57 protein-coding genes and 1 pseudogene (2 of these 58 only partly in view) are annotated in these 57,671 nt (G+C 35.9%); 28 read left to right on the top strand and 30 right to left on the bottom strand.

What is annotated here, in order from left to right; genetic code table 11:
* The 3 genes and pseudogenes from G3A47_RS23850 to G3A47_RS06135 all read left to right on the top strand — a co-directional run.
* Window position 1, top strand: a pseudogene (locus G3A47_RS23850) (IS1 family transposase); its annotated part reaches 194 nt to the left of the window's first position; the annotation flags it as partial.
* A gap of 102 nt (window positions 2-103) precedes the next feature.
* Window positions 104-1,186: a DNA polymerase IV gene (dinB, locus tag G3A47_RS06140; protein ID WP_166921306.1), complete on the top strand. Its 1,083-nt coding sequence runs from the start codon at window positions 104-106 to the stop codon at window positions 1,184-1,186.
* Between the two features lie 95 nt (window positions 1,187-1,281).
* On the top strand, window positions 1,282-1,782 hold the full coding sequence (locus tag G3A47_RS06135; RefSeq protein WP_166921305.1) for a PAS domain-containing protein: 501 nt from the start codon (window positions 1,282-1,284) through the stop codon (window positions 1,780-1,782).
* Window positions 1,783-1,879: 97 nt separating this feature from the next.
* On the opposite strand, the gene G3A47_RS06130 is transcribed toward G3A47_RS06135, so the two are convergent.
* The 9 genes from G3A47_RS06130 to G3A47_RS06090 form a co-directional block, all read right to left on the bottom strand.
* Entirely contained in the window at window positions 1,880-3,484 is a 1,605-nt protein-coding gene (locus G3A47_RS06130; protein WP_166921304.1) for a fumarate hydratase, read from the bottom strand.
* 70 nt (window positions 3,485-3,554) lie between these two features.
* Complete coding sequence (locus G3A47_RS06125) at window positions 3,555-4,289, bottom strand: hypothetical protein (protein ID WP_166921303.1); 735 nt, start codon at window positions 4,287-4,289, stop codon at window positions 3,555-3,557.
* Window positions 4,290-4,495: 206 nt separating this feature from the next.
* Complete coding sequence (locus G3A47_RS06120) at window positions 4,496-5,944, bottom strand: nucleoside recognition domain-containing protein (RefSeq protein WP_166921302.1); 1,449 nt, start codon at window positions 5,942-5,944, stop codon at window positions 4,496-4,498.
* 200 nt (window positions 5,945-6,144) lie between these two features.
* Complete coding sequence (locus G3A47_RS06115) at window positions 6,145-7,218, bottom strand: winged helix DNA-binding domain-containing protein (protein WP_166921301.1); 1,074 nt, start codon at window positions 7,216-7,218, stop codon at window positions 6,145-6,147.
* Window positions 7,219-7,539: 321 nt separating this feature from the next.
* Window positions 7,540-8,253, bottom strand: a complete 714-nt coding sequence (locus G3A47_RS06110; protein ID WP_166921300.1) for a 3'-5' exonuclease — start codon at window positions 8,251-8,253, stop codon at window positions 7,540-7,542.
* A 95-nt stretch (window positions 8,254-8,348) separates the two neighbouring features.
* A complete protein-coding gene (locus G3A47_RS06105) occupies window positions 8,349-8,822 on the bottom strand; it encodes a methylated-DNA--[protein]-cysteine S-methyltransferase (RefSeq protein ID WP_166921299.1) in 474 nt (157 codons plus the stop codon).
* Between the two features lie 375 nt (window positions 8,823-9,197).
* Window positions 9,198-10,013, bottom strand: a complete 816-nt coding sequence (locus G3A47_RS06100) for an NAD(P)H-binding protein (RefSeq protein ID WP_166921298.1) — start codon at window positions 10,011-10,013, stop codon at window positions 9,198-9,200.
* Window positions 10,014-10,030: 17 nt separating this feature from the next.
* Window positions 10,031-10,480 carry a GNAT family N-acetyltransferase gene (locus G3A47_RS06095; RefSeq protein ID WP_166921297.1) on the bottom strand — a complete coding sequence of 150 codons (450 nt, stop codon included), beginning with the start codon at window positions 10,478-10,480 and terminating at the stop codon, window positions 10,031-10,033.
* Window positions 10,465-11,367 (bottom strand): LysR family transcriptional regulator, encoded by a 903-nt coding sequence (locus G3A47_RS06090; RefSeq protein ID WP_166921296.1) that lies wholly within the window; start codon window positions 11,365-11,367, stop codon window positions 10,465-10,467. Before G3A47_RS06090 ends, G3A47_RS06095 begins: the two co-directional genes overlap by 16 nt.
* A 147-nt stretch (window positions 11,368-11,514) precedes the next feature.
* Between G3A47_RS06090 and G3A47_RS06085 the strand changes: the two genes are divergently transcribed.
* The gene (locus G3A47_RS06085; RefSeq protein WP_166921295.1) at window positions 11,515-11,910 is read left to right on the top strand and encodes a rhodanese-like domain-containing protein; all 396 of its coding nucleotides are present in this window, start codon (window positions 11,515-11,517) and stop codon (window positions 11,908-11,910) included.
* A 58-nt stretch (window positions 11,911-11,968) separates the two neighbouring features.
* On the opposite strand, the gene G3A47_RS06080 is transcribed toward G3A47_RS06085, so the two are convergent.
* Genes G3A47_RS06080 through G3A47_RS06065 form a run of 4 tightly spaced genes read right to left on the bottom strand, consistent with a single transcriptional unit; the run spans window position 11,969 to window position 16,681 of the window.
* Window positions 11,969-12,388: an SRPBCC family protein gene (locus G3A47_RS06080; protein ID WP_166921294.1), complete on the bottom strand. Its 420-nt coding sequence runs from the start codon at window positions 12,386-12,388 to the stop codon at window positions 11,969-11,971.
* A gap of 12 nt (window positions 12,389-12,400) precedes the next feature.
* Window positions 12,401-14,797, bottom strand: coding sequence for a M28 family peptidase (locus tag G3A47_RS06075; protein ID WP_166921293.1), 2,397 nt, complete (start codon window positions 14,795-14,797; stop codon window positions 12,401-12,403).
* Between the two features lie 10 nt (window positions 14,798-14,807).
* A complete protein-coding gene (locus G3A47_RS06070; RefSeq protein ID WP_166921292.1) occupies window positions 14,808-15,155 on the bottom strand; it encodes a hypothetical protein in 348 nt (115 codons plus the stop codon).
* Window positions 15,152-16,681 (bottom strand): bifunctional GNAT family N-acetyltransferase/carbon-nitrogen hydrolase family protein, encoded by a 1,530-nt coding sequence (locus tag G3A47_RS06065; RefSeq protein WP_166921291.1) that lies wholly within the window; start codon window positions 16,679-16,681, stop codon window positions 15,152-15,154. The genes G3A47_RS06070 and G3A47_RS06065 overlap by 4 nt, the downstream gene beginning before the upstream one ends.
* Window positions 16,682-16,855: 174 nt before the next feature.
* On the opposite strand from G3A47_RS06065, the gene G3A47_RS06060 reads away from it, so the two are divergent.
* Entirely contained in the window at window positions 16,856-17,179 is a 324-nt protein-coding gene (locus G3A47_RS06060; RefSeq protein WP_166921290.1) for a single-stranded DNA-binding protein, read from the top strand.
* 67 nt (window positions 17,180-17,246) lie between these two features.
* Here the strand turns inward: G3A47_RS06060 and G3A47_RS06055 are convergent, their stop codons facing one another.
* From G3A47_RS06055 to metG, 9 genes are all read right to left on the bottom strand, one after another.
* On the bottom strand, window positions 17,247-17,939 hold the full coding sequence (locus G3A47_RS06055; RefSeq protein ID WP_166921289.1) for a DUF2461 domain-containing protein: 693 nt from the start codon (window positions 17,937-17,939) through the stop codon (window positions 17,247-17,249).
* A 738-nt stretch (window positions 17,940-18,677) separates the two neighbouring features.
* Window positions 18,678-19,196 (bottom strand): ferritin, encoded by a 519-nt coding sequence (locus G3A47_RS06050; protein ID WP_166921288.1) that lies wholly within the window; start codon window positions 19,194-19,196, stop codon window positions 18,678-18,680.
* A 423-nt stretch (window positions 19,197-19,619) separates the two neighbouring features.
* Window positions 19,620-20,972, bottom strand: coding sequence for a hypothetical protein (locus G3A47_RS06045; RefSeq protein WP_166921287.1), 1,353 nt, complete (start codon window positions 20,970-20,972; stop codon window positions 19,620-19,622).
* A gap of 45 nt (window positions 20,973-21,017) precedes the next feature.
* On the bottom strand, window positions 21,018-21,644 hold the full coding sequence (locus G3A47_RS06040; protein ID WP_166921286.1) for a chloramphenicol acetyltransferase: 627 nt from the start codon (window positions 21,642-21,644) through the stop codon (window positions 21,018-21,020).
* Window positions 21,644-22,351: an HAD family hydrolase gene (locus tag G3A47_RS06035; RefSeq protein ID WP_166921285.1), complete on the bottom strand. Its 708-nt coding sequence runs from the start codon at window positions 22,349-22,351 to the stop codon at window positions 21,644-21,646. The genes G3A47_RS06040 and G3A47_RS06035 overlap by 1 nt, the downstream gene beginning before the upstream one ends.
* Before the next feature lie 207 nt (window positions 22,352-22,558).
* Window positions 22,559-23,443 carry a DMT family transporter gene (locus G3A47_RS06030; protein WP_166921284.1) on the bottom strand — a complete coding sequence of 295 codons (885 nt, stop codon included), beginning with the start codon at window positions 23,441-23,443 and terminating at the stop codon, window positions 22,559-22,561.
* Between the two features lie 205 nt (window positions 23,444-23,648).
* The gene (locus tag G3A47_RS06025) at window positions 23,649-23,888 is read right to left on the bottom strand and encodes a hypothetical protein (protein WP_243860389.1); all 240 of its coding nucleotides are present in this window, start codon (window positions 23,886-23,888) and stop codon (window positions 23,649-23,651) included.
* Window positions 23,889-24,270: 382 nt separating this feature from the next.
* Window positions 24,271-24,546, bottom strand: coding sequence for a hypothetical protein (locus tag G3A47_RS06020; RefSeq protein ID WP_166921282.1), 276 nt, complete (start codon window positions 24,544-24,546; stop codon window positions 24,271-24,273).
* Between the two features lie 235 nt (window positions 24,547-24,781).
* On the bottom strand, window positions 24,782-26,836 hold the full coding sequence (gene metG, locus G3A47_RS06015; protein WP_166921281.1) for a methionine--tRNA ligase: 2,055 nt from the start codon (window positions 26,834-26,836) through the stop codon (window positions 24,782-24,784).
* A 395-nt stretch (window positions 26,837-27,231) separates the two neighbouring features.
* Here metG and G3A47_RS06010 point away from each other — a divergent pair, with 395 nt between their 5' ends.
* From G3A47_RS06010 to G3A47_RS05995, 4 genes are all read left to right on the top strand, one after another.
* Complete coding sequence (locus G3A47_RS06010) at window positions 27,232-27,402, top strand: hypothetical protein (RefSeq protein WP_166921280.1); 171 nt, start codon at window positions 27,232-27,234, stop codon at window positions 27,400-27,402.
* Window positions 27,403-27,544: 142 nt separating this feature from the next.
* Entirely contained in the window at window positions 27,545-27,772 is a 228-nt protein-coding gene (locus G3A47_RS06005; protein ID WP_166921279.1) for a CDGSH iron-sulfur domain-containing protein, read from the top strand.
* A gap of 206 nt (window positions 27,773-27,978) precedes the next feature.
* Window positions 27,979-29,226 (top strand): penicillin binding protein PBP4B, encoded by a 1,248-nt coding sequence (gene pbp4b, locus G3A47_RS06000; RefSeq protein WP_166921278.1) that lies wholly within the window; start codon window positions 27,979-27,981, stop codon window positions 29,224-29,226.
* Between the two features lie 667 nt (window positions 29,227-29,893).
* Window positions 29,894-31,420 (top strand): patatin-like phospholipase family protein, encoded by a 1,527-nt coding sequence (locus G3A47_RS05995; RefSeq protein WP_166921277.1) that lies wholly within the window; start codon window positions 29,894-29,896, stop codon window positions 31,418-31,420.
* A 242-nt stretch (window positions 31,421-31,662) separates the two neighbouring features.
* Here the strand turns inward: G3A47_RS05995 and G3A47_RS05990 are convergent, their stop codons facing one another.
* The gene (locus G3A47_RS05990; protein WP_166921276.1) at window positions 31,663-32,565 is read right to left on the bottom strand and encodes a PhzF family phenazine biosynthesis protein; all 903 of its coding nucleotides are present in this window, start codon (window positions 32,563-32,565) and stop codon (window positions 31,663-31,665) included.
* 306 nt (window positions 32,566-32,871) lie between these two features.
* On the opposite strand from G3A47_RS05990, the gene G3A47_RS05985 reads away from it, so the two are divergent.
* The 10 genes from G3A47_RS05985 (at window position 32,872) to proC (ending at window position 41,640) form a co-directional block, all read left to right on the top strand.
* A complete protein-coding gene (locus G3A47_RS05985; RefSeq protein WP_166921275.1) occupies window positions 32,872-33,345 on the top strand; it encodes a DUF6252 family protein in 474 nt (157 codons plus the stop codon).
* 132 nt (window positions 33,346-33,477) lie between these two features.
* Complete coding sequence (locus tag G3A47_RS05980) at window positions 33,478-34,017, top strand: DMP19 family protein (protein WP_166921274.1); 540 nt, start codon at window positions 33,478-33,480, stop codon at window positions 34,015-34,017.
* A gap of 349 nt (window positions 34,018-34,366) precedes the next feature.
* The gene (serS, locus tag G3A47_RS05975) at window positions 34,367-35,638 is read left to right on the top strand and encodes a serine--tRNA ligase (RefSeq protein WP_166921273.1); all 1,272 of its coding nucleotides are present in this window, start codon (window positions 34,367-34,369) and stop codon (window positions 35,636-35,638) included.
* A gap of 72 nt (window positions 35,639-35,710) precedes the next feature.
* Window positions 35,711-37,492, top strand: a complete 1,782-nt coding sequence (locus G3A47_RS05970) for a tetratricopeptide repeat protein (RefSeq protein ID WP_166921272.1) — start codon at window positions 35,711-35,713, stop codon at window positions 37,490-37,492.
* Between the two features lie 81 nt (window positions 37,493-37,573).
* Window positions 37,574-37,885, top strand: a complete 312-nt coding sequence (locus G3A47_RS05965) for a DUF4286 family protein (protein WP_166921271.1) — start codon at window positions 37,574-37,576, stop codon at window positions 37,883-37,885.
* Window positions 37,886-37,925: 40 nt separating this feature from the next.
* Window positions 37,926-38,111: a hypothetical protein gene (locus G3A47_RS05960; protein ID WP_166921270.1), complete on the top strand. Its 186-nt coding sequence runs from the start codon at window positions 37,926-37,928 to the stop codon at window positions 38,109-38,111.
* A gap of 1 nt (window position 38,112) precedes the next feature.
* A complete protein-coding gene (locus G3A47_RS05955) occupies window positions 38,113-38,589 on the top strand; it encodes a nucleotidyl transferase AbiEii/AbiGii toxin family protein (protein WP_166921269.1) in 477 nt (158 codons plus the stop codon).
* 42 nt (window positions 38,590-38,631) lie between these two features.
* Window positions 38,632-39,417 carry a 16S rRNA (adenine(1518)-N(6)/adenine(1519)-N(6))-dimethyltransferase RsmA gene (gene rsmA / locus G3A47_RS05950; RefSeq protein ID WP_166921268.1) on the top strand — a complete coding sequence of 262 codons (786 nt, stop codon included), beginning with the start codon at window positions 38,632-38,634 and terminating at the stop codon, window positions 39,415-39,417.
* A complete protein-coding gene (gene mgtE, locus G3A47_RS05945) occupies window positions 39,401-40,750 on the top strand; it encodes a magnesium transporter (RefSeq protein ID WP_166921267.1) in 1,350 nt (449 codons plus the stop codon). The genes rsmA and mgtE overlap by 17 nt, the downstream gene beginning before the upstream one ends.
* A gap of 113 nt (window positions 40,751-40,863) precedes the next feature.
* Complete coding sequence (gene proC / locus G3A47_RS05940) at window positions 40,864-41,640, top strand: pyrroline-5-carboxylate reductase (RefSeq protein ID WP_166921266.1); 777 nt, start codon at window positions 40,864-40,866, stop codon at window positions 41,638-41,640.
* A 46-nt stretch (window positions 41,641-41,686) separates the two neighbouring features.
* Here the strand turns inward: proC and nhaA are convergent, their stop codons facing one another.
* Window positions 41,687-42,853 carry a Na+/H+ antiporter NhaA gene (gene nhaA, locus G3A47_RS05935; RefSeq protein WP_166921265.1) on the bottom strand — a complete coding sequence of 389 codons (1,167 nt, stop codon included), beginning with the start codon at window positions 42,851-42,853 and terminating at the stop codon, window positions 41,687-41,689.
* Between the two features lie 199 nt (window positions 42,854-43,052).
* Between nhaA and G3A47_RS05930 the strand changes: the two genes are divergently transcribed.
* From G3A47_RS05930 to G3A47_RS05905, 6 genes are all read left to right on the top strand, one after another.
* A complete protein-coding gene (locus G3A47_RS05930) occupies window positions 43,053-44,003 on the top strand; it encodes a 2-hydroxyacid dehydrogenase (protein ID WP_166921264.1) in 951 nt (316 codons plus the stop codon).
* A 191-nt stretch (window positions 44,004-44,194) separates the two neighbouring features.
* Window positions 44,195-44,578 (top strand): DUF805 domain-containing protein, encoded by a 384-nt coding sequence (locus tag G3A47_RS05925; RefSeq protein ID WP_166921263.1) that lies wholly within the window; start codon window positions 44,195-44,197, stop codon window positions 44,576-44,578.
* Window positions 44,579-44,605: 27 nt separating this feature from the next.
* On the top strand, window positions 44,606-44,884 hold the full coding sequence (locus tag G3A47_RS05920) for a TM2 domain-containing protein (protein WP_166921262.1): 279 nt from the start codon (window positions 44,606-44,608) through the stop codon (window positions 44,882-44,884).
* A 48-nt stretch (window positions 44,885-44,932) separates the two neighbouring features.
* On the top strand, window positions 44,933-45,358 hold the full coding sequence (locus tag G3A47_RS05915) for a DUF805 domain-containing protein (protein ID WP_166921261.1): 426 nt from the start codon (window positions 44,933-44,935) through the stop codon (window positions 45,356-45,358).
* Between the two features lie 18 nt (window positions 45,359-45,376).
* Entirely contained in the window at window positions 45,377-45,652 is a 276-nt protein-coding gene (locus G3A47_RS05910) for a TM2 domain-containing protein (protein WP_166921260.1), read from the top strand.
* Between the two features lie 225 nt (window positions 45,653-45,877).
* Complete coding sequence (locus G3A47_RS05905) at window positions 45,878-46,285, top strand: DUF805 domain-containing protein (RefSeq protein ID WP_166921259.1); 408 nt, start codon at window positions 45,878-45,880, stop codon at window positions 46,283-46,285.
* Between the two features lie 70 nt (window positions 46,286-46,355).
* Here G3A47_RS05905 and G3A47_RS05900 read toward each other — a convergent pair whose 3' ends face one another.
* Entirely contained in the window at window positions 46,356-48,158 is a 1,803-nt protein-coding gene (locus tag G3A47_RS05900; RefSeq protein ID WP_166921258.1) for a GNAT family N-acyltransferase, read from the bottom strand.
* Window positions 48,159-48,277: 119 nt separating this feature from the next.
* On the opposite strand from G3A47_RS05900, the gene G3A47_RS05895 reads away from it, so the two are divergent.
* The 3 genes from G3A47_RS05895 (at window position 48,278) to G3A47_RS05885 (ending at window position 51,374) form a co-directional block, all read left to right on the top strand.
* Window positions 48,278-49,039: an exodeoxyribonuclease III gene (locus tag G3A47_RS05895; RefSeq protein WP_166921257.1), complete on the top strand. Its 762-nt coding sequence runs from the start codon at window positions 48,278-48,280 to the stop codon at window positions 49,037-49,039.
* 167 nt (window positions 49,040-49,206) lie between these two features.
* The gene (locus tag G3A47_RS05890; RefSeq protein WP_166921256.1) at window positions 49,207-50,151 is read left to right on the top strand and encodes an OmpA/MotB family protein; all 945 of its coding nucleotides are present in this window, start codon (window positions 49,207-49,209) and stop codon (window positions 50,149-50,151) included.
* Window positions 50,152-50,336: 185 nt separating this feature from the next.
* Window positions 50,337-51,374, top strand: coding sequence for an NADP(H)-dependent aldo-keto reductase (locus tag G3A47_RS05885; protein ID WP_166921255.1), 1,038 nt, complete (start codon window positions 50,337-50,339; stop codon window positions 51,372-51,374).
* 233 nt (window positions 51,375-51,607) lie between these two features.
* Here G3A47_RS05885 and G3A47_RS05880 read toward each other — a convergent pair whose 3' ends face one another.
* The 5 genes from G3A47_RS05880 to panC all read right to left on the bottom strand — a co-directional run.
* Window positions 51,608-53,572, bottom strand: coding sequence for a transglycosylase domain-containing protein (locus G3A47_RS05880; RefSeq protein WP_166921254.1), 1,965 nt, complete (start codon window positions 53,570-53,572; stop codon window positions 51,608-51,610).
* Between the two features lie 18 nt (window positions 53,573-53,590).
* A complete protein-coding gene (gene radA / locus G3A47_RS05875) occupies window positions 53,591-54,952 on the bottom strand; it encodes a DNA repair protein RadA (RefSeq protein ID WP_166921253.1) in 1,362 nt (453 codons plus the stop codon).
* Between the two features lie 3 nt (window positions 54,953-54,955).
* Window positions 54,956-56,107, bottom strand: coding sequence for an alpha/beta hydrolase (locus G3A47_RS05870; RefSeq protein ID WP_166921252.1), 1,152 nt, complete (start codon window positions 56,105-56,107; stop codon window positions 54,956-54,958).
* Window positions 56,108-56,624: 517 nt separating this feature from the next.
* Window positions 56,625-56,975, bottom strand: a complete 351-nt coding sequence (panD, locus tag G3A47_RS05865) for an aspartate 1-decarboxylase (RefSeq protein ID WP_047777048.1) — start codon at window positions 56,973-56,975, stop codon at window positions 56,625-56,627.
* 14 nt (window positions 56,976-56,989) lie between these two features.
* On the bottom strand, window positions 56,990-57,671 hold the 3' portion of the coding sequence (panC, locus tag G3A47_RS05860; protein ID WP_166921251.1) for a pantoate--beta-alanine ligase. Its footprint extends 197 nt past the window's final position; 682 of the gene's 879 nt are visible here — the last part of the coding sequence; its start codon lies beyond the right edge, outside the window; it ends in the stop codon at window positions 56,990-56,992.

The raw sequence follows: 57,671 nt of genomic DNA, 5'->3' as shown, positions 1-57,671 counted from the left end.
AGTAATTAGAGTTTAAGCTTCCGTTTATAAAGACCATCAAAAGCTTCGCAATTGCGAAGCTTTTTTTATACAGCTAAGCCATAAATCTGCTTAAATTTGTAGCATGTCTGAAACACCCGTATATCGAAAAATTATCCATATTGATATGGATGCTTTTTATGCATCGGTAGAGCAAATGGATAATCCTGCTTTGCGCGGAAAACCCGTTGCTGTTGGTGGATCAGAGAATAGAGGTGTGGTCTCGGCGGCAAGTTATGAAGCACGTAAATTTGGTGTTCGCAGTGCCATAAGTGGGGTTTTGGCCAAAAAGTATTGTCCTGATCTTATTTTTGTCCGACCACGTTTTGACCGGTATAGAGAGATTTCAAATAAAATTCATGAAATTTTTCATGAGTATACCGATTTGGTCGAGCCGCTTTCGCTTGACGAGGCTTATCTGGATGTAACCCATAATAAAAAAGGAAATCCAAGTGCAGGTTTACTTGCCCAGGAAATTAGATCACGAATTTTTAAAGAAGTAGGTCTTACGGCTTCTGCCGGAATTTCGGTCAATAAATTTGTGGCCAAAATTGCCAGCGATTATAATAAACCAAACGGACAGAAAACCGTAAATCCCGATGAGATTCTGGCTTTTCTGGAAGAGTTACCGATTCGCAAGTTTTATGGAGTTGGAAAAGTAACCACAGAAAAAATGTACCAATTGGGTATTTTTACCGGTATGGAGCTCAAAAGCAAATCCTTGGAGTTTTTGGAAAAACATTTCGGAAAATCGGGTGCCTTTTATTACAATGTTGTTCGTGGCATTCATAACAGCGAGGTAAAACCTTTTCGCGTGACCAAGTCAGTTGCGGCTGAACATACTTTTGATGTGAATTTGTCTTCGGAAATTTTTATGTTGGAACAGCTTGACCGAATTGCCACATCCTTAGAAAGACGTTTAAAGAAATACAATATTTCGGGAAAAACAGTGACACTCAAAATCAAATACAGTGATTTTACGCAACAGACCAGAAGTAAAACATTACCTTATTTTATTGCTGATAAAAGCCTGATTCTCGAAACAGTGGAGGAGTTATTGTATCAGGAAAAAATGAAAGATTCTGTTCGATTACTTGGGATTTCTTTAAATAATCTGAATACAGAAGAGAAGAAAGCAGTTGTCGTTCAATTAAAATTTGCATTTTGATAATTTAGACCATTATTAAATAGTGAGTACGGTTGTTTTGGGACGAATTTTCTCGTTATCTTTATAATGAAATAGTTTGCCCTTAATTATTTACAATGAAGAAAAACAAGTTAGAAGAAATTCCCAACCATAATTCAGTTCCGATTTTAGCATGGGATTTTCATTATGAGTATTTAAATGAGTTGAAAGTTGCTTTTGCTGATTTGAAGAAAATAAAAGAGATTTCCGTTCAATTTGGGTGGAATGAAGAAAAACTAAACATCAGCGACCGTATAAAAGAAGAAGTGGTGCTGGTAACCGATCCTGATCTAAAGATCATTTTCGCATCAAGCGGAATAAAAAGAATGACAGGATATACAGAAATCGAGGTTTTGGGCAAAACACCAAAGATGTTTCAGGGCTCTGCAACTTCTAAAACAGATCTAAAAGAAATAAAAAAAGCAATTGAATTGCGGATCCCGTTTGAGAAAACCATTAAAAACTATAAAAAAGACGGCAAAACGTATAGATGCAAAATTTCAGCTTCTCCCGTTTTTAACCTGAAAGGAAAATTGTCGCATTTTATAGCATTTGAGAAAGAAGATCTAAATGTATAATGATAAAAACCGCCCAATTGGGCGGTTTCATTATTTATATCTTTGCGAACTTAGCGAAAATCTTAGCGCACCTTGCGGTTAAGCAACCTACTAAACATTATAAATTCTCAAAGAAATCATTACCCTTATCATCTGTAATAATAAAAGCAGGGAAATCTTTTACTGTAATTTTACGAACAGCTTCCATTCCTAGTTCTTCAAAGTCCACAACTTCTACTTTCAGAATATTATCCTGTGCTAAAATTGCTGCGGGGCCACCAATAGATCCTAAATAGAACCCGCCGTATTTATTACAAGCGGTAGTGACTTGTTTCGATCTGTTTCCTTTTGCGAGCATGATCATGCTTCCGCCATGTTTTTGAAATTCATCAACATAAACGTCCATACGACCTGCGGTTGTTGGTCCAAAACTTCCTGAGGCCATGCCTTCCGGAGTTTTTGCAGGACCAGCGTAGTAAACCGGGTGATTTTTGAAGTAGTCCGGCATTGGTTTTCCGGCTTCCAATAATTCCATAATCTTGGCATGAGCAATGTCACGGGCTACAATTACGGTTCCGTTTAGTTTCAAGCGGGTTTTAATCGGATATTGCGTCAGTTTTGCCAGAATATCAGCCATTGGCATATTCAGGTCAATTTCAACAGGAGCTTCTAAATGCGGAGCTGTTTCGGGTAAAAACTGCTGCGGATTTACCTCCAGTTGTTCGACATAGATTCCGTCCTTAGTAATTTTTCCTTTGATATTTCTATCGGCAGAGCAAGAAACACCTAATCCAACCGGACAAGAGGCAGCGTGACGTGGCAAACGAATTACACGAACATCATGGGTGAAGTATTTACCACCAAACTGAGCGCCGATAGCACTTTCCTGGCAGATTTTCTGTACACGCTCTTCCCATTCCAAATCACGGAAAGCCTGACCGGCCATGTTTCCGGAAGTCGGGAGATGATCGTAATAACCTGCAGATGCTTTTTTGACAGCACCTAAGTTGGCTTCTGCTGAAGTTCCGCCAATTACCAAAGCTAAGTGATATGGTGGACAAGCAGAAGTTCCTAAATCCTTTATTTTTTCGCGGATGAATTCATCCATTGCTTTATCATTTAAAAGCGATTTTGTTTTTTGGTACAAAAAGGTTTTGTTGGCAGATCCGCCTCCTTTTGCCATAAATAAAAACTCATAAGAAGCTCCTTTTTTAGCATAAATGTCAATTTGTGCCGGAAGATTTGAACCAGAGTTCTTTTCTTCAAACATGGAGATCGGTACAATCTGAGAATAACGTAGGTTACGCTTTTGGTAGGTGTTGAAAATCCCTTTACTCAACCATTCTGCATCATCAACTCCAGTGAAAATACTTTCTCCCTTTTTTGCCATTACAATAGCTGTTCCGGTATCCTGACAACTTGGTAATTGACCTTCAGCTGCAACAGAAGCATTTTGTAGCAAGTTGTAGGCTACAAAACGATCGTTGTCTGTAGCTTCAGGATCGTCTAAGATGTTGCGAAGTTTTTGCAGGTGGGTAGTTCTTAGCATAAACGAAACATCTGTCAATGCTTCCTCAGCCAATAATTCTAAACCTTTTGGATCAACAGTTAAAATTTCACGTTCTCCAAATTGTTCCAGTTTTACAAAATCAGAAGTAATTTTGCGGTATTGCGTCTCATCCTTCAAAATAGGATAAGGGTCTTGGTATATAAAATCAATCATTGCTTTGTTTTTTTACAAAGTTAGAAATTATTTACCTTAGAAAGATTTTGAATAAGGCCTCTGGAAGAGTTTATTCCGTCTTGTGAAATTCATCAAAAGATTGCTTTTTTTCAAAATAAGCTTTGTCTTCTGTAGTTAACATTTTTTTAGTCCAATGATTGTTTTTTAATTGAAAAACGATTGAATCGTAATGTTTTTCATAGCCCATCTCCTCATTTTCGTCATCCGGTTCAAATGCAACTGTTTTGCAATAGAAAGAATCGGGATCTGATTTTCCACTTGGATTTGTAAATTCAACCCAGCTTCCCCAACCGCTATCAGACATAGTAAACCATTCGTGCAAGAGTTCTAAGTTGCTGTTTTTTAAATGGTAGAGGTAGTTTTTGTGAACATATCCACAGGCAGGATATCCGAAGTTGAGTGTTATAAAAGAAGTGTTTTTTACCTCAGGAGAAGACATTTCGTAAGAGGCACTCCAATCTGACCCTTCTGTAGCCGCTTTAATCGTTAGTTTTGAAGAAGCTGTTTTAATTTTGTTCTGATAAAAATCAAGACGATACTTTTCTGTAATAACACTGTCTTTATCTGCTTTTTGATCTAAAAGATAGGCAAGAATATATTCCGTTTTAGACGGCTCGTCATCTTGTCCATTGATTAAAATAGTATCTATTCTTTGAGATCTTTTTTCCGTAGCAAGTTCTTTTTTTATTTCTTTCTTTTGAATTAAACCAGCTACTTGTGGTTCAGATTTCTGCTTTTGACAACTAAGCATTGTACATAAAACAAAAAGGCATAGTATTCTCATAGAATTTAATCGTCTAAAATTATTTAATTTACTCAGGTTGTGAGATGTGAGATGTGAGATGTGAGTTTTGGGTTGTGAGATGTGGAAGGTCAGTTTGTGAAATTATCCGTTTATCTTTATTTTGTAAAATAAAGCCGTGAAGCAAAACGTATCAAATTTCAGGTTTGCATTTTACATTTCACATTTTACAACCGACAAGTAGCAACTTAAATTAGTTTAAAAAACCAGCTCGCCACAAAAATAGCGGTAATCACACAGATTACATCTACCAGAAGCATAGTGCCAAGGGCGTAACGGGTATTTTTAATATTTACAGAACCAAAATAAACGGCTATTACATAAAAGGTACTTTCTGCGCTGCATTGAAAAATGCTGCTGAGTCTTCCGGTCATGGAATCGGCACCAAAAGTATTCATCGAATCAATCAGAAAACCACGTGATCCTGCAGAACTAAATGGACGTAACATGGCTACCGGCAATGCATCAGTAATTTGTTTGTTTACTCCCATACTCGAGAATACAAAAGCAATATTATCACTTATGATTTCAAACAAACCACTGTTTCTAAACAAAGAAATAGCGACCAACATTCCTAAAACATAAGGGAAAATAGTAACTCCGGTTTTAACACCATTATTAGCTCCTACCACAAAGGCATCAAAAACAGTAGTACTTGCTTCGGTAAATTTTTTCTCGTTGAGGAATGAAAAAATCAAGGTAAAAGCGATAATTCCAACTAATATTAATCCGGAAAGGTTAGAGGTAAAATAGTTTTTTCCGATTAGATCCAAGTGATTTACATACATCAATAAACCAACAATGGCTGCAATCAATACCATTAAACCAACAAGTAAAGAAGCACTTTTGAAATTGATTTTTTGTTTGATTCCAACAATTAGAAAAGCGGCAATTGTACCAATAAACGAGGTAATGATACAAGGCAGCATTACATCTGCAGGGTTGCTGGCATTGGCTGCTGCGCGATACCCAATAATTGAGGTTGCGATTAGGGTAAGACCTGAAGCATGCAGACACATAAACATAATCTGAGCATCACTGGCTTTATCTTTTTCAGGGTTAATTTCCTGTAAACTTTCCATGGCTTTCAAACCAAATGGAGTAGCAGCAGAGTCTAATCCTAAAAAGTTGGCCGCAAAATTTAAGGTCATATAAGAAATAGACGGATGGTTTTTAGGAATACTCGGAAATACCTTTACAAAAACAGGGCTCAGAGCTTTTGCCAGTTTTCCGGATGCTCCCGAAATGATTAAAAGTTCCATTAGTCCGCAGAAAAAGGCTAAGTAGGCCATCAGTGGTAAAACCAAATCCAGTAAAGTACTTTTACAGGTTGGCAGTAGACCATCTGATTTTTGCAGACCGCTGAAAATTTTTACGGTTTTGTTTTTATAAACATAAGTAGTGTCAGCATTGAGCGTATCACGATTGATGATTAAGGTTTGATCCGGTGCTTTTTTGATGCTGTCTTTGATAAAAGCTGGAAGTTCTTCAACATACTTTTCAGAAATCAGGATCGGATCGTCTTTTTTTCCATTCAAAACATAATCAATAGTATACGTATTGGCGGTAAACAAGCTGATTACAACAAAGACAATTGAAGAAATAAAAATAGTTAACCAAAATCTACTTAATACCATAATGCTGTTTTTTTTGTAAATGTAATTATTTAGCCCTAATAAGTGCAAAGATTTTATTTGCGAAAAGAGACGAAGCAATTTCACGAATTCTTACGAATTACTTTTTTCAAATAAAGAAATAATCATTTTAATTCTTTTCATCTGTGGCAAAATAAAAAACAGCCACAGATTTAAACAATTTTTTTCTGATTCAATAGTATTTATTCAATACTGATTTTTGATTCTAAATAGCTTTCGAAAGGTTTAATCGCTTCAAATACAAGGTTTTTTTTGTCAGGTGAAATCGCTTCAAAAAAACTGGTTTCTACCTTAGTATGTTCTTTTTTGGCGGTACGCTTCCATGTTCCGATTACTTTTTCATTTTCAATAATAATGGGCCAGAATATACCATTGTTTGTAAAGGCATTGGGCTGATGTTCTTTGGCAATTGTGATTTCACGTGTTTTATACGAGATCAAAATTTCGTCAAAAGAAGGGAGAAAGTGAATTTTTCCGGGATTAGTAACTTCAGCAGCTAAGCCTTTTTTAAACCAGTATTTTGTACCATCAACTTCAACAGTCTCAAGTTCTGATTCAACAGAAAGTACAGCAAGTTTTGCGACAGTAGCAGGAAAACCGGACCACCAGATAAAATCCGGCAATGTTGCGGGGCCATGGCTTTCAAAATAACGCTTGGCTAGTTTGACCAATCCCTCATCTTTGGTCAGTTTGGTTTTGGTTTTTGGAACTTTTTCTTCGAGTAAAGAATAGGTTATTTGTCTGCCTTTCATATTTCCGTTGCAAACTACACCATCTAATTCGGCATATCCCATGATAAGACTGCTGGGAAAATCATGAATAGTTTCTTTTTTAAAATCCAGTTCCCGGATGATCTCGTCGCGGGTGAGACTTTTATGATTGGATAGAATCTTTTCGATAGCATTATTGATTTTTTTAAGCTTCTTTTCGTCCAGATCGTATTTTTTAGCAGCCGAAACTATGATTTTTTTCACTTGCGGACCTGAGATATCTAGCATCCAATGAATGTCGGTTGCGGAAACAAAGTGCCAGGTAGGGCGTAAAATATGAGTGCGAATGATTTTACCTGAATTAATGGCTTCTTCGATCGTTTTCTCCGAAGCGTCGCAGCGGGATCCAATGGCCCATTTGGCCATGGTGTAATCTTGTGCCTGCATGGCGCCTAAATGCTGTACAATTTCCTGAGGTTCATGAAAGTTGGTTTTCAGGATTTTCTGAGAAGCCATTCTTAAAAGTGCAATTTCCGGATGTGTCATAATTTAAACCAATTAGAGTGTTTTATTGAAACATATAAGTGATGTAAGTTTATTTAAAGCTTTTGGTGTGAGCTTTTTATTTTACGCTAAACATTCTTTCTAGAGTTCTATATTACTGATTTGTTTTTACTCAATTTTGCTTGGTAGGTTTGTCTCGCAGATTTAGCAGATTATTTTGCCAAACCGCAAAACAAAATATCAGCGTAATCTGCTAAATCTGCGTGAAAAAAATACTCGGCAAACATAAGAATCACAAATTTTTAGTATTAATTGTTAATCTCAGAACCTTAGCGACTTAGTATCTTAGCAACTTCAAAAAAGCTACACATGAATAATCTCATCATCAATCAATAAATCTTCACGGCGTAAACGCAGGAAAATTTGAGCAACGGCAATGGTGTCTTTTTCGCAATAGGTTACAATGCGGTCAATATCTTTCTCTACATAAAAAACATGAGCAACCTGACTTCCGTCTATATCGCCTTTTGGAGAAGGGATGCCAAGGATTTTGGTCAGTAATTTTAGAGAGGTAAAATGTTTATAATCACCAAATTTCCATAACTCTAAGGTATCCAGATGTGGGATTTCCCAAGGTTTTTTCCCGAATAAGTTAAGTTTGTTCGGAATGGCAATCTGATTGATAATCATACGTCGTGCAATAAACGGAATATCAAATTCTTTGGCATTATGTCCACACAAAAGATGTTGTGGTCCGTTAAAATGATTGTTGAGCAGGTTATTGAAATCATGAAGTATTTTCTTTTCCTCTCCAAAAAAGGAAGTCACTCTAAAATTTCGAATATCTCCTTTAATGATAAAAAAGCCAACCGAAATACAAACAATTTTACCAAATTCGGCCCAAATACCGGCACGTTCATAAAATTCCTCGGGAGAGAAATCGTCTTTTCGCTGGTATTGGGTTTTGTGATCCCATAAGGATTGCATCTCAGAATCAAGAGCATTAAAGTTCTCTTGTTCGGGAACGGTTTCTATGTCCAGAAACAAAATGTTGTTAAGGTTTATTTTTTCAATCATTCCTTTTGAAACTTCTTAGCTATTAGATTAGTAGACTTTTACAATTCGAGTCTGTTTGCAAATATGCGTAAAATTCTTACTGTTTTTACAGGAGACTAAAACAAACTTTGTTGTTTAACCGGATTTTCATGTTCCAAAAGCCATTTTTTGCGCCAGATCTCTCCTGCGTAACCGGTAAGTGATCCATCTGTACCGATAACGCGGTGACAAGGAACTACAATCCAAAGTGGATTTTTGCCATTTGCCGATGCAACTGCGCGAATTGCTTTTACATCTCCCAGTTTTTTAGTCTGATCCATATAACTTACCGTTTTTCCATATGGAATTTCGAGTAATGATTTCCAGACTTTTTGTTGAAACTCTGTTCCTTTTGGATTTAGTTTTAAAGTGAAATCAATTCTTTTGCCTTCAAAATACTCTTGTAATTGTTGAACAGCTTCTTGCAATACTTCAGGTATTTCAGCAGAAAGCTGCCCCTCTTTTGTTACTGAAATAACAGAAATGCCGTTTTCATCACCTACAATTGTAGTGATTCCGAGAGGAGATTGTATGTAGGCTGTTTGTTCCATTTTAGTTTAACCGCAAAGCGCGCAAGGATTTTTTTGCTTGTGTTAATCGCAAAGTTCGCAAAGTTTTTTTATTTGAACTATAATATTTGAAACATATAAGTGATGTGAGTTCATTTTAAGCTTTGTTCTGTTTATTGTGAGGATTATTTTTTAACACATAGAGATAGATTTGAAAACGGAAAAAGGCGTTTCACTTGTTTAAATTCTCATAGTTTGATTATGTCACGGGAATGGTTTTTTATGACTAAAATTTATTTTTTAAGCACCGTTTTTAAGAATTGTCGCTAACTGATCACATCTAACATATTACATCTAATAAATCACACGACCAATATAATATGAACTCACATCACTTATATGGTTTAAAAAGTGACGTTAATAATTTTCCAGCTTAAAGGTATAATTTAATACCGTTTCGACCTTCTCACTCGAAATGATTTTCCTGATATCTGATTGCTCCGAGCTGAATCGTGGTAAAGCTAAGTTTAAATTGATTGCTTTTTTGGTGTAATAGTCTTCACGGGTAGGATGGAAGGGTGCAACAGCATTGAAAACTTCGTTCCATTTAGAGCGGTTTAGTATTTCTTCTATCACTCCAATACAATCCTGTTGATGAATCAGATTAACGGGGGCATCCGGATTTGCTATGTTTTCTTTTCCCGCAAGAAAATTTACAGGCTGACGATCTTCGCCAAGGAGTCCTCCAAAACGTAGAATCGTAGTTTCGAAATTTGGATTGTTTTGTAAAAGAGCTTCCGCCAAAAGCAATTGTTTCCCGCTTTCGGTATCCGGATTTGGATTTGTTTCTTCGGTAATGGTGCTATTTTCATTTCCGTAAACAGAAGTTGAACTCACAAAAAGTATTTTTTTTACGGCAGACTTTTCTATAAACGAAATCAGATTTTTTATTTTTTCTACAAAGATTTGCTGCTCAGAATCCTGATTTTCTGCCCGTAATTTTGGTGGAATGTCAATAATTAAAACATCGCTTTTGTCTAGAAAAGGAATAATAATTTCTGAAATATCGTCACTTTCAATTGAAACCAAAAACGCATTTATTCCTGCATTTTCCAAAATTGAAAGTTTGCTTTCAGTAGTCGTTGATCCGTTTATCCGGGTTCCTTTTGCGATTAGTCTTTTCGCCAAAGGCAAGCCCAGCCAACCACAGCCTAATATACTAATTTGTGTCATTTATGATTTTTATTCGACTATAAAGGTAGCGTAAAACGAACTTTTTCTTTCCCTTTTCCACCAATTCTGTTGTAGAATTTGATTGCCCTTTCGTTAAAATGGGGTGTTTGCCATTGCATACTGGCACATCCTTTTTCAATAGCAATTTGCTTAAGTCTGTCGATCAATTGTTCGCCGATTCCAAAACCTCGTACTTCCTCTTCCAAAAATAAACAATCCATATAGAGGAAATCAGCAGCATCCCAGGTAGAATAGTCAAAGGTATAGGAAGCGTAACCAACGATAGTTTCGTTAGTCGCCACCACCAAACAATTTAGTTTTGGGTTTTCTCTAAATAAAGCTTTTTGTAGAGCTTCTTCTTTTCCGAAGTCGGAATAATCGGTTCTCTCATATTCGGCATGTTTTTGACATAAAAGGATCAATTTGGGCAGATCTTTAAGTTCGCATTTTCTTATTGAATATTCCATTGAAGATTGATTTCGGTTTGTAAAAAGCTAATGAAATGATGAAAGTAATCAGGATAATTCTCTTTTTCCCGAATGGCAATATAGTGTTTTCTTTTTAAACCGTTTTTGCCAATTTTAATGGCTTTGATCGGGCTGGTTTTTAGATGGGGCACTAATGCCCATTTTGCCATTGACATAACGCCCATATCGGCTTTGACCATTTCTAATGAAGCTTCCGTTAGAGGCAAGGGGGTGATTTTTTTAGGAACTACTTTGGCGGGAGCCAGAATAAATTGATGAATCGTAACCGTTTCCATCGGAAGGGAATGAATCAGTAGATGTTCATTTATAAAATCTTCGGCAACAACATATTTTTTATTGGCCCAGGCATGATTTTCAGAAACAGCCATTACCACTTCATCCTGAAAAAGCTCGAGGTATTTAATATTATTGTCTTTTATCTGATCGCTTACGATGGCAATATCAATGGTGTTATCCAATAATTTTTGTAACGGAATGTGGGTTGCTTCAGTAACAATCTTTAATTCCACATTCGGATATAAAAGATGAAATTGTTTTAGTACGGGTGGCAACCAATGATAGCTCGAAAAACATTCGGTGCTAATGCGGATTTCGCCATATTCTCCAAAAACCATCTGTTTGATTTGTATTTCGGTTTGAGAAAGTTTGTCCAGAATTTCATTAGCGATCTGATACATCTTTTCACCAGCCTTGGTCAGAACCAGTTTTTTATTGATTCTGGAAAAGACAGGCGTGCCCAATTGATACTCGGCTTCTTTAAGTTGATGACTCAAAGCAGATTGTGTCAGATGGAGCTTGTCAATTGCTTTGGTGATGCTTCCTTCTTCTACGATCGCTTTTATCAGTCTTAAATGACGTATTTCCATTTTTAGAGAATTTGTATGTAAAGAAACAAAATTTTAGGATGGCTTTTTCATGAATAAAAGTAATCAAATTGATGAATTCTTTTCGTTTTTATGGTGTTTGATGTTCGAGTACTTTTGAAAAAATAAATCACTAAAACGAATAGTAAAATGGAAGCACAAATTAAACATTATGAAAATAAACTAGCCTACGAAATGGATCCGTCCGATTTGTTTGAAGCTTTGAATAACGGAGAAAAAGTAGTCGTAATTGATGCCAGAAAAACATTTGGTTTTGAAGCGGAACATATTCCGACAGCAATCAATATTCCGCATCGTGAAATGACAGTAGAGAATACGAAACATCTGGATAAGGAAGTTCTGTACGTAACCTATTGTGATGGTATTGGCTGTAATGCCTCTACACGAGGAGCTTTAAATATGACAAAATTAGGTTTTAAAGTAAAAGAACTGATCGGCGGTATCGAATGGTGGAAATTTGACGGTTATGCCACCGAGGGCAGTAATGGAGTAAAAGCAGGACTGAAAATTGAATGCGCCTGTTAAACGAAAAAGGGCAGATTTTTAAATTAAAATCTGCCCTTTTGTATTTTTAGAATATCGATTAAGATTCGACTACCGCTTTTAAACTCTGTAAAATTGGACTTTCATCGCCTTGAGGTTCTTCCTGAACGGCACCCTCACGATGGTCATCCTGAATAATTTCAAGTCTGACTTTCTGATCTTCCGGGGTTAAAAGATAGGTCATAAGAAAATAGTTCTCCGGTTTGTCTTCTAATCCCGGTTTCGGAAAAAACAAAGAATACTTGATTTTTTTATGATGAATAATCTCCAGAATGGTTCCCCATTGCTGAAAAACCTGTCCGTCCCATTCATTTCTAAATCGGATTTCGCTGCCTATTTCCCAGTCTGTGATTAGATCACTTTGGTATTGCCACTGTTTTACAAGTGCAGGCAGTGTTAGAGCAGCCCAAACTTTTTCTATTGGCGCGTTAAAGACGATTGTTGAAATGTTTGTGGCCATAAAACTTTCTGTTTATTTTGGTTGAACAACTGATTTTAAACTGTCTTTTGAAACAAGTGTACTGTCTTTTGCCGGAATTGGGGCAACAGGAACATTTACGGGAGCTGTGTATCTTTTTATCTTTTGTTGTACTAAAACGGCATCATTCAGAACAAAAGGGGTAGGCATCATCCAGTCACTTCTTTGTTTAATTGTAAACAACGGATTGGTCATTAAATCAAATGAGCTTTCAATCAAATCCATATCAAAAACAGATGATTTGTTGATGTTGAATTCTAAAACAAGAGGTTCGTTACCTACAACATAATAACACAATACCTTACTGTCATAACGTTCTAAACGGTTTCCTTTTTGTCCGGAAGTCGAAACACCATTTGCTTTAAAGTTGTAAAACGTCATTCTGGTGTTGGCATAAATATCGTATCGATTTACTTTCCTGTTGGGTGTAATTTTTATTTTTAAATATCGGTTGTTTCCAACTACACTGTCTTTTAGGAATGCGATAGTTGGTTTCGGAACAGCTACAACAGGAGCAATTGCACTGTAGGTAAAACCTGTGCTGTATTTACTGGTAATTGGCAGTGTGTTTAAACCCACAGCTTTATGGTTGGTTTGTCCCAGATACGTTTTAGTCCAATCGTCTAAGTTCGTGTCATAAGTGGTCCACAGTGCTGAGTTTGTGTTCGCATTATAAACATACAGCAAACTGTTTGATTTTGCTTTTCCGTTTTCGTAACCTGAATTGATACCGGCGTATACAAAAAAGCTGATTGACACGATGAAAAGTAATATGGTCCAAACTCCTTTTTTGAAAAACGCACCAAATAGCGGGAGTAATAGCCCGAAAAGTAATACAGTGAGAATAGCGCTTCCATAAAGTATTTTCAATCCCAAACCAACGGGGAACATTACAATAAAAGGAGCAATAATAGCCAATGCAGGGATACTGAATAATAAGTTTAAGCCTAAACTATAATGTTGAGTAATTACAAAAATTCCAAATAAAAGGATTCCAAAGTAAACCGGAATAATTAGAAAACCGGCTCCTGTGAGACTATTGGCTAGAAAAGCATTGATGATTATCCATAGTAACAGCGGTGCCACAAAATGGTTCATTGTGATTTTTGATTCGGAAAAATGATGATAAAAAGCAAAACAAATAGCAATACTTAGTGTTACAAAAGCTCCGATGTAAGCATGTCCGTTATAAGTAAATCCATTTAGTAGGTCATTGTATTGCGGGTAAATCTGTAAAAGAATTTTCCACCCTAAAAAAGTAACCAATCCCGAAATTATGATAGAGCCTAATAGCGGAACAAATCCTCTGAATATTTCTCTGAAGGTGATTACACGTTTTGCTTTTCCAATAAAAATAAAGAGAACTAATAATCCTAAGGCAATGAAAGTCATTGGAGCGACCCATGAAAATGGATAGCTGATAAAAAAGCCAAAGGGAACGGTAAAATAAACATTATCCTCTGTTGCAGTTGTTGCATTGAGATTTATATTAGAAAAATGGTCTAACAATGGCATTAAATAGGTTCCCTGATGTGCCAGTGTGTTTTTGTTTAGATGCTGAACGTCATCTTGTTGGGTGTGGTAGTTAAAATGACCGTCAATAAAGGCAAAGTTAAGTCCCTGAATGTTTCCCTGTTCTCTGAAAACAGTTAAATCGGTGTCGTTTGGAAGCATTTTGTAAATGCTGTACATGAGTGAATTGGAGACCGGAAATTTTGTTTTTGCATTTGCAAATTCTTTTACCAATGCTTCATTCCCTTTATTGGTTTCCATTAACATATAACTTGGACCCGAAGAGCCTCTGGCTTCAAAATTTAAAACTAAGCCCACTTCTTTTGCCCAAGGATGTTGATTTACAAAAAGGGCGGCACCATTTAAACCTAATTCTTCGGCATCAGAAAAGAGAATGATAATATCGTTTTTATGTGGTTTTTTTGCATATAAGAATGCACGTACACCTTCAAGAATGGTGGCAACACCCGAAGCGTCATCACTTGCTCCTTTAGAGAAGGAATGTGGTGCGCTGTCATAATGAGAAAGCAATAAAAGTGCTTTTGAATTGTCTGTTCCTTTTATCCGGGCAAGAATATTCTTAGATTTTACCAGAAGACCTCTGTCATTAAGTGTGAATCCTTCCTGAATTGTTGTTTCCAAACCAATTCGATTAAGCTCAAGTTTAAGATAATTGGCAACTAATTCATGATTTGTCGAGCCTACATAATGGGGTTTTTGGGCTATGATTTTGACTTGATTTAGTGCGCGTTCGGTTGAGAATTCTGCAAGAGCTTCTTCGTTTTTAGAAATCCATTGGGGCATCATTGTGGCGTATATAACGGCCAGAATGGCTATGACGCATAGAAAGGCTAGTATTGAAGTAGGATTTTTTTTCATGTTGAATATACTAAATTTCTTTTTTCACGAGCATATAATAATCATTGTCTAGAGGGCGATAACCTTGGTCGTATAGAAAATAATAAGTGTTTCCCGTTTTGGTCTGCAAAATATTAGTAAAAAAATCAAAATCAAAGCCTTTGTTCAACATTTTCTCTTTTCTTGCTTTTGATTTTCCTTCGGTATTCAGTTCAGACAAAATACGGTAATTTTTGCGCAGTTTATTATTTACATTTCGCATGAAATTAGTACTGTCTTTATTGATTTTATTGTTGTATGCATTTCGACAGCTGTCTGAGCAGAATTTCTTGTCTTCACGACCTACAATTTTTTCGGAACATTCGAGGCATGTCTTCATGGATCTAACTTTTTAATTTCATATAAATCATTTCTCCTGTCTTTTAAGATTCGTACGCTTCCGTGCTCATGGAGTTCTTTTAGTAAATTCAAATCAACATCTACAATTAAAGTCATTTCTGTATTTGGGGTCGCTTCTGCTTTTATGCCATTACTTGGAAAAGCAAAATCTGAGGGAGTAAATACTGAAGCTTGGGCATATTGAATATCCATATTGTTTACTTTTGGCAGATTGCCTACACAGCCTGCAATGGCTACATAACATTCATTTTCTATTGCCCGGGCTTGTGAACAGTGTTTTACACGGGTGTAAGCATTTTGAGTATCTGTCAGAAAGGGAACAAATAAAATATTCATTCCTTCGTTTGCCATAATTCTTGAAAGTTCCGGGAACTCTACATCATAGCAAATCAGGATTCCAATTTTGCCACAGTCGGTATCAAAGGTTTTAAATTGAGATCCGCCTTTCATCCCCCAATGCTGTACTTCGTTTGGAGTAACGTGAATCTTGGTATATATTTCTGATGATCCGTCTCGTTTGCATAAAAAGCCAACATTGTACAAATTACCATTATCTAAATACGGCATGCTACCGGTAATGATATTGATGTTGTAGGAGATAGCAAATTCCTGAAAACGTTTTCTGATCGGATCAGAGTAACGGGCAAGCTCACGAATCGCCTCTGCTTCTGATAAATGATTGTAATCGGCCATTAAAGGCGCAATAAAAAGTTCCGGGAATAAAGCAAAATCACTTCCGTAACCGGAGACCACATCAATAAAAAATTCGGCCTGCTCAAACAAAGCTTCCACATTGTTGAGTTGACGCATTTGCCATTGAATTAATCCCAAACGAATAACACTTTTTTCGAGATTAATAAGTTTTGGACTTTCGTCGTAATAAACATTGTTCCACTCTAAAAGCACCGCAAATTCTTTGGATTCTTCGTCGCCTTCTAAATAGTTTTTGATGATGCGCAAAACATGAAAATCATTACTGAGCTGAAAGGATAACACCGGATCGTGTAATTCTTTGTGTTTTACCTTATCGATATAGTTTTTTGGAGTGAGTTTTTTGGCATGTTGCGCATAATGCGGAATCCTTCCTGCAAAAACAATAGCTTTTAAATTCAGTTGTTCACAAAGCTCCTTACGGGCATCGTACAAACGACGGCCCAAACGCAGACCACGATATTGCGGATGGATGAAAACATCTATACCATACAAGATTTCTCCATTTGGATTATGAGTAGAGAAAGTATAATTGCCATGAACCTGGTTGTAGTTATGTCTTTTATCAACCAGTTTCTCATCAACGATTAAGGACAAGGCTGATCCTACAACGACACCATCGGCGAGAATAACTAATTGACCTTCTGGGAATATAGAAAGTAGTCTTTCAATATCAGCAGATCTCCAATACGAATTGGCCATCTCCGGATATGATTCTACCATTGAATTTTTCAATTGTTTGTAGTCGTCAAATTCCAAATTTCGCAATTCAACTTTGTTGATTTGTGTTTGCATATCGTAAGGCTTTTCTCAAATATACGAAAATATTTCCATTTGCAAACGCTTACAAATATTTACAACCGAAAGTAAATGATTTTCAACCGAATAACTTTTGAGTACAGTCGCATCTTTGCCCTGTTGAGTTTGATAGACGAATTCATTTACACTAACATTTAAATACTATACGCCATGAGAAACAGAGTACAGTTAATTGGGAACGTAGGAAACGATCCGGAAATTAAAACACTAGAAAACGGAAAAAAGTTAGCCCATCTAAACATTGCGACAAATGAAAACTACACTAATGATAAGGGAGAAAAAGTAGAACAAACAGAGTGGCATCGCATTACGGCTTGGGGAAAAACAGCAGAACTTATTGAAAAATATGTCGTAAAAGGAAAAGAAGTTGCCGTTGAAGGGAAGCTCACTCACAGAAGTTATGATGATAAAAACGGTGAAAAGAAATATGTCACCGAAGTAGTGGTCAACGAGATTTTGTTTTTGAAGAAGTAAGGTTTACTTCAGTTTAATATAACCCGACAGGTTTTTAAAAACCTGTCGGGTTTGTCAGTTTTGAATTTTATAAAATAGAAGTACCGTTTATATCGGTCGTAAGTACTTCACTCATATAATCAAAAAAGGGTCTCATGTTCTTGAAGGTGTCTAATGCCTGCTCTAAAAAGAGAGGACTCAGTACTTCCTGATCTGTAAATCGCTTAATAAGTAAAAACTGTTTGTAGCGAAGTAAGTCGATAGATTCATGAGTGCTGTCAAATCCTTTTGGTGCTGTTTTTAGCTGTTCGCCTTGTAAAGTTCCGAATGTGCTGATAAAAGATTGGGATTGCAGTATTTTTCTAAAAGGTTCAGGATCGTGAGCAAATTCGCTTCTTACTCGTTTTAAATCTGCAGCATTTGGACCCCAAAAACCACCTGCGAGAAAACTGTTTCCTTGTTCGAGATGAAAATAATAACCACCACGTCTTTCACTTGTTGCTCTGGTAAAACTACCGCCCCAAAAACCTTTGAAAGGAGTTTTGTCTTTAGAAAAACGAATATCTCGGTAAATTCGGTATACACTTTTTTTCCCCGAAGCCGTTTCTAAAACATCGGTTTTGGAGAGCTCTTGCAGCAAAGCGCCTGCAAAGTTTTCGATATGATTTAATTCTTTGAGATAGGTTGTCTTATGTGTTTCAAACCAAGGTTTGTTATTGTTTGCTTTGAGTTCGTTCAAAAAATCAAGACTGGATTTGGGAATAGTAATGTGATCTTTCATGATTAAATTGTGGCGTCGTTATTAGGCTTTTAAAGCTAAAGATAATTTAAAAAAAGTTAAATTGATGAGGTGCTGTAGTAATTCAGAAGTTTCCAATTGTCAGTCTGAGTGAAGTCGAAGCCATTTTAGGGTGTAAAGCCCTTCGACTTCGCTCAGGGGAACATTTGGTATTTATTTGCTTAGCGTTTTGGCGGCTCCTATGTTCGAAGCGAAATTTTTTCACGGAGATTTGCTTCGCTTGTTCGCTATCGCTCGGGTAACAGATTGTTTTTATCGAAATAGCAAACTAAAAATATCTGCTAAATCTGCCTGATCTGCGTGCAAAAAACTCTTAGCCTTTGCGAGCAAATATCGAATCAACAGGAGCATAAACACTTTTTGCGTAATCTGCAATTGATCCTAAAAATCATTTGCTGACTTTTATTTGAACTAAAAAACCCATCAGATTGCTGATGGGTTTTTCTATATATTTTAAGCCGTCTTTTTGATTAAGTCAAACATAGGACAACGAGAGCAACGTTTCTTTTCACTCTTTTTAAATTTCTCGCAACAGCTGGATTTGCAGTTTTCGAGTTTTTTAATCTTGTCAAGGATTTCAAGTTTTTTCTTCTTCTTTTTATCCTTTTTTTTGTCTTTAACCTTCTCTTTCTTGCTCACGGTGCCTCTCAATTATAAAACCGAGGCAAATATAAACGAATAAAAGTTATTTTTATATATTCTAAATAAACTTTAACTTTTTTATTTTGGGTTAATAGCGATTGAGCTCGTAACCGTTAATTGCTGAATGTCACGATCAAACAAGTAAAGACCACCTTTGTCGTCGCCAATTAAATTAATTTTATCCAGAATAGATTTGGCAGTAGCCTCTTCTTCGATTTGTTCAGATACGTACCATTGTAAGAAATTATGTGTTGCATAATCTTTTTCTGCAAAAGTAATATGTACCAATTCGTTGATAGATTCTGATACAAAAATTTCATGGTTGTAAAGAGTCTCAAACATTTCCTTAAAAGTAGAATAACTTGTTTTAGGCTCTTTAAGATCTGTAATTTGTGAATGTCCGCCACGTTCGTTTACATACTTTACTAATTTAAGCATGTGTGCGCGTTCTTCATCTGATTGTGCGTACATAAATTGAGCAATTCCTTCTAATCCGTGTACCTCTGCCCAACAAGCCATTGAAAGGTAAGTTTGTGAAGATTCGGCTTCAATTCTGATTTGCTTGTTCAGTGCTGCTTCTATATTTTTTGATAACATAATCTTGATTTTTTTGTAAAGTTAGATAATTTTAGGCAATTAAGAACCTGATTATCTCTTGTAAGAATTAATTCAGATTCAGACTAAATACAATGAAATCAACTTATTTGGATTTAAATGATGCTATTTTTGGAAGTAGAGCGCTGGTTTTGAGAAATAAATAACAGTGGAAAAACTTTACAAATTGTTTTCATTTCTGCGAAAATCAGTTCAAGTTACCAGATGTGAAATGTAAAATGTAAGTTCGGAAAGTGGGCAGTTTTGTTTACGGCAGTCAATTCTTAATGAGTAGAATAGTCCGGAAAGTAAAAAATTCGGTTTAATTGATTATTCTACTTGTAGTATTGCGCTGGTAAGTTTTTTTCTTATGACAAGCAAAAAGTACCATATTCAGCATCTCACAACTCACGTCTCACACTTGAATTAATTATAGCCATCCGTAAATTTAAGCATCTTGTATTCTTTAGTATCGGTATCTAAATAGCCCAGAATGCTATAGTCTTTAAACTTCATTACACTTTGAAATGCTACTTCATCATGTCTTTCTAAATATAAATTAATTTTATCGGCAGCAAGAGGTTGCTGTTGTTCTGTGGTAAGTCCGAGTTTTTTGTCCCAGATACTTTCAAAGAATACAGTTTTGGTTTGAAGATCCGGATAAAAAACACCATCAAAACTTTGATAAGTTGGTTTACTGATGCCTCCAAAAGTAATAAACAGATTCTTTTTATTTTTAAAGACCGATAATCCAATATCTAAATCAGAAAGATGTTGGAGAAATTTAGCCGTATTTTTTAATTCTTTTGGACTATAATGGTCTCTTTGGATTAATAAAGGGGAATTTTTAAAACGGATGGTGTCATTTTTTGAAACGGCAATACTTTTTAGTGCCTCTTGTGAATCAAGATCTTTTATATCAAACAAAAATTCATCTACGTTTGTGTTGATCTGAAACAATCTGTTCTCGTGATAATACGAATTGGAAGATCTGGACGGCTTTTGGGCAATTGGTTGCAGGAAATTTTTTTCTGTTATATCAAGAGTATTCAGATTAATGTCAAACAATTGTGTCTTTTTAGCATTCTGGTCTAAGGTCAGTAGTATACGATCGGTTAGCAAATACATTTTGGTTTTACTGATAGTTTTAAACAAAGGATTGTACTCACCGGGTTCCATCTTTTCAATTGGGTTTTGAGCAAGAATCTGATTGAATGTTCTGGATTGTGTTTTTCTGTCTGTGAAGCTAAAGGGAGAAAAATCAAGCACCTTTTCTTCCACGGTTCCATTCCTGAAGACGTAAAGAATTAGTTTTGGTTCTGTTTTATGTTGCGTCAGTAAATTAAAAGCATTGTTTTTTTGATATTGCGTAACAATAGGCTGCATAGATGCAGGGTAGTTAAATTTCAGAGCCTTGACCGTTTTATCTTCAAAATAATATTTGACGATTATAATATCTTTCAACTCTTCTGAGTACCAATACAAACTTGGATTTCCGTCTTCGGCTAAACTGTATCCCATCAACAATCTGTCTTGATATTGCGTCATCGCGCCGGTAAATTGATCTCGTAGGAATAGGGCACTATTGTACTTTAAAATCTTAAAAATTCCCTGAGAGGCCACAAAGACAAATACTTCGTGTGTCACGGAGTTTTCGAAGTTTAAAATCTGATCGTCTTCCCTAATCTTTTTTAATTCTAACGGATAAGAAGCCAATACCGTCTGACTTAACAGTATAGAATTGTACATTACGGCTAAAAGCAGTGCTATTTTTTTCATATTTTTTAGAATAAAATCAATTCAGAATCACGGATTAAAACGGGTTTAGGAATTCATTAACTCCTGAAAATAATCGACAAACTGACTTAGATGTAAACCATCCATTAAACCATGATGCACGTATACTGCCATCGAAATGGTTCTTTTACCGTTTTCTGCGGTCATCATTTTTCCAAAGGAAACTTTAGGGCAACTGTCCGGATAGGTAAAACTGCGGGCGTGAGTCAGCGAGGTAAAATTTAACCACGGGATTGCCGAAAAATGTATATTATCGTCTTTGAATTCACGTGTAAAAAGCCCGGTTGTGTTCTGGATTCGTTTGACTTCTGCTAAAGCATTTTGTTCAAAAATTCTGAAATCGGGATTGTATTCCATTAAAGAAAATCCGAAAGTACCATCTTCACGACCAATTGTTGCCGAAGCATCAATTTGATCGTAGATGTAGATTTTATCTTCTGAAATTCGATATCTGAAATTCTCGATTGCATTTACGGCTACCAAGGTTTTATGCAGGTAATAAATAAAAAAAGAAGCATTGAGACTTTTGGCAGTTTGATAGGCTTTGGTACAGTCAATCTCTACGGTGGCACCAAAAAAAGGCTCTTCCATTTGTTTGAAATGAGCGAAATGCTCTTTTCTGTTCCAATTTTCCAGGGCTAAAAGTGTTTTCATTATAGTAAATTGTTAAGCACTTCGGTTATTTTTTCGAAAGAGCTAAAATGTTGATGTTCTACTTTATGATTGATTTTTTCGTGCTCCCAAGTAGTGTGAAACGGAATATGAACGGCATAACCACCAATCTCTAAAACAGGCAAAACATCTGATTTTAGAGAGTTCCCGATCATCAGAAATTCATGCGCTTCAATGTCTAAACGACCTAATAACTTCTCGTAATCTATTTGTTGTTTGTCTGACATTACTTCGATATGGTGAAAATAATGACCTAATCCTGAACGATGCAATTTGCTGTGCTGGTCTTTCAGGTCACCTTTTGTGGCAACAACCAATTTGTATTTGCCATGCAAGGCTTCTAAAGTTTCTTCGATTCCGTCAAGGAGTTCGATTGGTTTTTCGAGTAATTCTTTTCCATATTGAATGATTTTTTGAATTACTTCAACCGGAATGGTATTGTTTGAAATAATCATCGCGGCTTCAATCATCGAAAGGATATACCCTTTGATTCCATAACCGTATAAAGGTAAATTCTGAATTTCGATTTTAAACAATTCCTGCGAAATGCCTTGATGCGAAAGGTAATCTTCCATCAAAGCACAGAATTTATGTTCTGTTTCCTGAAAGTAAGGTTCGTTTACAAACAAGGTGTCATCCGCATCAAATGCGATTACTTTTAAATTTGGAATTTTGTTTTTGTGTAACATATAGAGAGATGTTTTTTTTAGTTTCAGGTTTTCTTTGTTTCAGGTTTCAGGTTTTGCCACAGATTAAAATGATTTCGAAGATTTTTTTAATAATCTGCTTGATTTGCAAAAGCTGCGTGCAAACTTCTCACGTAACTTTTAATTCAAATTTAAAAAAGAATCTGTCGAAATCCGCGTGCTACTTTTAGCGCCAGAACTTCAATAACATTACTTAGAAAAAAGCTTTTTCAACGAAATGGTCTTATCGTAAAACGTGATCCTGATTCCGAAGAGCAAAATGATTCCGCCGAAAACCATTTGTAAAGTTATTTGTTCTTCTAAAAACAACCAAGCTAATATCGAAGTAATTACCGCCTGACTCAATAAACTTAACGAAACCCTTGTCGCACGCATATGTTGCGTGGCATAACTAATAGAAAGCCAGGCACACAATTGGCAAATTACCGCTTGGAGCACCAATACAAACCAGCCCGTGTTGGAGAATCCTGTAAAAGGTTCGTTTAAAGCATAACAAAGGATTCCCAAATAAATACTGGAAGCAAATAAACTGATGGTCATAAACGATAAAACATCGACCTCTGAAAGTACATTTTTACTAAGTAAAAGATAGATCGAGTATAAGATTCCGGATAGCACTGCAAACAGGAAAGCATGATCAAAATTTAGTTCCATAAAAAAGCCAAAACCAACCAAGGTTACCATTCCAAATAAGGCAACAACCGTTCCGATCCAGAAATTGGTTGCGGGTTTTGTATTCAAAAAGAAAAAAGAGCCAATTCCTACCCATAGCGGAGATAAATTGGTCAGCAATGAAGCTTGTGTAGCACTCGAATCCTGAATGGCGATATTCCAAACCGCAACATCTGAGGCAAACAAAATACCGCAAAGTGCTGCTAAAAGGGTAAATCGTAAAGTGGGCAGTTTAAAGTTTTTACTAAAAAGCACATAAGGCAAAAGCAACGTAACTGCAAAAAACATGCGGTAAAATGCCGAAATTAATCCCGGAGCTAAGCGTAATTTTACCAATATCGGGAAGATCGAAATACAAAGTATTCCACCTATTAATGCTAATCTGGGTTTGGTGATTTTCATTTGAAGTATTCTAAGCTTAGTGAGGAACGCTTAAACAATTGGAATTAGATTATTTTATTTTTTTGTTTTGATTGTCTTGTCGGTTATCCCAAAACGAGATAATTTCTATTTGATTGTGGTTGATCTCGTAAAAAATCAGATATGTTTTTAGAGAAATATTGTAGGCAATTTTGTTTGAAGTAAATTGTCTAATTACTAGTGTTTCCTAATTTGAAGGAAGATTAGATAACCATTCCCGCATTTCTGAAATTACTTCATCATTAGTATGAGAATTGCTCTTTTTGATTTCGTTTCGCCCATTTTCGATTGTTGTGTTTTGTTCAGATGATAATTGAAAAAGAGCTTGCTCAGACGAATCAAATATAGTTTGAAGAGCATTGAGAAAATTCAAATCGTCAGAATCTTTAATTCTTGAGATCAGATTTTTTTTTATTTGTGCAGTCATGTCCATAACCTATCTTTTATACCCAAATTTAAAGATTTATTTCTAGAATGCTTTAAATTGATTTGGATTATTTGTAAACCTGACGGGTTTACTGTTGCAATTCCTCATTCTTCGGAATGACAAATTGCTGCTTAATTTGTTCATGTTGTCATTTCGACACAGGAGAAATCACACACGAAACTCCGTAAAGAGTACCGCCAACATTTGTCGAGCTACTAATGTGATTCCTCGTACCTCGGAATGACAAAATAACGTTTTTTTATGCACTGCTACATCGGAGGAACAATTACTAACCTATAAACCTGACAGGTTTTTAAAACCTGTCAGGTTTACAAAACGCGTGAAATCAATAAAGTACTCCACGCGTTCCAAAACATTACTGTTAAGCCTTACTAACCCTAAAACAAGCCTTTTCGATTTGTTTATCCGAAAAAGGGTCGAGTGCTTTGGTCAGCATTTTACTGGTTCTGATGCAGTTCATCATTTTTGTCCGAAGATCGAGGTTGTTGCCGATTTCGGTTTGCAGAATAGCCTCGAAAATTTCGGACAGCTGTTCCGGTTGTTTTCTAAATTCTCCTTCAAACCAAAGGTCTGAGAGGAAATTGGCCACAGATGGCATTACATTGTGGTGTGTTGGTTTTTGATTTTCTTTTGTCATAATCGAAAATATTAAACGCACGAAACCCCCGCTTTAGGTGTGACAAAATATTCCGAGAAATAGATTTATGGGCAGTTTCCTGCTCCTTCACCATGACGAGGGTTCGCTTAAGTTGATTTTTAATAAATTTTATCGAAAAATCTCAAATATTTTGTCAGCACAAACGTACTAAGATAAATCGATTAAAACCTTTAAAAAGAAAGAAAATTCTTTCGTAATTTATATTTGTAGAGATCTAGTTTACCGTTTCACCATTCGGAGCATCAGCATCCGGGTTAATGAATACCAGTTTTCCTTCTGCATTGGTAGTCATCAGGATCATTCCTTGACTTTCTACACCACGCAAGGCTCTTGGCGCTAAGTTGGCCAGAACAGAAACACGTTTTCCGATCACTTCTTCGGGAGTAAAGCTTTCTGCGATTCCCGAAACAATGGTGCGAACGTCAATTCCTGTGTCTACTTTAAGAACTAAAAGCTTGTTGGCTTTTGGCATTTTTTCGGCTTCAAGGATAGTTCCCACACGAATATCCATTTTGGCAAAATCTTCAAACTGAATCAATTCTTTTTGAGGTTCTGCTTTCTTGTTTTCGGCGCTATTGGCAGTTTTTGTTGCTTCCAATTTGTCTATTTGTTTTTGTATTTCTTCGTCTTCGATTTTAGCGAAAAGCAATTCTGCCTCTCCAATTTGGTGACCCAATGGGAATAAATTCCAATCATTAAATTCCAAATTCCAATTGAGGTTATCTATTTTTAAAATTTTAGACAATTTATTTGCTGTAAAAGGCAAAAACGGCTCAGCCAAAACGCTCAAAGCAGCTGCGATTTGCAAGGCTACATACATTTGAGTTTTTACACGCTCCGGATTGTCTTTCATTACTTTCCAAGGCTCTTCATCTGCTAAATATTTATTTCCTAAACGAGCCACATTCATTAATTCACCCAAAGCTTCACGGAATCTGTAACGCTCAACCGAACTCGAAATTACTGCCGGATAGGCTTTTAATTCTGCTAAGGCTGCTTCGTCAACTTCTGTAAATTCATTTGGTGTCGGAATAAATCCGTCGTAATATTTGTTTGTTAAAACAACTACACGGTTAATGAAGTTTCCGAAAATAGCAACTAATTCATTGTTGTTTCTCGCCTGAAAATCTTTCCAGGTAAAATCATTATCTTTTGTTTCCGGAGCGTTAGAAGTCAATGCATAACGCAAAACGTCTTGTTTCTCAGGGAATTCTTCTAAGTATTCGTGTAACCAAACTGCCCAGTTTTTTGAAGTCGAAAGTTTGTTTCCTTCCAGATTCAAAAACTCATTTGCAGGCACATTGTCCGGTAAAATATAGCTGCCTTCGGCTTTAAGCATCGCAGGGAAAATGATACAGTGAAAAACGATATTGTCTTTTCCGATAAAGTGAACCAATTTGGTGTCTTCATCTTTCCAATACGGTTCCCAGTCTTTTCCTTCACGGGCTGCCCATTCTTTAGTAGACGAAATGTACCCGATAGGGGCATCAAACCAAACGTATAATTTTTTGCCTTCAGCACCTTCAACCGGAACATCAATTCCCCAGTCAAGGTCGCGTGTTACAGCACGAGGCTCTAATCCGCCATCAACCCAGGATTTAACTTGTCCGTACACATTCGGTTTCCAGTCGTTTTTATGTCCAACTAAAATCCATTCCTGCAAGAATTCAGTATATCGGTCTAAAGGTAAAAACCAGTGTTTTGTAGATTTTAAAATCGGAGTTTCTCCGGTAATTGTCGATTTTGGATTGATCAAATCGGTAGCATTCAACGTCGATCCGCATTTTTCACACTGATCTCCGTAGGCTTCTTCGTTACCACATTTCGGGCAAGTTCCAACTACAAAACGATCTGCCAAAAACTGATTGGCTTTGGCATCGTACAATTGCTCGGTTACTTCTTCAATAAAATCGCCTTTATCATACAGTTTTCTAAAAAATTCCGAAGCGGTATCATGATGAATTTTAGCCGAAGTTCTGGAATAATTATCAAATGAGATTCCGAAATCAGCAAATGATTTTCTGATAATTCCGTCATATTTATCAATAACTTCTTGTGGTGTAACTCCTTCTTTTTTGGCTTTCATCGAAATGGCAACACCGTGTTCATCACTTCCACAAATAAAAGCAACATCTTTTCCTTGCAAACGTAAATATCTCGAATAAATATCTGCTGGCACGTAAACCCCCGCCAAATGCCCAATATGTATAGGTCCGTTAGTATAAGGCAATGCAGCTGTAATGGTATATCTTTTTGGATTCTGTATCATAACTCAGTTTTATTGGGTGCAAAAATAAGCAATAGAATCGAGATTTTAGTATGCTGGTTGGGTTTCACGGAGATTCGCAAATTTTCTCACGCAAATTCGCGGAGTTTTTTTTAAAATATTATGCTTTTTTGTTTCTCGCAAAGTAGCGAAGTCGCTAAGTTTTAAGTTTTTTTCTTTGCGTTTTTGCGACTTGGCGAGAAAATTTCTCATGCAGATTTTGCAGATTTAGGAGATTGTTTTTATCAAAATAATAAAGCAAAAAAATCAGCAGAATCTGCCAAATCTGCGTGCAAAAAAACTTCGCGGCTTCGCGATTTGGCGAGAAACCCGAATACGAGATCATCATAAGTATTGATTTGCTTATATTTGCAACGTAATTAATACCGTTGCGAATCATGGCAAAAGGACCCGAAAAAAATACCAAAAACAAAGCTTTACATACCAAATTACTAAATCGGAAAAAGGCTAAACTTCAGGAGGAAAAAAGAGAAAGAGCCTTACGACTGAAAGCTTTAGTGGCAAAAATGAATCAGAAAAAGAAGGAGGATGAGTTAGGTGACCAATAAATGGGTGGTAGCCAAAGCGAGAAAACCTTCGTTTAAATAGACTTAATTTAAACTAGCTGTTTCGAACTAAAAAAGCGCATATTGATGCAAATCCTTCGCAATATATTTTGCAACCTTTGCTGAAAAAAAGCAAAGCAATTTTATGAGCAAGACTAAATTAACCATCAATAAAAACGGTTCTATCAAGATAGAAGGCGATTTCGAAATAACAGATTCAGAAGGAACAGTATACGGATTACAAGGAAGAAGTGCATTGGGTTTATGCCGTTGCGGATTATCTGCAAACAAACCATTTTGCGACGGAGGACACCGTAATAATTTCGAACACGATTCAATCGCATTCGATTTACCACCAATGAAGACGAATTAAGAATTTGGCTTTTTAGGTTATTTAAAATATAGAGAAAACTGCATTACTAATGCGGTTTTTTTTATGCCTTGATTTTTTCGAACGATTATGCCTGTATTCTTACTTAATCGGAACTCGATTATAAAAAAAACAGAAGGTTTTATAAATTCATCAGGGATATTTACAAATCACAAACCTAACTTGTGAAAGGATTAAAATGATGAGCTATGAAAGAGAAGGAAAACAATTATCCGCACGAATGGATAGAAAAAATAGATAATGAAATTAGATTTTCTGTCAATAACGGGTTACCAGGTACCGTTTTTACTGCTATTCTAAATCAAGAGAAGATTTTTCAAAAGAATTACGGATATCAGAGAATATATGATGAAAAGGAACTGATGTCAAATCCTGAGCCCATGAAGACAGATACGATATTTGATCTGGCATCCTTGACTAAGATTTTTTCGACAACATTCTCTTATATGAAATTAGTGGAAGATAAGGTTTTGTGTATTGAGGATAAAATATCTAAATATCTTCCTGAATTTACTGGTGGAGATAAAAATGAGGTTACTATAAAACAAGTTTTGCAACATAATTCGGGCTTGCCATCCAGTTTTCACTTTTATGATCCCGATCATCATCCCGACTTTTATTCTCAATCTCGTGAAAAAACGATAACCCTATTGCCGTTGGTTCCTTTGGCAAATAAACCGGGCACTGTAACAGTGTATAGTGATATTGGGTTTGCTTTACTGGGCATTATTATAGAAAAAGTCACGGGAACAAGACAAGATGATTTTGTTAAAAAGAACATTTATGAGCCTTTAGGATTAAAAAATACCGGATATATTCTTCGTTGTGAAGGGATTCCGCAAGACAGATTTGAAGCAACCGAAAGATGCGGAAATACAAGAGACGGCAGGGTTTCGTTTCCTAATATTAGAACGCAAACAATACAAGGGGAGGTTCATGACGAATTTGCTTATTATTCTATGGGTCAAATATCGGGTCATGCTGGATTATTCTCTACTGCCGATGATCTTTCTGTTTTGTGTCAGTTAGTATTAAATGGGGGAAAGCATGGTACTTTTAAACTCTGTTCGCAGCAGACCGTAGATTTATTTCTTACTACGTTTAATACAGATAAAACGTATGCATTGGGATTTCAGATTCCGACAGCTGCAACACATCTTATCTATGGGTTATTACTTCCAGAAGCCGGTCATGCATTTGCGCATACGGGTTGGACAGGGAATTGTTTTGTAATTGATTTTCTGCATAATTCAATTGTGATTATTCTAACTAACAAAAAGCATACACCGGTAGTTCCTACTCTTAATCTGGACCGGTTTGAAGGCGACTTACTGCCTACTGCTCTTTATGGAGGAACGATACAGCTTTTTTACGGGGGACTTATTTCTGAACAAGAGAAAAAGAAAAAACGGAATGTTTTTAACCAATCAGACTAGGAAAAGATTTTTTGTTTTTAAATGGTTTTTAGGAATAAAATAGCATATCGTCACCTATGGAAGAATTAATGCATATTAAATCGATTATTGGGATTGTCCTTGGTTTAAGTTTAACTCATCTTATAAAGGGGTCTGTAGTTTTTATACAGTTTCCGAAGCAAAAAAAAATCTATTTTGTACATTCGCTTTGGGTTTTTTATGTTTTTCTGCTGCTGATACACTTTTGGTGGTGGGAGTTTAATTTAAAACTCATTAAAGAATGGTATTTTGCCGATTATTTTTTTATCATTTGTTACATTCTGATTTTCTATTTGTTGTGTGCGATTCTTTATCCGGATAGTTTGATTGATCACACCGATTATAAACAGTATTTTTATTCGCGTAAAAACTGTTTTTTCACAGTTTTGGCACTCTGTTTTGCAGCTGATACAATTGATACTGTAATAAAAGGGCGGAATTATTTTTTATATAACGATAGTGAATATTACCTTCGGATCATTAGTCATGTTGTTTTATGTCTGGTAGCTCTAAAGATTCAACATAAGGTTTTTCATATTGTTTTGCCGGTATTGTTTATTGTTTACGAACTTTCGTTTATTTTGAGATTATTTGATGTTGAATAAGAACCAATTTAATTTTGAGGAATATGTTGTGTAAAAGACTTCGGTTGCTATTTTTTCTTCTTCTTTTTCTAACCAAAGGATTAGCCCAGAGCAAGATCAATCTTTTTTCAGAAATTAATTACAACTCAATTCCTTCGGTTGCTTTAACAGAATACAAATCGGTTCAGGATCGTGACGGCAGATTACAGAATCCAAAAATTGCTTTAGGTGTTGGGATTTCCGGAGGCGGATCGAGAGCGCAGTTTTTTAGTATGGGCGTGCTTTTAGGACTGGAGGAGATAAAAGAAAGCAATTCGCAACGTAACTTTTTAAGTGAAATAGATTATTTTTCAACGGTTTCAGGAGGGTGTTATTCGGCCGGATATTATTTGACGATATTAAAAAACAAATTGCAGTATGACAATTGTAGTTTTAATGAGTTTTATTTCTCTAAAGCAGATGCTTACAAATCAGATGTAAATAAATCAGCAAATGTTTTTTCTCTTCTCAATAACAGCAGAAATGAAAAAGGTGAAAAAGTATCCATGACACAGCGTTTAGATTTAGAGGTTTTGCAGTATGACAGTTCTAATCCAGAAAACCCTGAGAAATTTAAAAAGCAGATGCTGCTGTCCGATTTTTTTATTCCAAAAGAAAGCCTGAAGAATCCGGAGTTGCCTATGTTGGTTGCAAATGGAACAGCTTACAACAACGGAGAACGTTTTCCGTTTATGCCACATGTAATAAGAGCTTTAAAAATAAATTCTTCTTTGGCTCCGAATAAGGCATCGATTTCACTTAATGAAAATAAAATTAATAACGGTTACGATTTTCCGTTGACGTATGCCATTACGGCAAGTTCTGCTTTTCCGGGTGTGCTTCCAAAAACAAAATTCGGAATCAAAGGTCAGAACAAAATACTATGTGTGATTGATGGCGGGGCTTCTGATAATATGGGCTATCAGACCTTAATAGAATTGCTTCATGATGATACCAAAGTAGAAGATAAGAACAAAAAAGCACTTTTTATCGATTGTCTGGGACAGGGAAAAAAAGAACCGTTTATAAATGATGTGAAAATCGGATTGATCTCTTTAATAGAAACGGCTTCTTTATATACCGTTCAGACCCGATACATTACTTTTGAAAATGATGTCGAAAATGTGCTCGAAAAGTATAAAATTCCGATTAGTAATTATCAGGTGATAGGCTTTACAACCTTACGTGATTATTTGTCGAATCTGAAGAAAGATCAGGCCTATGAAGATTTGGTCATTAAATTAAAAAACACAGACGATATAGCCAGCAACTGGTTGAAACTACAGACCGATTTTAAAACGGATTTAATAGCAAAATTTGGCACCAATAGTTTTGCTAAAGATCATAACGGAGAGGTTATTCTATCAAGCTTAGACAAGGAAAAGTTTAAAGACTTTGGAGCCGAAGAAGTTTTAATGTTGTATGAATACGCTTCTCATGTAGAAACAAAACTAAGAACAAAACCCGAAGAGAAAGAAATGTTATTGTTAGCCGGACGACTGGCTGCATTTTTAAAAACGAAGGAACTAAAAGATTTGTTGACGGAATGTTAAGAGGCTTAAAGTCAATTTAACCTGTTGGGTGCAATTACTTCGTGAATTTGCTTCGCTCGTATCGCAAAAGTAATACTTAACAAATAGAAACACATTTCTATTACATAGCTAAACTATGCGGTCTTCGACTTCGCTCAGACTGACAATTGAAATTTTAAATAATTGAAACGCCTTTTCTCGTTTTCAAAACTATGAACTATGTTCCTATGTGTTAAAAAACAACTACACCCAACAGGTTTAATTTAGATGTAAAGTTCACCTCGCATCGTAATAATAGAAGAGCCTCCTACCAAAATATCTTTTTCACGTCCCATCACTTCAATAATAGATGACTGGTTTAGTTTTACGCCCTGCAAAATCTTGTATTCTTTGTTGACTTGTGCACGCCTGTTTTTTATCAGAAAACCAATCAAAGGCCCTGCTGCCGTGCCTGTTGCCGGATCTTCTTCTATACCAATTATGGGATTGAAGAATCGGGCTTCCACAATGTGATCCTGAGTTTCATCAGAAAGCGCAAAACAATAAAATCCTTCGAATTGATGCTCTTTTGAAATTTCGATTAAGAGTTTACTGTCCGGAGTGCAATCATTGAGTAATTGGCTGTTTCGTACCGGAACCATAACATGTGCTACTTCAGTTTGTACGACAGTTGGTGTCAGCATATCAATTTCTAAATCTTCGATTTTAAAGCCTAGTGCAATCGCTATTTTAAAGGTTGGAACCTGATGTTTAATCACAGCTTGTTTTTGGTGCATTTGTACAATTGGATCTCCGGTTACAGGTTCAAAACTTACCGTTAACGGAATTGGGGCATCTTTCATAATTACAAAACGATGATTCTCGTCCTGATCCTGAAATATTGGCATTTTTTTTAATAATGCTCCGCAGACTGCCCCCAATAAATTGTGCCCCGCACCATCTATCTCAAAACCAATGGGAGTAAAAGAACGAACATTAAGAGCTTTTTGCGTCGTAGAATAATAAACAAATGAGGTCTCAGAATATCCAAATTCCTTAGCAATATTCTGATACACTTCTAATTCTAAATCACCATCTGTAAAAACAACTGACAAGGGATTGCCTTTGTAACTTGTATTCGAAAATACATCTAAAACATAGTACTCTAATGTTGTTCTTTCTTTCATAAAGGATGTTTTTGCAGTAATGAACAGAATGCTGAAACTATTAATTCGAATTACTTTAATAAGCTATAAAAGTAGCATAAATACCACAAAGTAAAGTTGAATTTCTTAAGTTCCTTTTGTTATTTTGAACTAAGTGTCTCATTTGGTTGAAATTGAAAATTTAAATTTTTAGCATTGCGTTTTTTAGTACTGCTTTTTAATATTTTAAAATTTTTGTTTTAACACTTTTTGCATTCAAAACGATTTCTATTAACAATTTACTTGTAGTATTAATTATATATTTGCGACAATTAAAACAAAACCAAAATGAAAAATTTAAAAAGAATTATACTTTTTGCTATTGCAGTTTTAGCATTAGTATTGTCTTCTTTTTCTTGTAGTGATGAAAAAGAGGAAGAAATTGTAAATGCAAAAGAATTTATCAAATTCAAATACAACGAAAAATCACATTCTTATGAACCTGAATTGCTTTCTTCATTAAATATTAATCTAATGGGTTCTGAAGGGCGTGACGATACGTACAAAAAAGTTAGTTTATGGTTGCCATTGAATCCAACAGTAGGAAGCCACCCTGTGGTTTATAATTTAAAGGAAATGGAAACAACTTATCAGGCAACTTTTTCTTATAATTCAGAATTTAATAATGCTAATGCAAAATCCGGAACGATTACTATTACTAAAGTTAATGCTGATGAAATTGAAGGAACCTTTACTTTTTCGGGAACCCAAAATGATAAAACATTCACCGTTACAGAAGGTAGCTTTAAGGTAGAGAGATAAAAGAAGCTTTTTAAAAAATTAATTATAGAACAGTAGTAAGCAAAAGTTTACTGCTGTTTTTTTATTTAAAAGCATTTCTTTACTCCATTATTTTCCCCGAAATTTGCATTCAATTCATTAAACATACTCAAAATGGAATTCGGAAGAATCATTATTTCAGAAACAGCAGCAAACAGCGAAGATCCTCAGGATGTTATTAACTCAAATATTTCGGTAATAAATCTGATGCGTGAGGAAAAAATCGACGACGATTTGATTCATGAAGATGCATTGATGAGTTATTACTTAGACTATTATACTTCAAAATACACCGAAGGCAATTTTGCAAAATTTGTCTATGATTCTGGCTGGAATAAAGAATTGAATGAATTAATTGAAGAAGGTCTGGCTTTAATTGGCGCCGAGAAGCATTTAGAATTGTTTCAAACACAAGCCAAAAGAGTCCGATTGTTAAGCAGTGTTAAGATTGGTAAGTTTTTAAAAGGGAAATTTGAAGGCGTAAACCCAACAAGAGATTTACTAAACAATGATACTTTTTTTGAACTGGAAGAAAATCTGGTTGCACTTAATGCAGAATTTCTAAAATCACATCCCGATACCGAAGTACTTTCGGTAGATGAGATGTTTGCTGTTTTAGAAGAGTTTGTGGGGCATGAGATTAAGAGAGCTTAGATAGATATACGCCGTTTTTTGTCATTCCGAAGAATGAGAAAATAAGTACAATATGTCATTTCGACTTTAGGAGAAATCACACCAGTAATTCGCCAAAGATTGGCAACATTCTGTACGGAGTTACCGGTGCAATTCCTCATTCTTCGGAATGACAAGCGGTTTCCTTTGTCGAAGTATCAATGTGATTTCTCCTTCGTCGAAATTGAATGAATTGCCGTTTCTTTATGTGTTAGTTTTGCGTAAGGCTGTGAAATTCTTTTTTACGGACAACTTTGTCCTTAATCTTAACAAACATTTCCTTAAATTTGCTTCCTTTATATAAAAATAAAATAGTTACAAAAATCAAGCTATGTTACAAATCGCATTTATTAGAGAAAATCAAGAGAAAGTAATCAAGGCTTTAGCAAAACGAAATATCGATGCTAAAAGCGTTGTTGAAGAGGTGGTGCAATTAGATGAAAACCGTCGTGCTGCGCAGGTAGAATTAGACAACGTTTTATCTGAATCTAATAAATTGTCCAAAGATATTGGTGAATTGATGAAAGCGGGAGAGAAATCTAAAGCCGCAATCTTAAAAGAAAAAACCGTTTCCTTAAAAGAGAAAAGTAAAGAATTGGGTGAAAAAGCAGAAGCTTTGGCTACCGAATTGACAAACAAATTATACACATTGCCTAATCTTCCGGCTGATATTGTTCCCGAAGGAAAAACTCCGGACGACAATTTGAATGTTTTTGAAGAAGGAGACATTCCGGTTTTGCACGAAGGTGCGCAGCCTCACTGGGAATTAGTGAAAAAGTACGATATCATCGATTTTGAATTGGGTGTGAAAATTACGGGTGCAGGATTTCCGGTTTACAAAGGAAAAGGTGCTCGTTTGCAACGTGCTTTAATCAATTACTTTTTAGATAAAAATACAGCTGCAGGATATAATGAAGTTCAGGTGCCTCATTTGGTAAACGAAGCCTCAGGATACGGGACAGGACAATTGCCGGACAAAGAAGGACAAATGTATCATTCTACAATTGATGATTTGTATTTAATTCCAACGGCTGAGGTTCCTGTTACGAATTTGTTTCGTGATGTTCTTTTGAGCGAAAGTGAATTACCGATTTTGCATACGGCTTATACACCATGTTTCCGTCGTGAAGCAGGTTCTTATGGAGCGCATGTTAGAGGATTAAACCGTTTGCATCAATTTGATAAAGTAGAAATTGTTCGTATCGAGCATCCGGACAATTCATATAAAGCGCTTGACGGAATGGTAGAGCATGTAAAAAACATTTTACAGGAATTGAAATTACCCTACAGAGTTTTACGTCTTTGTGGTGGTGATATGGGCTTTACGTCGGCTTTGACTTATGATTTCGAAGTGTTTTCTACAGCACAGGATCGTTGGTTAGAAATCAGTTCTGTTTCTAACTTTGAAACGTTTCAGGCAAATCGCCTTAAGTTGCGTTTCAAAGACAAAGATGGTAAAAACCAATTGGCGCATACGCTTAATGGAAGTTCATTGGCTTTGCCTAGAGTTTTGGCCGGAATTCTGGAAAACTACCAAACACCGGAAGGAATCGTAATCCCGGAAGTGTTGCGTCCTTACTGTGGATTTGACATTATAGATTAACTTTTATATTTACACTCGACAGGTTTCTAAAACCTGTCGGGTTTTATACGCTACAACTAAAAAAACTGAAATATGAAAAACATCTTTATCTATATCGTTTTGTTGTGGTCTGCTTTTACGTTTGCACAAAATGAGCAATTGGCTCAATATTACTACGATAAAGGCGATTTTGAAAAAGCTAAAGTTAGCTACGAACAGCTTTTAAGCGGTTCTCCTTCCAACAGTCAGTATTTTTTAAGAGCGGTAGATTGCTACCAGCAATTACAGCAATTTGATATCGCTCAAAAAGCGATTCAGGAAAGATACAACAGATACAAACAAGGTATTTTTTTAGTAGAGTTAGGATATAATTTTCAACTTCAGAAAAACGAATCCAAAGCCAAAGAGTATTACGAGCAGGCGATTGAAAAAATCAGAGCCAATCCAAATGATGTTTACGGAATTGGAAATTCATTTGAGAAAAAAGTACTGCTGGAGTATGCGTTAAAGTCGTATCAAACGGCAATGGAAATACAACCCAATTACAATTTTAATTTTCAAATCGGAATGTTGTACGGTCAGTTGGGAAAGACCGATCTGATGATTGATCTTTTGTTAACCGAATCTTATCAGAATCCGCAAAACGCCAATTTAATTCAAACGCAATTGTCCCGTTTTATGAATGGGGAGGCAGATAATACTGCTTTTAAAGATGCGATGCGAAAAGCACTAATTCTAAAAACACAAAAAGACCAGGATGTATTCTGGAATCATTATTTGAGTTGGTTTTATGTGCAGCAGAAAGAATTCGGGAAAGCTTTTATTCAGGAAAAAGCGATTTATAAAAGAGAACCGGAGTCGTTAATGAGTATTGTCAATCTGAGTCAGTTTGCATTAAATGAAGATGATACTGAAACAGCCTCAGAGATTTTGAATTTTATTCTTTTAAATACCAAAGATTTAGATTTGTTGATTCAGACTAATGCCCGTCTGATGGAGATTAAAATTGCAAAAGCACAGGAAAAAGACTACCCTGCAATCGATACAGAATTGCAACAATTGCTTACAACCTATGAAATAACTCCTTTTACCTTATCTTTGCAAATAATTCAGGCCCATTTTGTGGCTTTCAATCTGAAAAAGCCCGAAGAAGGTAAGACGATTATTAAGAAGGCGCTGGAACTTAATCTAAACGATTACCAACAGGCCGATGCTAAAATGGAGTTGGGAGACATTTTGCTTTTGGAAGAAAAATTCAATCAGGCATTGATTTATTATTCGCAAATTCAATTGGATTTAAAGAATGATGTCATGTCGCATGAAGCGAGTTTGAAAGCAGCCAAAACGAGTTATTATAAAACTGATTTTGAATGGGCTTTAAAACAGTTTAAAGAATTAAAATCGGCCAATACACAATTGATTGCCAACGATGCTCTTGAATATTTTTTGTTGATAAATGATAACACAGTTGCCGATTCGACACAAACAGCGCTGAAACAATTTGCAAAAGGTGATTTTCTGATGTACCAAAATAAAAAACAGGAGGCCATTGCTCAGTTTCAGGGAATTTTAAAAACCTTTAAGGGACAGGAAATCGAAGCTGTTACAATGTTGCGTTTAGGTAAAATTTACGAAAGCCTGGTAGATTATAGTTCGGCTTTAAGTCAGTATCAGCAAATAATTGACCATCATAGTGATGGAATTTATGTTGACGAAGCATTGTTCTTCTCAGCAGAAATTTATAACGACGAATTGAAAGAAACAGAAAAGGCGAAGCCTTTATATGAAAAGATAATTTTTAACCATCAGGATAGTATTTACTTTGTTGATGCAAGAAAAAAATACCGCCAATTGCGGGGAGATACGAATTTATAAAATTCTAAAAAAAGGAAATAACAAATTCCAAAGGGAAAACTTAGAAACTCAGTATCTCAGAACCTTAGAACCTTAGAAAAAATGATTATTTACAACGTTACCACAAACATACACGAAAGCGTTCATGACCAATGGTTAAAATGGATGCAGGAGAAACACATACCGGAAATTTTAGGAACAGGAAAATTTTCTTCTGCTCGAATTGTAAAAGTTTTGGTTGAAGAAGAAATGGGGGGTATTACGTACTCTGTTCAGTATGTCACAGACAGTAAACTGACTTTAGAGCAGTATTATATGGAGGATGCACCAAGATTCCGTCAGGAAGCTTTGGAGCTTTTTGCAGATAAAATGCTTTCTTTCAGAACAGAATTAGAAGTTGTTTCGGAGCATTAGTCTCTGTTTATAGAGGCAGTATTCAGTTTAAAGTATAGTTATGGAAATTAGATTTCAAACAAAAGAAGAAAGTAACAGGCAGCGGCAGGAAGATTTTCTGAAGTTATCCGGAGCAGAAAGAGTTCGGAGTTTTCTCCTTTTGATGGAACGTGTTAGTCGATTTCCTGTCAAAAATAAAGTGGATAAAAACAAAGACAATTTTCAGATTGTAATAAAGCCTAGATAAGATGTTAAAACTGTGGAGTGAAAACATTGATGAATTTATTTCCTTTGCCAACAAACATCAGGTTAGAATGATCATGGTAGGCGGAGGAGCGGTTAATTTTCATGGCTATCAAAGACATTCTGCAGATGTTGATTTTTGGATTGAAACAACGGACCAGAATTTTAAAAAACTAGTTTTAGTTTTTAAAGAAATGGGGTATGAGATTGATGATTTTCCGGAAAATGTAAAAAAAGAGGAACAAAATATATCCGTTAAATTTTCTCCGGTAGATTTAGATCTAGAGTTAATTACGAGGTTTTCAGTAAATAAAACTTTTGAAGAAGCATTTAAAGACAGTGAGGAAGTAACGGTTAAGGAAAACACTTTTTTAAAATGGAATGTCCTGTCTTTAGAAGATTTAATTACAAGTAAAGTAAAAGCGAATCGCAGTAAAGATTTATTAGATATTCAACAATTGCGAGAAATCAATAAGAAATAAGGCTTCATGCCTTTTGGTCTTTGCGGCAAATAAAATAGAATAATGGAAAAAGTAAAAGCCAAAAAACATTTAGGACAGCATTTCCTGAAAGATGAAAGTATTGCAAAAGCGATTGCAGATACTTTGAGCTTAGAAGGATACGAGGAGGTTTTAGAAATAGGACCGGGGATGGGTGTGCTGACTAAATATTTGCTTGATAAACCGATCAATACCCACGTGATCGAGATCGATACGGAATCGGTGGTGTATTTGGGTGAAAATTATCCAAAGCTTAAAGATAAAATTATCTCTCAGGATTTCCTGAAATACAATATCAATGAGGTTTACGAGAACAAACAGTTCGCTATTATTGGAAATTTTCCATATAATATTTCGACTCAGATTGTTTTTAGAACCCTAGAGTTTAAACATCAGATTCCGGAGTTTTCCGGGATGTTTCAAAAAGAAGTTGCAGAACGAATCTGCGAGAAAAAAGGATCAAAAGCATACGGAATCTTATCCGTTTTAGCTCAGGCCTTCTATCATACAGAGTATTTGTTTACTGTTGACGAAAATGTTTTTATTCCTCCGCCCAAGGTTAAATCGGGTGTGATGAAAATGACCCGAAAGGAAGATTATAGCCTTCCTTGTGGTGAAAAGTTGTTTTTTACAGTGGTGAAAGCAGCTTTTCAGCAAAGACGAAAAACATTACGTAACAGTTTGAAAACATTAAATTTATCAGATAAATTGCGAGAAGACACTATCTTTGATAAACGTCCCGAGCAACTTAGCGTTGATGAATTTATTGATTTGACTCAAAAAATAGAAGCCGATGGAGTTCAAAGTTAGCAAAGAATTAATCCAACAATTAGAAGAGCACATTGTTAGTAAAAACGACAAAGAACTTGAAGTTTTACTGAATGATATGCACCATGCCGATATCGCCGAAATCTTAGACGAACTGGATTTTGACGAGGCGACCTATATCTTTAAGGTTTTAGACAGTGATAAAACCGCTGAGATTCTTTTAGAGTTGGAAGATGATTTGCGGGAGAATATCTTAAGCCGACTTTCGCCTAAAGAAATCGCAGAAGAGCTCGATGAGCTTGAAACCAATGATGCGGCAGATATTATCGCCGAACTTTCTCAAGAGATCAAAGCCGAAGTAATCTCAGAATTAAATGACGTTGAACACGCAAAAGACATTGTCGAATTATTGCGTTACGACGAAAATTCTGCCGGTGGTTTGATGGGAAAGGAGTTGGTAAAAGTCAATGAAAATTGGAATGTACTAACTTGTGTGAAAGAGATGCGTATTCAGGCTGAAAACGTATCCAGAGTGCATTCTATTTATGTGGTTGATGATGAAAATCGACTCAAAGGAAGGTTATCATTAAAAGATTTATTGACAACTTCCACCAAAACGCAAATTAGTGACATCTATATCCGAAAACTAAATTTTGTTAATGTAGATACCGAAGATGTTGAGGTGGCGCGTATCATGCAGAAGTACGATTTAGAGGCAATTCCGGTTGTTGACGAATTAGGTCGTCTGGTGGGGCGTATTACTATTGATGACATCGTAGACGTGATAAAAGACGAGGCCGATAAAGATTACCAATTAGCGGCGGGTATTACACAAGACGTAGAATCGAATGACAGTGTTTTAGAATTGACAAAAGCACGTTTACCTTGGCTTTTAATCGGAATGGTGATTGAAATTGTAGCTTCGTTTGTGCTGAAAGGCAATGAAACGACATTTCAAAAATATTCTACATTGATTATTTTCGTGCCTTTACTTTCTGCAACGGCTGGGAACATTGGTGTTCAGGCATCGGCAATCGTTGTTCAGGGTTTGGCCAACGGAACATTAAAAGAATTTAGTCGCGGTTATTTTAGTAAAGAAATTACCGTTTCGATGATTTCAGGAACGATTATCTCCCTGCTTTTGTTAGGTTATCATTCTGTTATGTATCAGCAATATTTGGTAGGATTAGCCATTTCAATTTCGATGATCGTGGTGATTTTGTTTGCGGCAACCTTAGGAACTTTAGTGCCGCTATTTTTACATAAAAATAAAATAGATCCGGCTATAGCAACTGGTCCGTTTATTACTACTACTAACGACGTTTTTGGGATTATGCTCTATTTCGGAGTAGCTAAATTGATTCTTGGATTTTAGATTTTTGCCACAAATTCATTTATTATAGTGATTAAAAATCTATAAAATCGGTGTAATTTGTGACGGTAAAAAAAAGCTGGCAATCAGCCGGAAATAAATTAAAACCGACCAAAATGAAAGTACATATAATAGGAGGCGGAAACCTGGGTGTTTCTATTGCCTTGGGAATTGCACAATTCTCCAAACAGAACCAGGTTACGGTTACAAGGAGAAATATAGCCAGTATTCAGTATTTGTCTGAATACGGAATTACAGTTTCATCCGATAATAAGCACAATATTGAGGAGGCAGATGTGGTGATTTTAACCATTAAGCCTTATCAGGTTGATACCGTTTTGGCGGAAATTTTGCCTGTGATTAAAAATAAAACAATTGCTTCAGCTGTGAGTGGCTTATCTCTTGATATGCTTCAGGCTAAAACAAATAATGAATACCCTGTGATCCGAATTATGCCCAATATTGCGGCCCAATTTGGAGAATCTGCTACCTGTATTTCTTTTCCTGAAAAAGACAGGGAAAAGGCATTACCTATTGTAGATTTGTTTCAGGACTTAGGAACCGCTCCCATAATCGACGAAAAACTGATGGATGCCGCAACTGTTTTAGGTGCTTGCGGTACGGCCTATGCTTTGCGTTATATTCGTGCGTCTATGCAGGCTGGAATTGAAATCGGATTTGATTCTAATACCGCTTTGGCCATAGCTGCTCAAACCGTTAAAGGAGCTGCAAAAATGCTTCTGGAAGAAAAAGTACATCCGGAACAATTAATTGATCGTGTAACAACGCCTCAGGGATGTACAATCGTAGGTTTGAATGAAATGGAGCACAATGGTTTCAGTTCTTCTTTAATCAAAGGAATCAAAACGTCGTTGAAACAGATTAAAGGATAAAAAGAGGGAGTGAAAATTCCGAATATCTTAAATCCCAAATTCCAAACTATTGTGTTGGAATTTGGAATTTTGTTTTTCTTTTTTGTTTCAAAGTATATTTTAAAAAGCAGAAACCAAAGAGTCCGGAAAGTACTGACGCAATTAATATGGCTATTTTAGAAAAAACAATGGTTTCGGGATCGTGAAAAGCCAGAATCGTAATAAAAATAGACATCGTAAAACCAATTCCTCCAAGCATTCCGGCACCTATAATATGGGCCCACTTAAGGCCTTTAGGCAGTGTACACATACCTACGCTAACTCCAATCAGTGAGAAGAGAAAAATTCCTAATGGTTTACCAACGACCAATCCTAAGATAATACCGAAAGTATTGGAATGATTTAGCCCCTCGTGCCAGTCAGATTCTATAGCAATACAGGTGTTGGCCATTGCGAATAAAGGAAGAATTACAAAAGCGACAGGTTTGTGCAGGAAATGTTCCAGTTTATGAGAAACAGAGTTCTCATCTCCATTTCCAAAAGGAATTACAAAAGCTAAAATAACACCTGTAATAGTGGCGTGAACACCGGAGTTAAGCATAAAGTACCACATGGCTACACCGCCGATTAAATACGGAATGATATTGTGAATTTTCATTCGGTTAAAGACAAATAAAAGAGCCCAAATTCCCAATGCAATGGCAAGATTTACAAAAGCAATGGTGGTGGTGTAGAAAATCGCAATAACAATGATGGCTCCTAAATCGTCTATTACTGCCAATGCCGTTAAGAACACTTTTAGAGATGCGGGAACCCGACTTCCTAAAAGGGATAAAATCCCGATTGCGAAAGCGATATCCGTTGCCATTGGTATTCCGGCTCCGTTTTGAGTATCGGTTCCGAAATTTAAAGCAAGGAAAATGGCTGCAGGAATAAGCATACCACCAAAAGCAGCCATAATTGGCAATGAAGCATTTTTGATACTGGACAATTCCCCATGATAAATTTCGCGTTCTAATTCTAGACCAATCAATAAGAAGAAAATGGTCATCAAACCGTCGTTAATCCAATGGGTGATTGAATGTCCGCCTAAATCTCTTTCCCAGAAACTAATATAATCAGTTTGTATAGAAGAGTTTGCCAGGTAAAGGGATAGTATGGTGACAAAAAGTAAAAGAAGCCCTCCTGATTTTTCGTTTGCAAAAAAGGCTTTAAAAGTTTTGGTTAATTTCATGTGGAATATATTCTAAAAGATGTAGAAATAAGAAAAAGTCAAGAAGGACTTGAAATTTCTCGATTATTCAAAGTTAAAAAAAATAAAGCCAACAAAAAAGTTGGAGCGTTTTCTTCGGGGGTAAACTATGGTTTTTTGAATTCAAAAATGAAGAATATGCTGTATTTTTGTTTTTCAATTCGTTTAATTAAATTTATTTATGAGCACAAAAATTCTACATATCGACAGCAATCATCCTATTCTCTGGAAACAATTAGAAGAAGCAAATTTTGAAAATGAAGCAGATTTTACATCTGGTAAAGAAGAAATAGAGGCTAAAATTCAGAATTATAACGGAATCGTAATCCGAAGCCGTTTTAAAATTGACAAAACTTTTTTGGACAAAGCAGTTAATCTAAAATTTATTGCCAGAGTAGGAGCGGGCTTAGAAAGCATTGACTGTGAATATGCCGAAGGAAAAGGAATTCACCTGATCGCAGCGCCCGAAGGAAATCGCAACGCTGTTGCAGAACATTCGTTGGGTGTGATTTTGTCATTGTTTAATAATTTGAATAAGGCTGATGCCGAGATAAAAGGGGGGCAATGGAACCGGGAAGCTAATCGTGGTCATGAACTTGACGGTAAAACAGTTGGTATTATTGGTTATGGAAACATGGGAAAAGCTTTTGCTAAAAAACTACGTGGATTTGAGACAACGGTTCTGTGTTATGATATTTTGGAGAATGTTGGTGATGAAAACGCTAAACAGGTTTCTTTGTCAGAGTTGCAGGAAAAAGCAGATGTGTTAAGTCTGCATCTTCCTTGGACTCCGGAAACCGATAAAATGGTCAATGCCGATTTTATAAAAGCATTTGCAAAACCATTTTGGATTATTAACACTTCACGTGGTAAAAATATTGTGACAGCAGATTTAGTGGAAGCGATGAAAGCTAAAAAGATTTTAGGAGCCGGTTTAGATGTTCTCGAATACGAAAAGTTGTCTTTTGAGACTCTTTTTCAGGATAAAAATACGCCGGAAGCTTTTCAATATTTATTGGAAGCAAAAAATGTATTGCTGACGCCACATATCGCCGGATGGACATTTGAGAGTCACGAACGTTTGGCACAGGTAATTGTAGATAAAATAAAAGCACTTTATTCCGTTTCTTAACCTTTACTTTGGGTTTTAATAACGAGTCTTTTCCTGTAAATATTCTGCCAAGAATTAGTTTTATATGTTAATTTTTAATAATATTGTTTTCGATTTTTTGAAGAATCAATCTAAATAAGATTTCTCTGGAATCCAAGGGAGTAACCGAAAATCCTAAAGAGTAGGAATTAACTAACAAACTATAATTAATTATGATTGAGTGGTACAAAAAAGTGGTTTTTGAAAACTATGCAAATTTTGAAGGAAGAGCAAGAAGGAAGGAATACTGGATGTTTTTTTTAGCAAATATTATTGTAAGTATGATAATAGGTTTTGGAGTAGGTTTTATTTCTGCATTAACCTCGCCTGGTTTAGCCCCTATATCGAATGTTTATAGTTTAGCAGTTTTTATTCCATCAATTGCCGTTGCAATCAGAAGAATGCATGATATTGGTAAAAGCGGCTGGTATATCCTGATTCCGATTTACAATATTATATTGTTGGCTACTGAGGGAGATAGAGGTACAAATGAGTATGGCGAAGATCCCAAAGGGTATGGTGATTCAATCGATGAAATTGGAAAAGCTGAACAATAAATAATTTTTAAAAGAACTATAACAAACATGGAAGAGACAAAGAGAGAATCTTGGAATACACCGGAACCAATCAGACAGGAAAACAAAAAAGTCCTTGCAGGAGTTTTGGGGATAATCTTTGGATATTTAGGAATTCATAAATTCATTTTAGGATATACCAAAGAAGGAGTAATTCAACTCGTTTTAAGTATTGTAACCTGTGGTATTGCTGGGATTATTGGTTTTATAGAAGGAATCATTTACCTTACAAAGTCAGATGAAGATTTTTATCAGACATATCAGGTTGGAAAAAAAGGGTGGTTCTAGAACATAAAAATCTGAAGAAAAGAAATTAACGAACAAACTATATTTATTATGATTGAGTGGTACAAAAAAGTGGTTTTTGAAAACTACGCAAATTTTAAGGGTCGTGCAAGAAGAAGTGAGTATTGGTATTTTGCACTTGCGAATGCACTGATCTCTATTGTATTAATTGTTGTTGGAGGAGTAGTAGGCGGTATTTTTGGAGATGGAATTACGGGAATTGTAGTAGGATATGCTCTTTTTGGAATTTATACCTTATTGACACTCGTTCCTTCGTTGGGAGTCGTAGTCAGAAGATTGCATGATGTTGGTAGAAGCGGTTGGTTTTATCTGGTTGCTTTTATTCCGTTTATTGGTGGAATCTGGATTCTTATTTTGTTTGTTACAGAGGGAAATCATGGGCCAAATCAATACGGACCAGACCCTAAAAACCCAATTGAAGAGATTAATGAAATTGGGAAAGTTGAAACACTATAACTAAAAAAAACTATAAAAATGGAAACTACAAAACCAGAATCGTGGAATACTCCACAAACTGTTAAACAGGAAAATAAGAAAGTTGTTGCCGGGATTCTTGCAATCTTATTAGGCGGACTAGGAATTCATAAATTCTATTTAGGTTATACTAAAGAAGGAGTTATTCAATTGATCTTAGGACTTCTGTGTGGAATAGGTGCTTTAATTGCACTTGTAGAAGGAATCTTGTATTTAACAAAAACTGACGATGAATTTTATGAAACCTATCAGGTAGGACATAAAGGCTGGTTCTAAAAAATACAAAGAACCATTTATTGCAATGGTTTTTTCAAGAATACAATTTAGCTCGGTGAGTTAAATTGTATTTTTTTTATGTCCTTTTTGAAAATATAGGTTTGGTATTGTTAATGAGGCTAATAGCAGTGGAATTTGATTTTAACCTAACCTTGGTAATAGATCAAATTTAAAGGAGTAACTGAAAATCCTTAAGAGTAAGAAAAAATAAATAAAAAGTTAATTATGATTGAATGGTACAAAAAAGTAGTTTTTGAGAACTACGCAAATTTTAACGGAAGAGCCAGGAGAAGTGAGTATTGGTATTATTGTTTGGCGAGTATCCTTATATCCCTGGCTTTTGGGGTCTTGGATTATTTTTCTGAGTTTACCTTTATTGATGGGCAGTTTGGAATTCTAAGAGGAGTATACAGTTTGGCAGTTTTTATACCAAATATCGCAGTAACAGTCAGAAGATTACATGATATTGGTAAAAGCGGCTGGTTTATGTTTATTGTATTTATTCCTGTGATAGGTGTCATTTGGTTTCTAATTTCTCTTTGTACGGCAGGAGACAATGGTACAAATGAGTACGGTGTTGACCCGAAAAATGAATTCGACGAAATGGATGAAATAGGTAAAGAATTCGTTTAATCCGTTTTAAATATAAAAAACAAAACCCGTTTCGATATGAAACGGGTTTTTAGTTTTTTATGATAAGGTGTTAATCTTCTTTTTCAGATAATTTACGCTCTAATTCTATTTGAAACTCTTCGATAACGGGTTTCATAGTACTTTCTGGAATATCGGCGATTCTGATGTACATTAAGCCGTCTACAGCGTTATTGAACAACGGATCGACATTAAAAGCAACAACGCGGGCATTTTGCTTGATGTATTTCTTAATTAAAACAGGCAAACGTAAATTTCCCGGTTCTAGTTCATCGATGATTTTGTCAAATTTGTTTAAGTCAGATTCGGCTTCATCAAAAATAAAATCTTTATCGGCATCTTTCAGTTTAACCTTGTAGGCCTTTTTCGGGTGGATGTATTGTGCAATATACGGATCGTAATAATTTGACTTCATAAACTCAATCATCAGCGATTTAGAAAAGTCAGAAAATTGATTACTGATACTTACACCACCCAAAAGGTATTTGTGCTCCGGATAACGCAAAGTGGTATGTATAATTCCTTTCCACAACAAAAACAGTGGCATCGGTTTCTGCTGGTAATCTTTGATGATAAAAGCGCGACCCATTTCGATCGATTTGTGCATCATATCATGCAATTCCGGTTCAAATCGGAAAAGATCATTCAGATAAAAACCTTCAATACCGTATTTTGGATAAATCTCAGAACCCAATCCCATGCGGTAAGCTCCTGCGATTTTTTTGGTTTCATCATCCCACAAAAACATATGGTGGTAGTATTTGTCGTACTGATCTAAGTCAATAGATTCATTAGTTCCCTCACCAACCTCGCGGAACGTAATTTCACGTAAGCGACCAATTTCGTGCAGAATATTCGGAATTGCTTTTGCTCTGGCAAAAAATACTTCGTAATTTTTACTTTGCAGTAAACGACAATCACTGGTTCTTAAAGCATCTACTTCCGCAATCATCAAGGTTTCACTTGCGGGAGTAACAATTTTTTTAGGTGCTTTAGGAATTTTTAAACTGGCAGTATCTAATAATTTACTATCCTTTTCGAAAGGATTAGCAAGCATATAGGTCTTCTTTCTTAAAAATTCAGAGTATTCTTCAAACGATTCAATTTCGTTTTGTTCGTTTACAGAAATTGGTTTTCCAATACGTACTTTTATAACACGATCTTTTTGCGTTAACAATTCAGAAGGCAGTTTTGCCGTACGCAAAGTATCATCAATTTTAGAAAGCCAATAAAATAATTTGCTGTTTTTAGCATGAAAATAAATCGGGACAACCGGAACTTTTGCTTTTCTGATTAGTTTTAAAGCGCCTTCCTCCCAAGGTTTATCGACTACTAATTTTCCGTCTTTGTAGGTTGAAACTTCCCCGGCAGGGAAAATTCCCAGAGGTTTTCCGTCACTTAAATGACGTAAAGTTTCTTTAATTCCAACCACGCTTGATTTCGCATCCTTATGATTTTCAAAAGGATTGACAGGCATGATGTATTTTTTAAGCGGAACGATTCTGTGTAACAGGAAATTGGCGATAATCTTAAAATTAGGCTCTCTTTCAAGCATTAATTTCAATAATAAAATACCGTCAATTCCTCCAAGTGGGTGATTTGAAATGGTAATATACGCGCCGTCTTTTGGTAAACGCTTCAGATCTTCTTCGGGAATTTCAAATTTAATTTGCAATTCATCAAGGATTCCGTTTAAAAACGGAACATCCTCTAAATGTTTATTGTGGTCGTAAATCTTATTGAGGGTTGATATTTTTAAGACCTTCATAAGCATCCAGCCCGAAAAAGTACCAAATACTCCGTACTTGTCAACATTTATTGCCTTTGCAACTTCTTTCGCGGTAACTAAACCCATGTACTATTTTTAATTTATTAGAGCAGCGAACAAAGATAACAAAAAACTCTACTTTTTGCTGTTTCAAACACAAACTTTCCACTTTTTTATTACATTTGAAATCCTAAAATAAAACTGTAATGAAAATTATTTCTTATAATGTAAACGGAATCAGAGCCGCAATTTCAAAAGGATTTATCGATTGGTTGCAACAGGCCAATCCGGATGTTATTTGTCTGCAGGAAATAAAAGCGACACAAGAACAAATTCCGGTAGATGACATAACAGCAGCAGGTTATCCGTATCAATACTATTATCCGGCTACAAAAAAAGGGTATAGCGGCGTGGCTATATTGTCTAAGACAAAGCCAAATAATATTGTTTACGGAACCGGAATTCATCATATGGATTTTGAAGGACGTAACCTTCGTGCTGATTTTGATGACTGCTCTGTAATGAGTTTGTATCTTCCATCGGGAACAAATATTGAAAGATTAGATCATAAATTTATGTTTATGGATGATTTTCAAACCTATATAAACGAGTTAAAACTTACAATACCAAATCTGATTATTTGCGGGGATTACAATATTTGCCACGAAGCGATAGACATTCATGATCCGGTTCGTAATAAAACCGTATCAGGATTTTTACCGGCCGAACGTGCCTGGTTGGATGCCTTTATGAAATCCGGATTTGTTGACAGTTTCCGTCATTTCAATAAAGAGCCACATCATTATTCCTGGTGGAGTTATCGCGCAGGAGCCCGTGGGAATAATAAAGGTTGGCGTATCGATTATAATTTGGTAAGCGACTCTTTGCAACATAAACTAAAACGTGCTGTTATCCTTCCCGATGCAATGCATTCCGATCATTGCCCAATTTTAGTGGAGATTGAGTAATTTTGGTATTGTTATTGTGACGAATATTACGTTTTAAGTTAGAATTCGGCTATATGCCATGTCTATTCATTGCTGAAAACAACAGGTAAAAAGTACTCGTGCTATCGGTACTTTGATAAACAAGATGTTTTAAATTAGTAAACGCCTCAAATAAAAATTAAATAAACATGATTAAAAAAGCCTCAATCGGATTACTGGTATTAGCCTTATCTACAACTTCTTGTGTCTCTAAGAAAATTTACAACGATCTTGAATCAAAATATTCAGATCTAAAAAAAGAAAATCGCGCTGTTGCTGATGAAAATGCAGATTTAAAAAAAGCAAAAAATCAGCTGGAACTAGACCGTGATAAGTTAACTAAAGATTTGGCAACTACTAAAGCAGATCTTGAAAAACAAAAAGCAGATTTAGCTGCGGAACAAAAGAGATATAAAGTGCTGCAGGATTCGTACAATGCACTTGAGAAAAACAGCAACGATGCCCTGGAAAGCAACATGAATAAAAATCGTGAGTTGTTAGCCCAATTAGAAGCAAAATCTAAAAAGTTAGCTGAAGAGCAAGCGCGTTTAGATAAAACGGCAAGTCGTCTTAACGAACTTGAAGCTATGATTGCCGCTAAAGAAGCTGCAATGAAAAAACTAAAAGATACCTTGTCTAAAGCTTTAAATGGTTTTGAAGGAAAAGGATTGACGGTAGAGCAAAAGAACGGAAAAGTATATGTTTCTATGGAAAACAAATTGCTTTTTAGTTCAGGTAGCTGGGCTGTTGGAGTTGAAGGTAGAAAAGCAGTTGTGGAATTAGGTAAAGTATTAGGTGATAATCCGGATCTTTCGGTTCTTATCGAAGGACATACAGATGATGATCAATACGCAAATTCAGGAGCTATTGCCAACAACTGGGATTTATCAACCAAGAGAGCAACGGCAATTGTTGCGATTTTGAGTGAAAATGAAAAAATCAATAAACAAAAACTAACGGCAGCGGGAAGAAGTGAATTCTCACCTCTGGCCAGCAACGCCACTCCGGAAGGAAAAGCGAAGAACCGTAGAATTGAGATTATTTTGACTCCAAGATTAGATGAAATTGCGGAGATGTTGAATAGTATAAACTAAGTACTTTTTATAGGTACAAAGGTTCAAAGGAACAAAGGCTCAGAGTTTTTACTTTGGGCCTTTTTTAGTTAAAAGAAAAAGCTCAGCCACTTAGAACCTTTTAGAAAAAAATAACTTTTACTGTATTTCTAATAGTACATTCCCTTTGTACCTTTGAGCCTTTGCAACTTTGAACCTAAAAAAACATGAAATACACTACATTACCCCATACCGATATAAAAGTCAGTAAAATCAACCTCGGAACAATGACTTTTGGTCAGCAAAATACAGAAGCCGAAGGACATGCTCAAATGGATTACGCACTCGAAAGAGGAGTGAATTTTTTTGATACAGCCGAAATGTATTCGGTTCCTGCACGTGAGGAGACTTACGGAAGTACTGAAAAAGTTATCGGTTCCTGGTTTAAGAAATCAGGAAATCGAGATAAAGTGGTTTTAGCCACCAAAATTGCAGGACCTAATCCCGGTTTTGGTTATATGAGAGACAATTTGGATTTCTCTCCGGCAAGTATTAAATATGCGGTAGAAAATAGTTTAAAACGCCTTCAGACAGACTATATTGACTTGTACCAAATGCATTGGCCGGAACGAAAAACCAATTGTTTTGGGCAACGTGCTTTCAATGGTCATGACGATGTGTGGGAAGATAACTTTAGAGGAGTTCTTGAAACCTTTGATGAATTAATCAAAGAGGGAAAAATAAAACACATTGGGGTTTCCAATGAAAATGCATGGGGAATGATGCGTTTTCTGGAAGAGAGTAAATACAATAATTTACCAAGAATCAAAACCGTTCAGAATCCGTATTCTTTATTGAATCGTCTTTTTGAGGTGGGTTCTGCAGAAGTTTCAAAATATGAAAATGTTGGTTTATTGGCGTATTCTCCTTTGGCATTTGGGGTATTGACGGGTAAATTTTTAAGCGGAGAAAGTCATCCAAATGCGAGAATCAAACTTTTCCCGCAATATACGCGTTACAGTAGTGAACAATCTACACAAGCAACACGTTTGTATCAGGAAATTGCACATAAACATGGTCTGACTCTGACTCAAATGGCAATGGGTTTTGTACTGCAACAACCCTTTTTGACCAGTGCAATCATTGGTGCGACAACTTTAGAACAATTAAAAGAAAACATCGACACAATTGATGTGGTGCTTTCTGATGAAATTCTTGCTGAAATCAATGCTGTTCAGGCAATCATTCCTGATCCGGCACCATAATAATAGCGACCTTTGCGTAAACCTTTGCGCACTTTGCGGTTGAATTCTCACGCAAAGACGCAGAATCGCAAAGTTTTTTATGCACGCAGATTTAGCTGATATTTTTGCTCTGTGATTCCGATAAAACAATCTGAGTAAATCTGCTAAATCTGCGTGAAAAAACTTCTCAGCAAACACAGGAGTGCCGTAGTCGCAAAGTTTTTCCAGTATAAAAAGTTGGAATTTCTTTTCTACTAAAGATCAAATTCATCATCAACCGCTAAAGAATCATTCTTAACCGCAGTAGAATCGGGAGCTTTAATTCTTATGAGTGATCTTGCATTTCCGGAGATGTAAACCGGAAGCTGTCCCAGAGTATCTTCGGGAATCAATAGCCCCCTGCGAAACATTAAGTTTTTAAGGAACTTTTGATTTTTCAAAGCATACTCTTTCAGGTTGCCCTGATCATTAAACTGATACATGAACTTTTTGGGCTTAGGTATGATAGTGGCCAAAAACAAGCATTCATCCACATTTAAAGCCGATGGACTTTTCTGGAAATAAAAATGACTCGCTTCTCCAATTCCGTATACGTTTGGTCCCCATTCGATAATGTTAAAATACACTTCGAGCATTCTTTCTTTGCTTACAATTCGGTTGTTCTCTAAAATATAAACCAGTAGAATTTCCTCGAGTTTACGTGAAAGTGTTTTTTCACGAGTCAAAAAGACGTTTTTAATCAACTGCATGCTGATGGTACTGGCACCACGCGAGAATTTTTTGGTTCGGATGTTTTTTAGAATCGATTGTTTAAAAGCTTCATTGATAAAGCCACGATGCGAAAAGAACGAAGGGTCTTCTGTTGTTAAAACACATTTTCTTAGATAAGGCGAAATCTGATCAAGTGGCGTATAATTTGGGTTGGCGTTTCCAACTAAAACAGGTCGCTGCATTACATTTTGAATAATGGCGCGATATACAAATTCACCATTCAATTTATTCAGATCAGCTTCTCCGTACTTTGTGATTCTGAGATCTTCTTTGTTTAGTTTGCTGTCAAAAACAAGCGCATTAGGTTTATTTTTGTTGAATTTGAAATCCAGTTTGTAATCAAAATTTCCTGTTGCTTCCATTCCCTGAAAATGAGTAAACAACCCATCAGGTAAGGAAACAATAAAATCCTGTGCTTTCATTTTCGGAATATCAACCTTTAAGGTATAGACGGTATCCGATGCTGTATTATAAGAAACATAAGGACGCACTTTTATTTTGTTCAACTGCATGGTTGAAGTGCTGTCGATCGATATAAAATCATTGCCTAATAAAAAGCGATAGTCAAAACGAGCGTTTTTAATCACAACATCTTTACTGGCAATTTTTGGGTGATTAATTTTTAAATTTGAAATTGAAGAATAACCATCGATATGCAGTTCGCTTCCGTCTTTTTCGATATTGTCGACATTTAATCGGATAGAATCAAAGCTAACTTGCAGATTGTAGCGTTCGTCAAGATAGGGAACACGAATGGCGCCCGTATCCAGATTAAAAAAACGTATATCCGCTTTTTTGTTTCTTGGGTCGGCAAAACCTTTTATGTTCCAACGTTGGTCAAAATCCTTGCTTTGAACATGAAGACTGGTTTCGAGTTGTTTGTTGTTTAAAACGAGTTTATTTATGGCTACAGACGTTTTTTTGCCGTTATCATCAATCTTAAAAATCAGATTTTCCAATTTCATATCGGTGGGAACCAGATTTAACAGTTTAGAGATGATACGGTAGGCAAAAGTGGCATATTTGCGTTTTTCGTTTTTATCGGTATCAGACGGGTCTTTTTTTAGGAAAGCATCAAAATTGCGAATTTTTCCTTTTTTGACCAATTGAATGTATCCATTGTCCATTTTCAAAGTGCCCACCTGTACATCACCAATTAGTAAACTGGATAGGTTAACACTGGTTTCTATTTTGTGAATGTGAAAAAGAGTGTCCGCGTTTTTTGGAGCCAGAATAACATCGGTTAATTTAATACCGGATAAACCTTCAAAAGAAGCCGATTTTACAGAAAAGGTGCTGTTGTATTCGACATTCATTTTGTGGGTTACTTTAGCAATGGCTTGTTTGAGAAGCGAATCGCGAAAAGAATAAAAGGCTAAAATAAGCACTCCTACTACTGTAAATAGGGTTAAGAGTGCTTTAATTATTTTTTGCTTTGGGAATTTCATAAAGGAGGTTTATAAAAATTAACCAAAAAGAATACTGGCTACATCTTCAATTTTAGCCACGAGTTCAATTTTGATTCCTGTATTTTTTGAAGCAATTTTATTGTATTTGGAAACAAAGATAGTATTGAATCCTAGTTTTTCGGCTTCCTGAATTCTTTGATCTACCCGATTTACCGGACGGATTTCTCCTGATAAGCCCACTTCTCCGGCGAAGCAAAATCCCTTTGTGACCGGGATATCTTCGTTGGAAGACAAAATAGCTGCAACAACGGCTAAGTCAATCGCGGGATCATCTACAGAAATTCCCCCTGTAACATTCAGGAAAACGTCTTTAGCACCCAAACGAAATCCGGCTCTTTTTTCTAATACAGCCAAAATCATGTTGAGTCTTTTGGCATTGTAGCCGGTTGTGCTGCGTTGTGGAGTTCCGTAAACAGCGGTACTTACAAGCGATTGTATCTCGATCATCAGCGGACGCATACCTTCAAGTGTAGTAGCAATTGCGGTTCCTGATAATTCTTCGTCTTTGTGTGAAATTAATATTTCCGACGGATTGCTGACTTCTCGCAAACCGCTTCCTAACATTTCGTAAATCCCCAATTCGGCTGTTGATCCGAAACGGTTTTTTAAGGAGCGTAAAATTCGATACACATGATTTCGATCACCTTCAAATTGCAAAACGGTGTCGACCATATGCTCCAGAATTTTTGGACCGGCAATGTTTCCGTCTTTGGTAATATGTCCGATTAAAATAACGGGGATGTTTGTTTCTTTGGCAAATTTGATGAGTTCGGCTGTGGTTTCTCTGATTTGAGAAATACTTCCGGCAGTTGATTCGATATAATCCGTATGCAAAGTCTGAATCGAGTCGATAATGACAATTTCGGGAGCAATGGCTTCAATTTGTTTGAATATGTTTTGCGTTTTGGTCTCGGTCAGGATGTAACAGTTGTCGCTATCCGGTGTGATTCTTTCGGCACGCATTTTTATTTGCTTCTGGCTTTCTTCGCCCGAAACATAAAGTGTTTTGTAAGGAAGTTTTAGAGATATCTGGAGTAAAAGTGTACTTTTTCCGATTCCGGGTTCACCACCTAAAAGGGTTAAGGAACCGGGAACAATACCACCACCAAGAACACGATTTAGTTCTCCGTCTGTTGTGTTCATTCGGATTTCCTGAGCCGAATCGATTTCGTTAATTTTTAACGGACGTGGGGCTTTGCCCATTGGAGTCGGTTCGCTTTTCCAGGCTACTTTTTCCTGTTTTTGAATGATTTCTTCGGCAATAGTATTCCATTCTTTGCAGGCATTGCATTGCCCTTGCCATTTGGCATATTGAGTTCCGCAGTTCTGGCAAAAAAAAGAAGTTTTAACTTTTGACATTAGTTATGGTTTTTTTGAAAGGGTATTCATTTCGTCAATTTTTTCATACATCAAATCCTTGTTCAAATCCCCAATTGGCTCCATTTGTGAAGCATTTTGGTATTTTTTTGAGGCTCTTTTCGGATCGCCCATTTTTTCGTACATCAGCCCTAATTCATATTCGCCCAACATTGCTTTAGGATAATTGACATTTCCTATTTCTGCCATTTTACCTAATTCGTCGTAAGCGTTCTTTTTTAGAATAATGTTTTCAATTACTTTGAAGTCGGTCATTCTAACCGGAATCTGAACTCCAAGAACTTTAGACATTTCGTTGTACTTGTTTTCCAGATAATCTGCATAACCGGTTTCAAGGATTGCGATTTTGTTGTTGTATTCCGTAGAGTTTATCGGTCTGTAAGCTTCAAATATTTGATATAATGCACTCGGTATCGAATGTAGGACTTCGGTGTAATGAGTAGTGTTTTTGAAAATATCGTATTTATAATTTACCAGTGGATTGTTGGCAATTTTAATGTTGCTGTCTAATTTTTCTATAGGCTCTTTGATTTTTTTGATATCGCCATCGGCTACAGAAAGATAGTAGAAGAAAGGTGTTTTTAGTTTGGCAAATTGCTCCGGAATTCGAACTTCCATTTTAGGAGCAAGTTCAGGACTTAAGCAAATATAGGCATTAAAAAGCGGTTCTTCTTTATACAGGTAAAAGTTGATAAAACTGGCTGTGGTATCATGTCCTGCAATAATTCTGAAAGGGGAGGTACGGTATTTTTTTTCAATATAGGGAACTAGTTCAGCACCTATAAACTCGAAGAAATCTGCTCCTTTTTCAAAAGGTAATCCATTAATTTGATCAATAGTGGTGTCGTCAAAGCGTTCGCCGTCTTTATTTTGGTGAACACCAATAATAATCATTTCGGGTAAATCATCCCAATACGCGCCATAACTTACAGCTCCCGAGAAAGGATCAAATAAATAATCGCCATCTAACAAATACAAAACGGGATATTTTTTCTCCGGATTGGCTTCGTAGGAAGGAGGCAGTCCAATAGTAATTCTTCTTTCCTCTCCCAGTTTCTCGGATTTGATATTGTCAAATTTTTTCTGCGAGAAAACAGAAATAGAAATTAAAGTAAGTAATAAGTAAACTTTTTTCATGATTTGGGGTATTTCAGTGAATTAAAAAGTATTGTAATAGTGTAGCAATATAACACTTTATTTGCTTTTTTATTATTCCGGGATTTTAAAATAAGGAATAGTGAAAAGGAGCTAAGTTGTTAAGATTCTAAGCTTTGTTTTGTACACGCAGATCTGGAGTAATTTGATATTTCAACTCGTTAGCGGTATTTATTTTTTGACACCTAAATAATTTTGAGAAAAGAAAAAGACATTTCATTTATTTAGCCCTCCTTATTTTTTGACTATGTGATAGAAATGGATTTTTTTTGGAGTCTTTCATATCAAGTAAAATCGATGTTACCATTTGTTAAAAAAAATAGTAACGAATTACGTTCAACATTCTACTCCAATATCTCAGAATCTCAGAACCTCAGAATCTTTATACCTTTTCTATTAAGAAATATTTGATAAAATTTACTTTCGATAGGGATAAAAGAAATCCTCTCTGATAAAAAACTTTATCAAATGTTGAAGAAATGGGGTGTAAAAGAAAAGCTTAGGTTAGCGAATTATCATTTTCATTTGGGAAAATGATCCATGGTTTGAAGGTTTTAGCTTCTTCAAATTCCAGGGTTGCATAAGATATGATGATAATGATATCGTCTTTTTGAACTTTTCTTGCTGCAGGGCCATTCAGAGTGATGTCACCTGAATTTCTTTCTCCCTTGATAGCGTAAGTCTCAAAGCGTTCGCCATTATTGATATTTACAATAGCTACTTTTTCGCCTTCAATAATGTTTGAAGCTTCCAGTAGTGTTTCGTCAATAGTAATACTGCCAATATAATTTAAATCGGCTCCCGTTACTTTTACACGGTGAATTTTGGATTTTATAACTTGAATTTGCATGGTGCAAAGGTAATTTAATTTAATGAAATGGTGTCAATCAGTCTTATAGAATTAACAAATACCGCTATAAACGCACGGTAGTTTTTGTCTTTATTTTTGTAGTCGATCGGTAATAATGTAGATTCATCAGCGATAACAAAATACTCCAGGGTAAACCTTTCGTTGTTTTTGAATGAATTTTCAACAAACGCAATAGTCTCTTCGGGAGTACCGGTCTGAAATATTTCTTTTGCTTCTGTTAAAGTTTTATAAATAATGGCAGCCTCTTTTCTTTCTTCAGCTGTTAAACGTTCGTTTCGGGAACTCATAGCAAGTTGATTTTCCTCTCTAAAGATAGGACAACCAATAACATTTACCGGCATATTGTTCTTTTCCACCATTTTTTTGACGATTTGCAATTGCTGAAAATCTTTCTCTCCAAAATACGCATTTGTTGGAGTTACGATTTCGAATAAACGTTTTACAATTGTTCCGACGCCATTAAAATGTCCCGGTCTGAATTTTCCTTCCATTTGATTTTCTAATCCGTCGAAATCAAAATGCTGCGAAACGGTGTCGCCTTCATAAATATCCTCGACAGACGGAGCATACAAAATTATTTTGTCGCTCAGAACTCGCATTTTTCTTACGTCTTCTTCAAGAGTTCTGGGATATTTTGCCAGATCTTCAGGATTGTTAAACTGAGTTGGATTTACG

The sequence above is a fragment of the Flavobacterium poyangense genome, assembly GCF_011751075.1.
In the GTDB taxonomy this organism is placed as follows: Bacteria; Bacteroidota; Bacteroidia; order Flavobacteriales; family Flavobacteriaceae; genus Flavobacterium; species Flavobacterium poyangense.
Note: the sequence above shows the minus strand (reverse complement) of the source record. Positions and strands in the feature narration are given on the sequence as shown.

Bases quoted from the DNA above. Each gene is read 5' to 3' on its own strand.
- dinB (WP_166921306.1), top strand. From the start codon at position 104: ATGTCTGAAACACCCGTATATCGAAAAATTATCCATATTGATATGGAT.
- G3A47_RS06135 (WP_166921305.1), top strand. From the start codon at position 1,282: ATGAAGAAAAACAAGTTAGAAGAAATTCCCAACCATAATTCAGTTCCG.
- G3A47_RS06130 (WP_166921304.1), bottom strand. From the start codon at position 3,484: ATGATTGATTTTATATACCAAGACCCTTATCCTATTTTGAAGGATGAG.
- G3A47_RS06125 (WP_166921303.1), bottom strand. From the start codon at position 4,289: ATGAGAATACTATGCCTTTTTGTTTTATGTACAATGCTTAGTTGTCAA.
- G3A47_RS06120 (WP_166921302.1), bottom strand. From the start codon at position 5,944: ATGGTATTAAGTAGATTTTGGTTAACTATTTTTATTTCTTCAATTGTC.
- G3A47_RS06115 (WP_166921301.1), bottom strand. From the start codon at position 7,218: ATGACACATCCGGAAATTGCACTTTTAAGAATGGCTTCTCAGAAAATC.
- G3A47_RS06110 (WP_166921300.1), bottom strand. From the start codon at position 8,253: ATGATTGAAAAAATAAACCTTAACAACATTTTGTTTCTGGACATAGAA.
- G3A47_RS06105 (WP_166921299.1), bottom strand. From the start codon at position 8,822: ATGGAACAAACAGCCTACATACAATCTCCTCTCGGAATCACTACAATT.
- G3A47_RS06100 (WP_166921298.1), bottom strand. From the start codon at position 10,013: ATGACACAAATTAGTATATTAGGCTGTGGTTGGCTGGGCTTGCCTTTG.
- G3A47_RS06095 (WP_166921297.1), bottom strand. From the start codon at position 10,480: ATGGAATATTCAATAAGAAAATGCGAACTTAAAGATCTGCCCAAATTG.
- G3A47_RS06090 (WP_166921296.1), bottom strand. From the start codon at position 11,367: ATGGAAATACGTCATTTAAGACTGATAAAAGCGATCGTAGAAGAAGGA.
- G3A47_RS06085 (WP_166921295.1), top strand. From the start codon at position 11,515: ATGGAAGCACAAATTAAACATTATGAAAATAAACTAGCCTACGAAATG.
- G3A47_RS06080 (WP_166921294.1), bottom strand. From the start codon at position 12,388: ATGGCCACAAACATTTCAACAATCGTCTTTAACGCGCCAATAGAAAAA.
- G3A47_RS06075 (WP_166921293.1), bottom strand. From the start codon at position 14,797: ATGAAAAAAAATCCTACTTCAATACTAGCCTTTCTATGCGTCATAGCC.
- G3A47_RS06070 (WP_166921292.1), bottom strand. From the start codon at position 15,155: ATGAAGACATGCCTCGAATGTTCCGAAAAAATTGTAGGTCGTGAAGAC.
- G3A47_RS06065 (WP_166921291.1), bottom strand. From the start codon at position 16,681: ATGCAAACACAAATCAACAAAGTTGAATTGCGAAATTTGGAATTTGAC.
- G3A47_RS06060 (WP_166921290.1), top strand. From the start codon at position 16,856: ATGAGAAACAGAGTACAGTTAATTGGGAACGTAGGAAACGATCCGGAA.
- G3A47_RS06055 (WP_166921289.1), bottom strand. From the start codon at position 17,939: ATGAAAGATCACATTACTATTCCCAAATCCAGTCTTGATTTTTTGAAC.
- G3A47_RS06050 (WP_166921288.1), bottom strand. From the start codon at position 19,196: ATGTTATCAAAAAATATAGAAGCAGCACTGAACAAGCAAATCAGAATT.
- G3A47_RS06045 (WP_166921287.1), bottom strand. From the start codon at position 20,972: ATGAAAAAAATAGCACTGCTTTTAGCCGTAATGTACAATTCTATACTG.
- G3A47_RS06040 (WP_166921286.1), bottom strand. From the start codon at position 21,644: ATGAAAACACTTTTAGCCCTGGAAAATTGGAACAGAAAAGAGCATTTC.
- G3A47_RS06035 (WP_166921285.1), bottom strand. From the start codon at position 22,351: ATGTTACACAAAAACAAAATTCCAAATTTAAAAGTAATCGCATTTGAT.
- G3A47_RS06030 (WP_166921284.1), bottom strand. From the start codon at position 23,443: ATGAAAATCACCAAACCCAGATTAGCATTAATAGGTGGAATACTTTGT.
- G3A47_RS06025 (WP_243860389.1), bottom strand. From the start codon at position 23,888: ATGACTGCACAAATAAAAAAAAATCTGATCTCAAGAATTAAAGATTCT.
- G3A47_RS06020 (WP_166921282.1), bottom strand. From the start codon at position 24,546: ATGACAAAAGAAAATCAAAAACCAACACACCACAATGTAATGCCATCT.
- metG (WP_166921281.1), bottom strand. From the start codon at position 26,836: ATGATACAGAATCCAAAAAGATATACCATTACAGCTGCATTGCCTTAT.
- G3A47_RS06010 (WP_166921280.1), top strand. From the start codon at position 27,232: ATGGCAAAAGGACCCGAAAAAAATACCAAAAACAAAGCTTTACATACC.
- G3A47_RS06005 (WP_166921279.1), top strand. From the start codon at position 27,545: ATGAGCAAGACTAAATTAACCATCAATAAAAACGGTTCTATCAAGATA.
- pbp4b (WP_166921278.1), top strand. From the start codon at position 27,979: ATGAAAGAGAAGGAAAACAATTATCCGCACGAATGGATAGAAAAAATA.
- G3A47_RS05990 (WP_166921276.1), bottom strand. From the start codon at position 32,565: ATGAAAGAAAGAACAACATTAGAGTACTATGTTTTAGATGTATTTTCG.
- G3A47_RS05985 (WP_166921275.1), top strand. From the start codon at position 32,872: ATGAAAAATTTAAAAAGAATTATACTTTTTGCTATTGCAGTTTTAGCA.
- G3A47_RS05980 (WP_166921274.1), top strand. From the start codon at position 33,478: ATGGAATTCGGAAGAATCATTATTTCAGAAACAGCAGCAAACAGCGAA.
- serS (WP_166921273.1), top strand. From the start codon at position 34,367: ATGTTACAAATCGCATTTATTAGAGAAAATCAAGAGAAAGTAATCAAG.
- G3A47_RS05970 (WP_166921272.1), top strand. From the start codon at position 35,711: ATGAAAAACATCTTTATCTATATCGTTTTGTTGTGGTCTGCTTTTACG.
- G3A47_RS05965 (WP_166921271.1), top strand. From the start codon at position 37,574: ATGATTATTTACAACGTTACCACAAACATACACGAAAGCGTTCATGAC.
- G3A47_RS05960 (WP_166921270.1), top strand. From the start codon at position 37,926: ATGGAAATTAGATTTCAAACAAAAGAAGAAAGTAACAGGCAGCGGCAG.
- G3A47_RS05955 (WP_166921269.1), top strand. From the start codon at position 38,113: ATGTTAAAACTGTGGAGTGAAAACATTGATGAATTTATTTCCTTTGCC.
- rsmA (WP_166921268.1), top strand. From the start codon at position 38,632: ATGGAAAAAGTAAAAGCCAAAAAACATTTAGGACAGCATTTCCTGAAA.
- mgtE (WP_166921267.1), top strand. From the start codon at position 39,401: ATGGAGTTCAAAGTTAGCAAAGAATTAATCCAACAATTAGAAGAGCAC.
- proC (WP_166921266.1), top strand. From the start codon at position 40,864: ATGAAAGTACATATAATAGGAGGCGGAAACCTGGGTGTTTCTATTGCC.
- nhaA (WP_166921265.1), bottom strand. From the start codon at position 42,853: ATGAAATTAACCAAAACTTTTAAAGCCTTTTTTGCAAACGAAAAATCA.
- G3A47_RS05930 (WP_166921264.1), top strand. From the start codon at position 43,053: ATGAGCACAAAAATTCTACATATCGACAGCAATCATCCTATTCTCTGG.
- G3A47_RS05925 (WP_166921263.1), top strand. From the start codon at position 44,195: ATGATTGAGTGGTACAAAAAAGTGGTTTTTGAAAACTATGCAAATTTT.
- G3A47_RS05920 (WP_166921262.1), top strand. From the start codon at position 44,606: ATGGAAGAGACAAAGAGAGAATCTTGGAATACACCGGAACCAATCAGA.
- G3A47_RS05915 (WP_166921261.1), top strand. From the start codon at position 44,933: ATGATTGAGTGGTACAAAAAAGTGGTTTTTGAAAACTACGCAAATTTT.
- G3A47_RS05910 (WP_166921260.1), top strand. From the start codon at position 45,377: ATGGAAACTACAAAACCAGAATCGTGGAATACTCCACAAACTGTTAAA.
- G3A47_RS05905 (WP_166921259.1), top strand. From the start codon at position 45,878: ATGATTGAATGGTACAAAAAAGTAGTTTTTGAGAACTACGCAAATTTT.
- G3A47_RS05900 (WP_166921258.1), bottom strand. From the start codon at position 48,158: ATGGGTTTAGTTACCGCGAAAGAAGTTGCAAAGGCAATAAATGTTGAC.
- G3A47_RS05895 (WP_166921257.1), top strand. From the start codon at position 48,278: ATGAAAATTATTTCTTATAATGTAAACGGAATCAGAGCCGCAATTTCA.
- G3A47_RS05890 (WP_166921256.1), top strand. From the start codon at position 49,207: ATGATTAAAAAAGCCTCAATCGGATTACTGGTATTAGCCTTATCTACA.
- G3A47_RS05885 (WP_166921255.1), top strand. From the start codon at position 50,337: ATGAAATACACTACATTACCCCATACCGATATAAAAGTCAGTAAAATC.
- G3A47_RS05880 (WP_166921254.1), bottom strand. From the start codon at position 53,572: ATGAAATTCCCAAAGCAAAAAATAATTAAAGCACTCTTAACCCTATTT.
- radA (WP_166921253.1), bottom strand. From the start codon at position 54,952: ATGTCAAAAGTTAAAACTTCTTTTTTTTGCCAGAACTGCGGAACTCAA.
- G3A47_RS05870 (WP_166921252.1), bottom strand. From the start codon at position 56,107: ATGAAAAAAGTTTACTTATTACTTACTTTAATTTCTATTTCTGTTTTC.
- panD (WP_047777048.1), bottom strand. From the start codon at position 56,975: ATGCAAATTCAAGTTATAAAATCCAAAATTCACCGTGTAAAAGTAACG.